The sequence below is a fragment of the Anthropogastromicrobium sp. genome, assembly GCF_037349415.1.
Taxonomy (GTDB): Bacteria; Bacillota; Clostridia; order Lachnospirales; family Lachnospiraceae; genus Anthropogastromicrobium; species Anthropogastromicrobium aceti.
On record NZ_JAXWCK010000057.1, the window covers coordinates 1 to 57671 of the forward strand.

The 57671-nt window shown below is 42.4% G+C and carries 46 protein-coding genes and 2 pseudogenes (1 of these 48 running past the window's edge); 10 read left to right on the top strand and 38 right to left on the bottom strand.

Annotated elements, in window-relative coordinates; genetic code table 11:
- Positions 1-122 precede the first annotated feature (122 nt).
- The 3 genes from WJP93_RS12730 to WJP93_RS12740 all read right to left on the bottom strand — a co-directional run bounded on the left by WJP93_RS12730 (position 123) and on the right by WJP93_RS12740 (position 4823).
- On the bottom strand, positions 123-3296 hold the full coding sequence (locus WJP93_RS12730; protein WP_337548668.1) for a hypothetical protein: 3174 nt from the start codon (positions 3294-3296) through the stop codon (positions 123-125).
- Complete coding sequence (locus tag WJP93_RS12735) at positions 3283-3858, bottom strand: sigma-70 family RNA polymerase sigma factor (RefSeq protein WP_066561198.1); 576 nt, start codon at positions 3856-3858, stop codon at positions 3283-3285. The genes WJP93_RS12730 and WJP93_RS12735 overlap by 14 nt, the downstream gene beginning before the upstream one ends.
- Positions 3859-4001: 143 nt before the next feature.
- A complete protein-coding gene (locus WJP93_RS12740; protein ID WP_337548669.1) occupies positions 4002-4823 on the bottom strand; it encodes a YesL family protein in 822 nt (273 codons plus the stop codon).
- A gap of 243 nt (positions 4824-5066) precedes the next feature.
- On the opposite strand from WJP93_RS12740, the gene WJP93_RS12745 reads away from it, so the two are divergent.
- On the top strand, positions 5067-5837 hold the full coding sequence (locus WJP93_RS12745) for a hypothetical protein (protein ID WP_308731643.1): 771 nt from the start codon (positions 5067-5069) through the stop codon (positions 5835-5837).
- 48 nt (positions 5838-5885) lie between these two features.
- Here WJP93_RS12745 and WJP93_RS12750 read toward each other — a convergent pair whose 3' ends face one another.
- The 5 genes from WJP93_RS12750 to ileS form a co-directional block, all read right to left on the bottom strand.
- On the bottom strand, positions 5886-7013 hold the full coding sequence (locus tag WJP93_RS12750) for a DHHW family protein (protein ID WP_337548670.1): 1128 nt from the start codon (positions 7011-7013) through the stop codon (positions 5886-5888).
- A gap of 16 nt (positions 7014-7029) precedes the next feature.
- Positions 7030-8331: an MBOAT family O-acyltransferase gene (locus WJP93_RS12755; RefSeq protein WP_337548671.1), complete on the bottom strand. Its 1302-nt coding sequence runs from the start codon at positions 8329-8331 to the stop codon at positions 7030-7032.
- 115 nt (positions 8332-8446) lie between these two features.
- Positions 8447-9151: a hypothetical protein gene (locus WJP93_RS12760; RefSeq protein ID WP_337548672.1), complete on the bottom strand. Its 705-nt coding sequence runs from the start codon at positions 9149-9151 to the stop codon at positions 8447-8449.
- 144 nt (positions 9152-9295) lie between these two features.
- Positions 9296-11755: a glycogen/starch/alpha-glucan phosphorylase gene (locus tag WJP93_RS12765; protein WP_337548673.1), complete on the bottom strand. Its 2460-nt coding sequence runs from the start codon at positions 11753-11755 to the stop codon at positions 9296-9298.
- Positions 11756-11771: 16 nt separating this feature from the next.
- On the bottom strand, positions 11772-14921 hold the full coding sequence (gene ileS, locus WJP93_RS12770) for an isoleucine--tRNA ligase (protein ID WP_337548701.1): 3150 nt from the start codon (positions 14919-14921) through the stop codon (positions 11772-11774).
- 419 nt (positions 14922-15340) lie between these two features.
- Between ileS and WJP93_RS12775 the strand changes: the two genes are divergently transcribed.
- On the top strand, positions 15341-15943 hold the full coding sequence (locus WJP93_RS12775) for a stage II sporulation protein R (RefSeq protein ID WP_227100625.1): 603 nt from the start codon (positions 15341-15343) through the stop codon (positions 15941-15943).
- A gap of 3 nt (positions 15944-15946) precedes the next feature.
- Here WJP93_RS12775 and WJP93_RS12780 read toward each other — a convergent pair whose 3' ends face one another.
- The 4 genes from WJP93_RS12780 to yfcE all read right to left on the bottom strand — a co-directional run bounded on the left by WJP93_RS12780 (position 15947) and on the right by yfcE (position 19340).
- A complete protein-coding gene (locus tag WJP93_RS12780) occupies positions 15947-16600 on the bottom strand; it encodes a GntR family transcriptional regulator (protein WP_227100623.1) in 654 nt (217 codons plus the stop codon).
- A gap of 71 nt (positions 16601-16671) precedes the next feature.
- On the bottom strand, positions 16672-17565 hold the full coding sequence (gene ispE, locus WJP93_RS12785; protein WP_118612297.1) for a 4-(cytidine 5'-diphospho)-2-C-methyl-D-erythritol kinase: 894 nt from the start codon (positions 17563-17565) through the stop codon (positions 16672-16674).
- Between the two features lie 243 nt (positions 17566-17808).
- Positions 17809-18639 carry an Mrp/NBP35 family ATP-binding protein gene (locus WJP93_RS12790; RefSeq protein WP_262536009.1) on the bottom strand — a complete coding sequence of 277 codons (831 nt, stop codon included), beginning with the start codon at positions 18637-18639 and terminating at the stop codon, positions 17809-17811.
- Positions 18640-18782: 143 nt separating this feature from the next.
- Entirely contained in the window at positions 18783-19340 is a 558-nt protein-coding gene (gene yfcE / locus WJP93_RS12795; protein ID WP_337548674.1) for a phosphodiesterase, read from the bottom strand.
- 100 nt (positions 19341-19440) lie between these two features.
- Here yfcE and WJP93_RS12800 point away from each other — a divergent pair, with 100 nt between their 5' ends.
- Positions 19441-20874 carry a M28 family peptidase gene (locus WJP93_RS12800; protein WP_337548675.1) on the top strand — a complete coding sequence of 478 codons (1434 nt, stop codon included), beginning with the start codon at positions 19441-19443 and terminating at the stop codon, positions 20872-20874.
- Positions 20875-20881: 7 nt separating this feature from the next.
- On the opposite strand, the gene WJP93_RS12805 is transcribed toward WJP93_RS12800, so the two are convergent.
- Genes WJP93_RS12805 through WJP93_RS12820 form a run of 4 tightly spaced genes read right to left on the bottom strand, consistent with a single transcriptional unit; the run spans position 20882 to position 26174 of the window.
- Positions 20882-21658, bottom strand: coding sequence for a discoidin domain-containing protein (locus WJP93_RS12805; RefSeq protein WP_337548702.1), 777 nt, complete (start codon positions 21656-21658; stop codon positions 20882-20884).
- A complete protein-coding gene (locus WJP93_RS12810) occupies positions 21655-23685 on the bottom strand; it encodes a beta-L-arabinofuranosidase domain-containing protein (protein WP_337548676.1) in 2031 nt (676 codons plus the stop codon). Before WJP93_RS12810 ends, WJP93_RS12805 begins: the two co-directional genes overlap by 4 nt.
- A gap of 32 nt (positions 23686-23717) precedes the next feature.
- On the bottom strand, positions 23718-25229 hold the full coding sequence (locus tag WJP93_RS12815) for a CapA family protein (RefSeq protein WP_337548677.1): 1512 nt from the start codon (positions 25227-25229) through the stop codon (positions 23718-23720).
- Between the two features lie 36 nt (positions 25230-25265).
- Complete coding sequence (locus tag WJP93_RS12820) at positions 25266-26174, bottom strand: glycoside hydrolase family 43 protein (protein WP_337548678.1); 909 nt, start codon at positions 26172-26174, stop codon at positions 25266-25268.
- 222 nt (positions 26175-26396) lie between these two features.
- Here WJP93_RS12820 and WJP93_RS12825 point away from each other — a divergent pair, with 222 nt between their 5' ends.
- Both WJP93_RS12825 and WJP93_RS12830 read left to right on the top strand, forming a co-directional pair.
- Complete coding sequence (locus WJP93_RS12825) at positions 26397-27362, top strand: phospho-N-acetylmuramoyl-pentapeptide-transferase (RefSeq protein WP_262536012.1); 966 nt, start codon at positions 26397-26399, stop codon at positions 27360-27362.
- 116 nt (positions 27363-27478) lie between these two features.
- A complete protein-coding gene (locus WJP93_RS12830) occupies positions 27479-30439 on the top strand; it encodes a glycoside hydrolase family 2 TIM barrel-domain containing protein (RefSeq protein ID WP_337548679.1) in 2961 nt (986 codons plus the stop codon).
- 160 nt (positions 30440-30599) lie between these two features.
- Here WJP93_RS12830 and WJP93_RS12835 read toward each other — a convergent pair whose 3' ends face one another.
- The 3 genes and pseudogenes from WJP93_RS12835 to WJP93_RS12845 all read right to left on the bottom strand — a co-directional run bounded on the left by WJP93_RS12835 (position 30600) and on the right by WJP93_RS12845 (position 33068).
- Entirely contained in the window at positions 30600-31556 is a 957-nt protein-coding gene (locus WJP93_RS12835; protein ID WP_337548680.1) for a 2-dehydropantoate 2-reductase, read from the bottom strand.
- 55 nt (positions 31557-31611) lie between these two features.
- Positions 31612-31830: pseudogene (locus WJP93_RS12840) on the bottom strand (AAA family ATPase); the annotation flags it as partial.
- Between the two features lie 452 nt (positions 31831-32282).
- Positions 32283-33068: an inositol monophosphatase family protein gene (locus tag WJP93_RS12845; protein WP_337548681.1), complete on the bottom strand. Its 786-nt coding sequence runs from the start codon at positions 33066-33068 to the stop codon at positions 32283-32285.
- 161 nt (positions 33069-33229) lie between these two features.
- On the opposite strand from WJP93_RS12845, the pseudogene WJP93_RS12850 reads away from it, so the two are divergent.
- Positions 33230-33589 (top strand): annotated as a pseudogene (locus WJP93_RS12850) (hypothetical protein); the annotation flags it as partial.
- 15 nt (positions 33590-33604) lie between these two features.
- Here WJP93_RS12850 and WJP93_RS12855 read toward each other — a convergent pair.
- Both WJP93_RS12855 and WJP93_RS12860 read right to left on the bottom strand, forming a co-directional pair.
- Positions 33605-34978 (bottom strand): MATE family efflux transporter, encoded by a 1374-nt coding sequence (locus tag WJP93_RS12855; RefSeq protein ID WP_337548682.1) that lies wholly within the window; start codon positions 34976-34978, stop codon positions 33605-33607.
- Between the two features lie 159 nt (positions 34979-35137).
- Positions 35138-35419 carry a DUF2325 domain-containing protein gene (locus WJP93_RS12860; protein WP_066560903.1) on the bottom strand — a complete coding sequence of 94 codons (282 nt, stop codon included), beginning with the start codon at positions 35417-35419 and terminating at the stop codon, positions 35138-35140.
- Positions 35420-35681: 262 nt separating this feature from the next.
- Between WJP93_RS12860 and cysK the strand changes: the two genes are divergently transcribed.
- Positions 35682-36608: a cysteine synthase A gene (gene cysK, locus WJP93_RS12865; protein ID WP_066560901.1), complete on the top strand. Its 927-nt coding sequence runs from the start codon at positions 35682-35684 to the stop codon at positions 36606-36608.
- Positions 36609-36690: 82 nt separating this feature from the next.
- Here cysK and WJP93_RS12870 read toward each other — a convergent pair whose 3' ends face one another.
- From WJP93_RS12870 to WJP93_RS12910, 9 genes are all read right to left on the bottom strand, one after another.
- Positions 36691-38376: an extracellular solute-binding protein gene (locus WJP93_RS12870; protein ID WP_337548683.1), complete on the bottom strand. Its 1686-nt coding sequence runs from the start codon at positions 38374-38376 to the stop codon at positions 36691-36693.
- A gap of 328 nt (positions 38377-38704) precedes the next feature.
- Positions 38705-40792, bottom strand: coding sequence for a heavy metal translocating P-type ATPase (locus tag WJP93_RS12875; protein ID WP_337548684.1), 2088 nt, complete (start codon positions 40790-40792; stop codon positions 38705-38707).
- On the bottom strand, positions 40792-41115 hold the full coding sequence (locus WJP93_RS12880) for a DUF6110 family protein (protein WP_337548685.1): 324 nt from the start codon (positions 41113-41115) through the stop codon (positions 40792-40794). The genes WJP93_RS12875 and WJP93_RS12880 overlap by 1 nt, the downstream gene beginning before the upstream one ends.
- A gap of 152 nt (positions 41116-41267) precedes the next feature.
- Positions 41268-41702, bottom strand: coding sequence for a transcriptional repressor (locus WJP93_RS12885; RefSeq protein WP_337548686.1), 435 nt, complete (start codon positions 41700-41702; stop codon positions 41268-41270).
- 22 nt (positions 41703-41724) lie between these two features.
- A complete protein-coding gene (locus tag WJP93_RS12890; protein WP_082868596.1) occupies positions 41725-41862 on the bottom strand; it encodes a FeoB-associated Cys-rich membrane protein in 138 nt (45 codons plus the stop codon).
- A 44-nt stretch (positions 41863-41906) separates the two neighbouring features.
- Entirely contained in the window at positions 41907-44387 is a 2481-nt protein-coding gene (locus WJP93_RS12895) for a ferrous iron transporter B (RefSeq protein WP_337548687.1), read from the bottom strand.
- Positions 44388-44512: 125 nt separating this feature from the next.
- Positions 44513-44734 (bottom strand): ferrous iron transport protein A, encoded by a 222-nt coding sequence (locus WJP93_RS12900; protein WP_227100597.1) that lies wholly within the window; start codon positions 44732-44734, stop codon positions 44513-44515.
- A 50-nt stretch (positions 44735-44784) separates the two neighbouring features.
- Positions 44785-44997 carry a FeoA family protein gene (locus WJP93_RS12905; protein WP_066560884.1) on the bottom strand — a complete coding sequence of 71 codons (213 nt, stop codon included), beginning with the start codon at positions 44995-44997 and terminating at the stop codon, positions 44785-44787.
- Between the two features lie 191 nt (positions 44998-45188).
- Positions 45189-47486: a glycoside hydrolase family 31 protein gene (locus WJP93_RS12910; protein ID WP_227100596.1), complete on the bottom strand. Its 2298-nt coding sequence runs from the start codon at positions 47484-47486 to the stop codon at positions 45189-45191.
- Between the two features lie 208 nt (positions 47487-47694).
- Between WJP93_RS12910 and WJP93_RS12915 the strand changes: the two genes are divergently transcribed.
- Genes WJP93_RS12915 through WJP93_RS12925 form a run of 3 tightly spaced genes read left to right on the top strand, consistent with a single transcriptional unit; the run spans position 47695 to position 51399 of the window.
- Positions 47695-48711, top strand: a complete 1017-nt coding sequence (locus WJP93_RS12915; protein WP_227100595.1) for an ATP-binding cassette domain-containing protein — start codon at positions 47695-47697, stop codon at positions 48709-48711.
- A complete protein-coding gene (locus WJP93_RS12920) occupies positions 48701-50014 on the top strand; it encodes an ABC transporter permease (RefSeq protein ID WP_337548688.1) in 1314 nt (437 codons plus the stop codon). The genes WJP93_RS12915 and WJP93_RS12920 overlap by 11 nt, the downstream gene beginning before the upstream one ends.
- Complete coding sequence (locus WJP93_RS12925; RefSeq protein WP_337548689.1) at positions 50011-51399, top strand: ABC transporter permease; 1389 nt, start codon at positions 50011-50013, stop codon at positions 51397-51399. Before WJP93_RS12920 ends, WJP93_RS12925 begins: the two co-directional genes overlap by 4 nt.
- A 139-nt stretch (positions 51400-51538) precedes the next feature.
- On the opposite strand, the gene atpC is transcribed toward WJP93_RS12925, so the two are convergent.
- From atpC to WJP93_RS12965, 8 genes are all read right to left on the bottom strand, one after another.
- Positions 51539-51946, bottom strand: coding sequence for an ATP synthase F1 subunit epsilon (atpC, locus tag WJP93_RS12930; protein ID WP_066560871.1), 408 nt, complete (start codon positions 51944-51946; stop codon positions 51539-51541).
- A complete protein-coding gene (gene atpD, locus WJP93_RS12935; protein ID WP_066560862.1) occupies positions 51943-53346 on the bottom strand; it encodes a F0F1 ATP synthase subunit beta in 1404 nt (467 codons plus the stop codon). Before atpD ends, atpC begins: the two co-directional genes overlap by 4 nt.
- 14 nt (positions 53347-53360) lie before the next feature.
- Entirely contained in the window at positions 53361-54221 is an 861-nt protein-coding gene (gene atpG, locus WJP93_RS12940; RefSeq protein ID WP_227100589.1) for an ATP synthase F1 subunit gamma, read from the bottom strand.
- Between the two features lie 18 nt (positions 54222-54239).
- Positions 54240-55754 (bottom strand): F0F1 ATP synthase subunit alpha, encoded by a 1515-nt coding sequence (gene atpA, locus WJP93_RS12945; RefSeq protein ID WP_262536036.1) that lies wholly within the window; start codon positions 55752-55754, stop codon positions 54240-54242.
- 30 nt (positions 55755-55784) lie between these two features.
- Positions 55785-56330, bottom strand: coding sequence for an ATP synthase F1 subunit delta (atpH, locus tag WJP93_RS12950; protein ID WP_308731618.1), 546 nt, complete (start codon positions 56328-56330; stop codon positions 55785-55787).
- The gene (gene atpF, locus WJP93_RS12955) at positions 56327-56833 is read right to left on the bottom strand and encodes a F0F1 ATP synthase subunit B (protein ID WP_118615819.1); all 507 of its coding nucleotides are present in this window, start codon (positions 56831-56833) and stop codon (positions 56327-56329) included. Before atpF ends, atpH begins: the two co-directional genes overlap by 4 nt.
- A gap of 236 nt (positions 56834-57069) precedes the next feature.
- Positions 57070-57348, bottom strand: a complete 279-nt coding sequence (gene atpE / locus WJP93_RS12960) for an ATP synthase F0 subunit C (protein ID WP_066560853.1) — start codon at positions 57346-57348, stop codon at positions 57070-57072.
- Positions 57349-57386: 38 nt separating this feature from the next.
- Positions 57387-57671 carry the 3' portion of a F0F1 ATP synthase subunit A gene (locus WJP93_RS12965; protein WP_066560852.1) on the bottom strand. Its footprint extends 480 nt past the window's final position, so the window shows 285 of its 765 coding nt (coding positions 481-765); its start codon lies off the right edge, out of view; it ends in the stop codon at positions 57387-57389.

The following is a 57671-nucleotide window of genomic DNA, read 5'->3' on the forward strand; positions in this document are numbered from 1 at the left end:
AGGTATTTTGACCCCTTTGATACCAGATTGCTACGTGCTTTGCACTCTCGCAATCTTCAAAAACATTCGTAATCCGCTCATTTTTCTTTGAAAAATGGCTACTTACTCATGTTTTTGGCGGGTCAAGAGTTCAAAAAACCTCTTGCAAGCAAGCTTGCATCGGCTTTCTGACCTTTTGACCCTGGTATCATATCAATTTCTTTGCGCACATTTCCCATGCTGTCTCTTATTACGATACGACCTACTTCCTGAACACATTTCATTTGTTCATTCATAAATAAAATTGTGCCGTAACCATCAAGCATTGTGCCATCAGCTAAATAATACAAAATTTCAGAATACTCTTTTTCTGCATATGCAATTGAAAGTATGTCGACTCCTGCTGCACCTGTATTACTCTGGCTCACCATGCGTGCCATGATTCCACCATTCTCACTGATAAGATGAGTATCGTTATCTGTCCCGTATAAAAATTTCTTATTTTGATCAAACAACAGTCCAAATATATTTCCCTCTTGAATAACCTGTACATCTGAACATTGCAGGATCTCATTCATGATCTCTGCATCAACTTTTATTTTATTTCCCCATATAAGATTTTCTACAAATCCATTGCCACTTTCATCTAATCCCCAGTACCATAAACACACTTCGTCATACATGTTACCGATATAAATCTGATTTTGCGGATACGCATTTATTATATTAAATTCATCATCGCACCGATAATAATATATTTTCTGATGCTCGGCGGATGTTGTCTGTAAAAAGAACTCGTGTCTCCCCTCATTATTTGCTGTTACCGTAAGAAGACGCAGACCATTTCCTTGTGCATCTGGATTTTTAGCAAAAAATTCATCTTCTGACAAAACAATTTTTAATGTATTGTCATCACGCGTAGCTGTTAAAAGTCCTTTTTCATTCATATCGTTCCAACTGTTGTAAATTCTCCAGCCAGCTTCCCCACCAGTCCATGTCAATCCTGATTGCTCTATCCATATGGTCTCTCCTTGCGCATTAACACATTTCGTATAATGACTGCCATCTGAAAAATACTCATTTATTAAAATCTCATCGCACAGCACGGTCAGAACATTCTCATTTTCCTGAATCATAATCAGCAGCTGTCCTGTCTTGTCATACACGGCACGTCTGCTGATAATAAAGTTGCCCTGCACAGTCACATCCTCTGCCCCTTCCTCTATGCAGGTTCCGTCTGTCCGATACAAATTGCCGACATCAGATCCTATCATATACACAGAATCAGTAAAAAGAGTCACGCTCTGCCTAGCCGGCTCCACAATCCACTTTCGATCCTTCAGAGAATAGATTCCCATCTGTGCACTCGCATAATCGCTGTCATCTGAAGCTTTGTCCTCATATTCAGTATACAAAACAAGCGGTGTATTTTCGTTCACTATCATTCCATTGCTAATATATGCGCTATTTCCTGTAATTCCATAGCCAGGAAGTCTTAAAACTTCCTCTCCAGAATAATCAAAAGCAAGAACCATATCTCCACCCAGCCAATTATAACTGTCTTTTCCTGACGTCAGCACCAAATATTCATTTTCCGCGATTGGAAGGTTGTAAGCAAATTGCCCTCTCGGTGTAATACAAAGCTTACCATTCTGCATCGTACATACTGCATAGCGATCTGCATAAATAGCATTTGTGTCCTGCTCTATTAATGGTTCTCCATTTGCATTAAAATATAATGTATTCGGATTTGTTCCATTCTCATAGACAACAATTGTATCTTCATCCAGATTAACAACATTCTCCTGCAAAACTGTATGGCCTCTTGACTCAGAAATGACAGTTCCGTTTGAAATCAGCAGAGTAACAATATCGTTTGGATTTATCGTATTAATTGTAACGCCATACATTGGACCTGCGTTTGTAACATCTATATAAGAAATCTCACCGCCTTGTAGATCAACGGATGCCGTAACAATTGTCTCCTTTGTCCAAAAATTCGTGATTGTCAGAAGTCCATCAGCTGTAATTTGATAAGTTAATGGCACACGGATATCGTCCTCATAATAAGTATCTATAAATTCTTTTGGAAGTTCTTCAGTTATATTATACTGACTGTCACAGGCATAATAATGATATATAGAAGAACCTTCCTGATTCTCGATTAAGCTAACAATCACTTCTCCTGTCTGTTTATTTTCACATACAATACTAATTTTAGTTCCATTTGGCTCCCATTCTGCATTTTGTGCAAGCCAGTCCGCTTCATTTAATTTTGGATTTAACATCAAATCTGTTACAATGCCTTGTCCATCTGCTGTCTCCCAGCTAATCAGATCATTTGCATCAGTTAAGTATAGCCAATCACTGACAGTCCATACTGTTGCCATCGTATCAACATCAAACATTATATACTCATTTGTACTAAAATCACATCCTAACACATAATTTCCAAACTCGTATTGTGCAGTAAATGACGGATGTTCGCCAAGTAACTGTCCATCAACATCATACACATAATCTTCGCTATAAATATGATCTCCTACTCGTCTGAATACCTGATTATCCTGTGTCAGTTCAATACCATTAATACTATACAACTTTCCTGATGAATAGAGTGTACTGTCGCTGCTTGTAAATACCGTATCTGACAACTGATTCCAGTACGTATGAAACTCCTGACTAAGCTGCAATTCTCCGCCGACATACATCTGATAGCCCACCATTTGAAGATTATTTATCGGTACTCGCTCTCCATTCTTTACAAGAACACATTTTTTCCCTGTTAACAATTTTCCAGCAATGGTAGTTTCAAGGCTGCCATCCCATGCATTATATACAGATACTGTACTTTCATCTGTCTGCACCATAAATTGATAGTTTGTTGAATGACTAAGCCAGCCACCCTCATTTGTTGTTTCCTGTGATGCTGCTTCTGTCGTCTCTGCTTCTGTCGTTTCTGCCTGTGTCGTCTCTTCTTCTGTCGTCTCTTCCTCTGTCTCCCACTCAATTTCCTTTGTCTCTTCTGTCTGATATGGAAGCTGCATCGGAACATTTGAATGATCGATTCGATTTCGGCCTGTCTGAAAGAAGATTGCCGTACAAATTGCTGCTGCAGCGGCAAGTGTACCGCCTACAATAAAATATCCTGGCACACTTTTATCGCTCTGATAGTGCTTGTAATCCTCCGCCTCTAATATAAAATCATCACGGATATCGCCCATCCACATCAAGATTTCCTGTTCCCGCTCTGCCATTTCAGGTGTTTGCTCTTTTGCATTTTTCTTAGATGTGCTTTCAAAATCATGCTTTTTCATAAACAGTGTCCTCCTTTCCACTTTGTTCCCAATAAACTCTAAAACGCTTTCTCATCTGATACAATGTGTTATAAACATTTTTTTCCTTTAAACCCATATGCTTTGCAATTTCCCGTGGTGTCTCCATATACCAAAATCGAAGCACGAAAATCATCCGATCTGTTCTTGTCTGTTTTTCCAGAAATCCATTCAGACGCTGCACAAAATCATCTCTGTCAATCATACGACTAATAGCGTCCTCACCGATAAGATCACCAACTTCCTGCTCAATTACACTAATTTTTCCATATCCGCGTTTCCATGCCTTATTATGAATTATCTTGTTAAGCGATAAATTTCTTGTAATCCTTGCGACATATGCTCGAAGCGAATCTGGTCTGTTTTCTGGAATGCTGCACCATGTTTTCCACCAAGTATCATTTAAACATTCACTCACATCCTCACGGTTCTGTACAATTTCCCATGAAATCTGTCTGCAGTAATGGCCATAATTTATTTCAAGCTCTTCAATTGCAATCTCGTCTCGTATCCACAACAACCTGATAATGTCAATATCTGTCATCCCCCTGTCCTCTCTTTCTTCTCTGCGGCTGTATATAACACCTTATACCATATAAGACAAAATCTGGAAATAAATTTCTTAAAAAGCCAAAATTTTTTCAAAAAAAAGACAGCTGGTTTTCACCAACTGCCTCGCTTTTACTTTTATTTTTGCTCTTCTTCTTTATTATCCTGCGTGTCTGCTCTTTCTGTTTCTTCTTTAGGTTCTCTTGATGCAAACATCTCTCTTGAGAAGACCTGTGTATCTGCTGGCTGCTGATCTTGCTGGGTCATAACGATATGAACCTGCTCGCCTTCTTCTGCTTCCTGTGCCTCTAACTCACGTTTAGCCTCTGCAACTACAGAATCACCATTTGCCTCGTCTTCCTTCGGGATATACTTATCGAAGATTACTACCAAGAAGTATGACTGTAAAAATGCAATCAGACCATAGCTTAATAAGATCAACGGTGGGAAGAACAGACATCCCACGATAACAGCTATTGCAATAATAATCATTGCCAGGCTGCGGAAGATATGCTTTACACCGATGAACAGTGCATTTCTGAGTGTGAAGCGAATCTTATTGTAAAACTTTGCCTGAAGCGGATATACATAAACAAGTGTGATCAGATAAAGTAAGAAAATTCCAAGGAATACAATTCCAAGAATACGGCTAATCTGTGTACCCATCATAAAGTATGCATAAATATCATACAAGAAGAATACAAGAAGCAGTGTCATGATGATACCGATCACACTTCCCTGCTTGAAGTTTTCCTTGAAGGACTTAAAGAAGCTTCTTACTGTGTACGACTCCTCATCCCTCACAAGTTTCAGTGTTACATAATACACCGCAGTTGATGCTGGTCCAATCGTAATGATTGGGATACAGCAGACAGCCCACAAAAGTGTCAGGATAAACACATCTACGAGTTTTCCCATAAACCGCCAAATTGGATTGTCAAGATTAAACAAGCTTCCCATTATAAGTACCTCTATTCCTTTTTCACATATTGCGCTGCGATCACGCAGACGCTCCCGGACGGCTATATTTTTTATTTGCCGCTCATAGATTTTATTATATATGAGGATTCCTAAAAATGCAAACGAATGATGCAGATTTTATGATTATTTTATACTAATCATACTATTTTCATTTCCATATCGCAAAAACTGTGTTACACTAGTATCATACTTCTTATACCACAGAAAGGCATGGATTAAAATATGAGAATTGAAGCAGATGACCCAAGCAAAAAACAACCAAAGAAGGAGGAATTTAACCCGGTAAAAAGTGAAAAACGCAGTTTTAAATCTGAAATTGCTAAAATGAAGTCAATGGGCTTTAAGGATGGATGGGAATATTTCTGGAGCTATTATAAGGTTCCAGTCTTTGTGATCATAGGTGTGATCGCCATTGTGATTAGTATCACCATGTCCGTAATCAGAAACAGCCGTCCATTTATCGTGCAGGTTCATGTTTATAACAACTACTTATCAGATAATGCTGATGTTGATTCCCTTGAAAAAGAATTTGCCGCCTATGAGGATATGAGCCTTAAAGACTATCAGATCAGTTTTAATCTGACAGAATATCTTGACTTTAGCGGATCAGACGAGGCTTCCTATACCTCTATGATGAAGGTAATGGCAATGGCAGCCGCTCACGATCTTGATGTACTCGGCGGCAATACTGCATTTGTCAATTATTATGGTGTCGGTGAGGAAGATAATACCTTATTTGCCGATCTCGAGGAAACACTTCCGCCAGCATTCTTCCAGTACTTAAAGGAACAGGATCGTATCCTTTACTTAAGCCGCACTGATGAAGCTGGCAAGGTCCTTGGCCAGTACGCAGCTGCAATAGACGTTAGTGATACTCGTATCGTAAATAAAAATTGTCTGTTAGGTACACCATGTTACCTTGGCATTGCTGTCAACACGTCAAGACTTCAGACTTCCATTGATTTTTTGGAGTGGATTTTTGATTATCAATAAATAAAAAAGTCCAATAGGCCAGATGAATATTCCGCCTATTGGATTTTTTTATTTTTTAATTGTACTGCTGTCATTTAATAAAATAGTTCCATATAAAAACAGTACATCTGCATTTGCCATTTCATCTGATTCAAAATCAATTAATTCTCCCAGTTTTTTTTGCGCGATATAACGGAGATCTACAACCACTATACTGCTGTAGGAATCAATTAAAAGAGGAATCAGACTGTTGCCATAGGAATCACGAAAGACGATTAGATTTTTCTTTTCTGCTGCCTTAGGATTTTCAATCCTAAGAAGTGCTGATGGACCTGACAGGAAAAAATCATAAGGATCATAGCCTGTCAGCTTATCCTTGTCATAAACAGTGCCTGTCTTTTTCGTCTCATAATTATAAACCTGTGCCTGTGAAATGATTTCACTGTCTATATACATAATCTTATCAGGTGTTACTTGAAGTGCCGCCTGACCGCTGTATACACCATAAAAAGAATCTGCTGCCTGACAAATATCATAGTCATCTGATAAAGTATCATTTTTCATATTTCTTTTTATCTGGTTGGCTGTTTCTATCAGTGCTTCCTGACGCCAATGGCTGTCTGTGAAATAGTATGCCTCAAGAGACAGCGTCTGTGTAAGATCAATAAATTTCGCATATGGCATCCCATTTTCAAAGTATTTAAAAAACTTATCATAATCCATCACCGGATACCCATTTTTCGCCGCAAGATAATATCCTTTATCTGGTACTATTGCTGCATAAATTTCATGGCTGCCATTTTTTAAATACTGTGTATAGACATGCTCAAATGCATTAACTGCATGTGACACGGAAGCCTCATTGATTTCGCTTTCTATTGATGCTGCATAGCCGTCTGCAACATAAATTCCATGAACATCTTTTTGCTGATACAAAGAAAACAGCGCTTTCGTTTTTAGCTTTCTAAATGTTTCACGAAATGGAAACTGATCCTGACTGTAACGCTCAAAGCCACTCATAAAGTTTCCCTTTCCCACACTGTCTTTTGTAAGCGCTGGAAGCTGTGCCAGACGTCTTCGCTCAGAGACAGATATCTGATTTGGCGTATGAAACCATGCTGCAAGGCAAAGTATTCCAAATGTAAGTCCTGTTATAAGCAATGTGACAATAGCCTGTTGTTTTTCTTTTTTTATCATAAACTCTCCCCAATGCTTAAAACCTAAAATATAAAAATGGATTATATGAACCGTCCACCAAAAAGGCAGTTGCCAGCAAAAATAGTCCTACAAGCACAATCGGCATCACCCAATTAAGAATACTTCCTGCCTTTGTTTTCATAAATCTATTAAATGCTGTCACTGGCAGCGGTGTTGCTGCGATTGCTGCAAAAATAAGCAGCAGTCCATAGCTTCTTAGATAATACACACTTTGTACTGATATGACTGGCAATTTTCCTGCACCAAACAATCCGCCTATTCGCTGCATAGCCTGTGGTATTGTATCTGCTGAAAAAAGAATGAAGCTAAGTAAAATAATAAAAAGCAAATACAAATGTGAAATAATAGACGGCATTCGTTCCAGCCATTTTCCCCATAAAAATCGCTCGCACAAAAGAAGCACTCCAAAACCTGCTCCCCACAAGACAAAGTTCCATGATGCGCCATGCCACAGTCCTGTAAGCATCCACACGGCTATGACATTTCTCACATAAAGTCCAGTCTTTACGCGGCTTCCTCCAAGAGGAATGTAAACGTAATCGCGAAACCAACTGCCAAGACTGATATGCCATCTGCGCCAGAACTCTTTTACGCTGCGGCTAATCAGAGGATAATTAAAATTTTCTGGAAACTGAAAGCCAAAAATGCGGCCTAGTCCAATCGCCATATCACTGTAGCCTGAAAAATCAAAATAAATCTGAAGTACAAGCGCTGCCGCATACATCCACCAAGATAATATGCTTGGCTGCGATGTTTTTAGACAGATATCTGTCAGTTCTCCCAGTACATTTGCAATCAGTACCTTCTTGCTTAATCCTATCAAAAATCGCTGTATGCCTGATGCAGCAAGTGTGACGCTATGCTTTCTTTCCTGCAGCTCTCTTTCAATATCCGTGTATCGCACAATCGGTCCCGCAATCAGCTGCGGAAACAGCGATACATATGTTCCAAATGAAATAATGTTTCTTTGGGCTTTAGTATCTCCTCTCCAGACATCTACAGTATAACTGATGATCTGAAATGTATAAAAACTTATTCCTATTGGAAGAGACAGCTTAGAAAGAGGCAGTGACACACCTGGCAGCTGATTCACATTTTCAATTAAAAAATCAGCATATTTAAATATAAGAAGAAATGACAGGCTGACCGCCACAGATATCCACATGAGGATGAGTCCGCTTTTTTTATTCTGTTTTTTTTCAATCATAAGTGCAAAAACAAAACCACTCACAATTGACACAATCATAAGCACAATATAGCGCGGCTCTCCCCATCCGTAAAAAATCAGGCTGAACACAAAAAGCACTGCATTTTTCAATTTCCGCGGTGCTGCAAAATAGCACACCAGCACCGCCGGAAGGAAATAATATAAAAATGGAAGTCCGGAAAATAACATTTTATTTTTTTATTTTTTATTTTGGCTGATAGGTATTGTCTGGATTACCGCATACCTCTGTGAATGCAGCTACAGCATCGTCCATGCTGTAAAGCTCATGATCTGCCATAAAAAGCATAATAATATTATCCTTTGATACTACAGTCAGCTCATCTGCCTCTACACATACCCACTTGCGCGGATTAATTCCATCTGCCATTTTCTGTGCAATATCAGCTGCATCTGCCTTATCCTTAAGTCTAACAAGCACAAGTGAATATGCCTGTGAACCCATCATTGGCTCAGATACAATTGCTGCATCAAGCTTTTTCACATCATCCATCGTCAGACCTGTATAGGAAGATACTGCATACTCATCATCAAAATCAACAGTGTCAGTTTCCACATCAAAATCTGGTCCCTTGATCGCATACATCTTATCTAACAGCTTACTAAGCTCTGCATCTAACTGCAAAACGTTTTCATCAGTTGCTGCTGCCTCTGATTCACTCTCAGATAATGTCTCTTTTGTTTCTGTCTCTTTTTCTGTTTGATCCTCAGTCTGCGCTTCTGTCTTCTTTTCAGTTGCTTTCTCGGTTTCCTTCTCAGTTTTCTTTACGGTTTCCTTTTCATTTGCCACTGTGCCTGATGGCTTTGTTGACTCTGGTTTTTCAGTTCTGCCGCATGCGCTCATAGAGAGTGCTGCCGCTGTCATTAAAATAATAAGTCCTGTTTTTCTCATGATTTTCTCCTTTCATAAAACAAACAGGGACAGGGAATGTGACTTTTAACGCCGCATTACCCTGCCCCCGATGGCATTTAAACTTCTATCTTATTGTTTTCTGCATTGCACAATTTTATACATGCAACGCATATTTCCAATTCATTACAGTTCAACTGTTACCTTGTCAAGCTCCCAGATCTCGTCAACATACTGCTGGATGGTACGGTCAGATGTGAACTTTCCGCTGCATGCGGTGTTCATCATAACGATGTGTGCCCATCTTGTCTGATCCTGATACAGCTCGTTAATCTTCATATGTGCCTCATGATAGGACATGAAATCCTTGAGGATGAAGTATGTGTCTGCGCGGTCGCTGCTGTAGGTATTAAGCAGTGAATTGTAGATATCGCGGAACAGCTCCGGATCCTGTGGTGAATAGAAGCCATTGATTAACTGCATAAGAACCTGACGAATCTCCTGATTCTCGTTGAAGATCTGCATTGGATCATAGCCGCCATTCTTCTCATAATTGATAACCTCATCTGCGGTCATACCAAAGATAACAGCGTTGTCCTTGCCAACTTCCTCAAGAATCTCTACGTTTGCACCGTCAAGTGTACCGCAGGTGATTGCACCATTTAACATAAACTTCATGTTACCAGTACCAGATGCCTCCTTAGATGCAGTAGAAATCTGCTCTGAAACATCAGCTGCTGCAAAGATGATCTCTGCATTTGATACACGATAGTTCTCAATGAAGACTACCTTAATCTTGCCGTTGATGGACTTATCATTGTTGATGACATCTGCTACAGAGTTGATCAGCTTAATGGTCAGCTTTGCACGGCGATAGCCTGCTGCTGCCTTTGCACCAAAGATGAAGGTATGTGGATAATACTCCATATCTGGATGGCTCTTTAACTCATTGTAAATGTACATAACATGCAGGATGTTTAAGAGCTGTCTCTTATACTCATGCAGACGCTTTACCTGTACATCAAAGATGGAACGCGGATCAACGTCAATTCCGTTGTGCTCCTTGATATACTTTGCAAGACGAACCTTGTTCTGATACTTGATGTTCATGAACTCCTGCTGGCTCTTCGGATCATCTACAAACAGCTTAAGCTTTGAGATCTCCGGAAGGTTGGTAATCCATGCATCACTGATCTTATCAGTTACCCAGTTTGCAAGCAGTGGGTTTGCATGAAGCAGGAAACGTCTCTGTGTGATACCATTTGTCTTGTTGTTAAACTTCTCCGGCATCATCTGGTAGAAATCCTTTAACTCCTGCTTCTCCAGAATTTCTGTATGAAGCTTTGCTACACCGTTTACAGAATAGGAACCTACGATTGCCAGATGTGCCATGCGAACCTGACCGTCATAGATGATTGCCATCTTTGCGATCTTCTCATGGTTGCCCGGGTAGGTAGCTTCGATTTCCTCTACAAAGCGGCGGTTGATCTCCTCAACGATTCCGTAAATACGTGGAAGCAGACGTGAGAACAGCTCAATCGGCCACTTCTCAAGAGCCTCTGCCATGATGGTGTGGTTGGTGTAAGCACAGCACTTTGTTGTGATTTCCCATGCAGCCTCCCATGTCAGATTCTCCTCATCCATAAGGATACGCATAAGCTCTGCTACTGCCATAGACGGATGGGTATCATTCATCTGGAATGCAACCTTCTCGTACATCTTTGTAACATCGCCATTATGAGCCTTCTTATATTTATTTACAGCTGTCTGCAAGGAAGCTGAAATGAAGAAGTACTGCTGCTTTAAACGCAGCTCCTTTCCTGCATAGTGGTTATCGTTCGGGTAAAGTACCTCTACGATATTCTTTGCCAGGTTCTCCTGCTCAACTGCCTTCTGATAATCACCCTTATCAAAAGAATCCAGGTTAAAGGTATTGATTGGCTCTGCGTCCCAAATACGAAGTGTATTTACAACGTTGTTTCCATAGCCTACAACTGGCAGATCATACGGTACGGCACGAACAGACTGATATCCTGCCTGTCCAAAATGCTCTCTTCCTGTCTCGTCCTTTGTTACTGTTACGTAGCCGCCAAACTTAACCTCACAAGCGTACTCAGCACGGCGAATTTCAAATGGATAACCATCTCTTAACCAGTCATCCGGAACTTCTCTCTGATAACCGTCCTCGATCTTCTGTGCAAACATACCATACTTGTAACGGATTCCACATCCATATGCCGGATATCCAAGTGTTGCAAGAGAATCTAAGAAGCATGCTGCCAGACGTCCAAGACCACCGTTTCCAAGTGCCGGATCCGGCTCCTGATCCTCGATAGTATTCAGATCAAAACCGAGTTCTTCAAGAACCTCCTTTACCTCATCCTGTGCACACAAATTTAAAATGTTGTTTCCAAGAGCACGGCCCATCAGAAACTCCATTGAAAGATAATACAGCGTCTTTGCATCAGTGCGCTCAATCTCCTTGTGAGTTGCAATCCACTGATCAATGATATCATCCTTCAATGCATAGGATACTGCCTGAAAAACCTGCTGCGGAGTTGCCTCATCGATGGTTTTTCTGTACAGGGTCTTTACGTTGTAGATGATCTGCTTTTTCAGCTCAGCCTTATCAATCGTTGTTTTCATTTCATCCTCCTTAGGTTTATTCCTTGCTGACAGTGAGTACAACAGTCTCGCCGTTGATGCTCCACTCCTTGGTGTAGCCGCTGATCTCACTGTCTGTCAGCTTATCTGCAAGTACATCTGCACAAATCTCATCTGCATACTTGCTGAAGATGGTCTCAATCTTTGCATTGTCCTTGTAGCCGACTGTGATGTGATCCGTTACCTCGAATCCTGCTTCCTTACGCATCGTCTGGATCTTACTGATGATCTCTCTTACAAAGCCTTCTTCAAGCAGCTCTGGTGTTAAGTTGCAGTCTAATACTACAGTAACATCCTGATTGCTCTCTGTTACATAGCCTTCTTTCTGCGTCATATCGATCAAAAGGTCTTCCTCAGTAAGAACAACCTTCTCGCCATCAAAATCAAAGGTAACAGAACCATTTGCTTTTAACTCATCCATAGTGGCATTGCCGTCTACAGAAGAAAGGGCGGTACGGATCTTTCCAAGAAGCTTTCCGTACTTCGGACCTACTGTACGAAGCTGCGGCTTAAAGGTGTAGGTAGTAAATGAACGTACATCGTCTGTAAATGTAACTGCCTTAATATTTAACTCGTCTGCAATGATATCCTTAAAGAACTCGTTTAATGTAAATGGTGCCTTTACAAACATGTTTGCAAGCGGCTGACGGTTCTTCATGTTTCCACTGTTTCGGCATGCGCGGCCAAGAACAACGACCTTTAAAACAAGATCCATGTCTGCTTCAAGTTCCTTGTCTACATGTGCCTCATTTGCCTTTGGATAATCACACAAATGGATGCTCTCCGGTGCGGATGGATCTACCTTGACAACAATGTTCTGATAGATCTCCTCTGTCATAAACGGAATCATCGGCGCTGCTGCCTTTGCAATTTCAGTCAGACAGGTATACAGCGTCATATAGGCATTCACCTTATCCTGCTCCATTCCCTTTGCCCAGTAGCGCTCACGGCTGCGGCGTACATACCAGTTACTCAAATCATCAACAAATTCCTGAAGTGCCTTTGCAGTCTCTGGAATCTTGTAGTTTTCCAGGCTGCTGTCGCATGTCTGAATCGTAGAGTTTAACTTAGACAAAATCCACTTATCCATAACGGAAAGCTTCTCATAATCTAATGTGTGCTCCATCGGATTGAAGTTGTCGATGTTTGCATACAGTACGTAGAAAGCGTAGGTGTTCCACAGAGTACCCATGAACTTACTGCGGCCTTCCTTTACTGCATCATCGTGGAAACGGTTCGGAAGCCACGGTGCGGAATTGGAGTAGAAATACCAGCGGATTGCATCTGCTCCGTGCTGGCGCAGTGCATCCATTGGGTCAACGGCGTTGCCCTTGGACTTACTCATCTTCTGACCGTCTTTATCCTGAATATGGCCAAGAACGATAACGTTCTTATAAGGTGCTTTGTCAAATAAAAGAGTTGAGATTGCAAGCAGGGAATAGAACCATCCTCTTGTCTGGTCTACTGCCTCACTGATAAAGTCAGCCGGGAAATTCTTCTCGAAGACTTCCTTATTCTCAAATGGATAATGATACTGTGCAAATGGCATAGATCCTGAGTCAAACCAGCAGTCGATTACTTCTGGTACTCTTGTCATCGGCTTTCCACACTTCGGGCAGGTAACATGAACCTGATCGATGAATGGGCGATGAAGCTCAATATTATCCGGACAGTCTGGTGACATCTTCTTTAATTCTTCCTTACTTCCGATAGCATGCATATGACCGCATGAACACTGCCAGATATTCAGTGGTGTTCCCCAATAACGGTTACGGCTAAGTCCCCAGTCCTGAACGTTTGTCAGCCAATCGCCAAAACGACCCTTACCGATGCTCTCCGGAATCCAGTTGATGGTGTTGTTGTTTGCAATCAGATGATCCTTTACAGCTGTCATTTTGATGAACCAAGACTCTCTTGCATAGTAGATAAGCGGAGTATTACATCTCCAGCAATGAGGATAGCTGTGCTCAAACTTCGGTGCTGCAAAGAGCTTGCCTTCTGCTTCCAGATCCTTTAATACTTCCGGGTCTGCCTTCTTGACAAAAAGTCCTGCATACGGAGTCTCTTTAGTCATCTCACCCTTGCTGTCTACTAACTGTACGAACGGAAGATCATACTTTCTGCCGACCTTTGCATCGTCTTCACCAAATGCAGGTGCAATGTGAACAATACCAGTACCATCACTCATAGTAACATAGCTGTCACATGTCACAAAGAAGCCCTTCTTATTCTGCTTTGCAGCAACATCTCCAGAACACTTAAACAGTGGCTCGTACTCCTTGTACTCAAGATCCTTTCCTTTATAAGTCTCAAGAATCTCATATGCCGGCGCATCCTCTGTCTTAAGACGACCAAGTACGTTCTCAAGAAGTGCCTCTGCCATGTAATAGGTATAGCCATCTGCTGCCTTTACCTTGCAGTAGGTATCCTCTGGATTTACACAAAGTGCAACGTTTGACGGCAGTGTCCATGGTGTAGTTGTCCATGCTAAGAAGTATGCGTCCTCACCCTTTACCTTGAAACGTACAATTGCAGAACGCTCTTTGACATCCTTATAGCCCTGTGCAACCTCATGACTTGAAAGCGGAGTTCCACATCTTGGGCAGTACGGAACGATCTTAAAGCCCTTGTAGAGCAGTCCTTTGTCCCAGATTGTCTTTAATGCCCACCATTCAGACTCAATGAAATCATCGTAATAAGTTACATATGGATTTTCCATATCAGCCCAGAAACCAACGGTCTCGGAAAATTCTTCCCACATACCCTTATATTTCCAGACATTTGCCTTACAGCGCTCGATAAATGGCTCAACTCCATACTGCTCGATCTGCTCTTTTCCATCAAGACCAAGCTCCTTCTCTACTTCAAGCTCAACCGGAAGTCCGTGTGTATCCCAACCGGCCTTTCTCGGTACCTGATATCCTTTCATGGTTCTGTAACGAGGGATCATATCCTTGATCGCACGGGTTACCACGTGTCCAACATGCGGCTTGCCGTTTGCTGTCGGCGGACCGTCATAAAACATGTACTCAGGGCAGCCCTCTCTCTCCTCGATACTCTTTTCGAAGATATGATGCTCTTTCCAGAATTTGGAAACTTCCTTCTCCCTCTCCACAAACTTTAAGTCTGTAGGAACCTTATTGTACAACATAGTTTTCTCCTTTCTCATACGCTACAGCGCGTATACCATCGCTGTATGATATATGCTTTCCGATAACGTTGGAATAACGTCCTGACTTACTTTAGCACTCTGTCATTAACAGACAGTCTATCATTTCAGTCGGCAACTCCGGAGTGATGTTCATCTTTTGCCCGCAGTATCCGCCTCTCATCCTTTGCGGTTCGCTGTCCTGCTTTATGCTTAGATTACTGTCTCCATCAGCGTCTTTTTGCCGTGCGGATTTGCTATAAATCCTGACTACACGACACACACGGTTAGTATATCGGTTTTTGAAAGCCTTGTCAAGGAATGTGTCCAGAACACTTTGATTTTCGCGGTTTTCGTATATTTTTCCATATTTTGGTTAATACTTTATACAACATGATAAGGAGGTATTGATTTTCAAAATGACACACAGAAAAAAACTCACAATTTTTCTTTTAGCCGTTGCAACACTTTTCACATTTGTTCTTTTGATTCACCCATATCGAAAAAATGATTCTTCCCTGCTTTCTGATAAACTTTTACGCTTTCGCGTCCTTGCAGACAGCGATTCTTCAATTGACCAGTATGAAAAAAATGAATTGAGTAAAAAAATGATTACTCTTCTTTCTCCTGCACTTTCAGATATACAGACAAAAGAAGAGGCACTCACACTTTTGCATGAAAGCCTCCCATTTTTAAATGCTTACTGCAATTATGTGCTGTCCAATTATGGCGCACAAAATTACGCCTCGTGCACACTCGGTTCCCATCTCTTTCCTTATAAAACATATGGAAACTATCAATTTCCAGCCGGTATATACGACACACTTCTTGTGACAATAGGAAGCGGACGCGGCTCAAACTGGTGGTGCCTTGCCTTTCCGCCTCTTTGTTTTGCCAATGAAGCTTTTATTGACGTGCCAGATTCTTCTGGTCAGACACTTTTTGATCTGCTTGGTCCTGACTTGTTTGATGAAATCTGCCAAAAAGAAAAGCCCAAGCTTACGCTCGGACTTTTCTTCTAGCTATTATAAGTTTTTTAAAATATTTTCTTCCTGATTATCGATGTGAATACTTATCGCTGCCTTTGCCCGCTCACACTCTCCTTTTATGATGGCATCAGTGATCTCTCTGTGCTCACGCCGCAAATCTTCGCGCATATTCGCATCTTTAATATATTCAAAGCGATATCGATACATCTGCTCTCTTAGATTGTTTAAGAGCATATCTAGCTTTGGATTTTTTGTCGCCATATAAATGACTTTATGAAACTCTTCGTCCTTTTGCGCAATCAGGCGAAGATCGTTTCCTCTGCTTGCTGTAGCAAATGCTTCCTCTGCCTGACGCAGTGCTATACGCTCCTGCGGTGTGATTCTGGAAATGGCAAGACAGACAGCAAGACATTCCATTGCCTTTCGAACCTCTAATACATCCCTCACACTCTGCGCGGAGATTGTTGCTACCTGTGCACCCTTTCGCGGTGCCATCACAACAAGACCTTCCTGCTCTAATTTATGAATTGCTTCTCTAACCGGTGTACGACTTACACCAAGACGCTGTGCAAGTGCTACCTCGATCAAACGTTCTCCTGGTTTTAACTCTCCCTTTAGTATTTTCTGTCGGAGTGTTTCAAATACAACATCCCTAAGAGGGAGGTATTCATTTATCTGGAAATCCTCCATACGGACCTCTCTTTCTCACTCTTATTTTCTTTTAGTAACCATTTATGTAGTTACTGTTAATGTGACACTCATTACCAATAATTTACTGGTGTCTCCTCGCGAACACGGTACAAATCTGTGACATAGACTAGCGGAACCTGTCCCCACTCTAGCAGAGCTTCTTTTGCGCGAAGTGCCATCTCATAATTGTCAAACAATGCAAATACGGTTGGACCGCTTCCACTCATAAGCGATATTAAGGCTCCATTTTCCATAAAGCGCTCCTTGATCTCTCCGATAATCGGATATGCCGGAATCGTAACACTCTCAAGCACATTTCCCATATATGGAAGCATGCCATAAAGATCCTGACGGCATATTGCATCTGCTAAACCATAAATATCAGGATGTCTTGTTGTCTCATCAAGACGCAGATTTTCATAGACAAATCGTGTGGAAACGGAAATTGCTGGCTTTGCAATGACAACGTAGCACGGCGGACATGCCGGCAGTCTTGTAAGTTCTTCTCCAATACCCTCTGCAAGTGCTGTTCCTCTCATCAAACAATATGGAACATCTGCACCTAATCTAAGTCCAAAATCCATCAATTCTTCTAATGTATAGCCCATATAAAAGATTCTGTTCATCGCATATAATACAGCTGCTGCATCTGCGCTGCCGCCAGCCATACCTGCTGCCACTGGAATACGCTTTTGAAGGCTGATGCTGACACCACCGCGAACAGGCTGACTTTCAAGCATCATGCGCGCTGCCTTATATGCAATATTATTTTCATTCACAGGAAGAAAATGCAAGTTACTGGATATACGGATCTCCGGCTCTGGAATACGATAAACAGTAACTCTGTCAAACATGCGGATTGTCTGCATAATCATGCGAACCTCGTGATATCCGTCTTCACGTTTTCTGACAACGTCCAGACCAAGATTAATTTTAGCCATTGCTCTTAACTGCATTAAATCCATATTTTTTTATCACCCTTCTAAAAACTTGTACATGCTTTTCTTTTGTATACGGCTTGTACTTTGTATACATCATTATAATAAAAAAGAGACTTCTTTGCAAGTGTTATTGCAAAAAAGTCTCGGGTATGCAACCCTGTAAGTTATTAAATGTGACTTCGGCCTCGTAAATCACATTCGCCTCAGTCACCATTTACGTTACGAATTCCGTCCACTAAATGGGCGTATTCCTCAGTTTTCGTTAACTTACAGAGAGCTGCTCATCTTTTCGAGAAGTCCTTCTGGGGCTTCTTCCATCTTTCCTTCGTCGCACAATGCTGCCATCTTTGGATCTAACGGCAGATAGTCGATTACTGAGATGCCGTGCTCTGCTGCTACTTTTTCGATATGGCTTGTTCCAAACAGGAAATGCTTTTTTCCACAATCCGGACATACGAAGTATGACATATTCTCTACGATTCCAAGTACTGGAACGTTCATCATCTCTGCCATTTTTACTGCCTTTGTTACAATCATAGATACAAGTTCCTGTGGTGATGTAACGATGACGATTCCGGCTAGCGGCAGGGACTGGAATACAGTCAGTGCAACATCACCTGTTCCTGGCGGCATATCAACAAACATGTAATCTACATCACCCCAGCAAACCTCTGTCCAAAACTGTGATACTGTTCCTGAAATGATTGGACCTCTCCAGACAACTGGATCTGTCTGATCTTCAAGCAAAAGATTTAAGGACATTACCTTAATTCCATTTTTTGTTACCTCTGGAAGCAGTCCATCATCATTTGCAACGGCATGATCATTTAAACCAAATGCTGTCGGGATTGATGGTCCTGTAATATCAGCGTCCATAATTGCTGTCTTATAACCTTTGCGGTTCATTGCAACTGCCAGCAAAGAAGTCACCATTGATTTTCCAACACCACCCTTACCGCTGACAACACCAATTACCTTTTTTACACGGCTGTGTGCGTTTTCCTTTACCTGCATACTCTGCGGACCCTTTGCTGTATTCTGACTGCATCCCTCGCAGGAACTTTTTCCACATGTTCCCTTACTGCTGCATTCACTCATTTTAATTTCCTCTTTTCTTTCTTGATCAATAGTACATTATTAGTAACTATTCAGAATTTTATTTACATAACTCAAGTTTGCATGAATCTGAATAGTTACAATCATTATATCAGACATTCGCAAGTTTGCAATGCTTATGTTCTTCAAAGCTTGTATCTTGCGTATTCACCATCTTCAAAGCTCTTCCAGATAAATAAACCATTCTCAAGCGTCATATAACCATTTTTGCTTCCATTTTTCGGGATTGAAACGGAACCCGGGTTAAAGAACAGCCCTCCGTCAGTCGGTTCTGTGATCGGAATATGTGTATGACCTGAAAGCACCACATCTTTCTTTTGAAGCGGCGGAAAGCTTTCGTCTTTTCTGAAATCTTTTCCATACACATGACCATGTGTCAGATAAATCACGCGATCTTTTTCCATGATCCAGCTGTAATCAGCCATAATCGGAAAATGAATGAGCCACTGATCTACGTCTGCATCACAATTTCCTCTAACGCAAAGAATACGGTCGCTTATTTGATTTAACATATCACACACTCGCTGCGGATCATACTCTTTTGGAAGTGCATTTCGTGGTCCATGGTACAAAATATCACCTAACAGTATCATTCTGTCTGCTTTTTCATTTTGATATGCATCCATCAGTTTGCTGCACCAGTAGGCAGAGCCATGGATGTCAGATGCAATTAATAATTTCATTCTCTTTTTCCTTTCGTCAAACAATAGTTGAATTTTTCTTTAAATTCTTTTATAATGTGATACCGAACTTATTATACCACATTAGGAAGGGAGTTACATTATGCGCATTCGCACATTTTTCAAAAAAATAGCTGTCTGCACGCTGTCAGCGGCTGTTCTTCTTTCTCCAGCCTCTGCCCTTGGCGCTGACATACAAACAGATATGACCTCCGCTGAATCACAAGATACAGAATCTGCTGCAAGTGAAACAGAAGATCTCTATGGTGTTGAGGCTTACGCAAATCTGGAAGCTATTTATCAGAATTTCCCACAGCGAATTAATGACGAAAACAATCGTTCTGAGAATGTCACTAATGCAGGTTTGTGGATTCAGTCACAGCTTGAAAGCTATGGCTATGAGGTTTCTACACATGATTTTACTCATTTTAACTTTACAGGAACCAACTATTTTGTCACTAAGCCAGGTAAATCTGACAAGACAATCATAATCGGTGCTCACTATGACAGTATGCCAACTGCCGGTGTCGATGACAATGGCTCTGGAGTGTCAGTTCTTCTTGAGCTTGCCCATCGCTTTTATGATATGGACACACCTTGTACTTTGCAGTTTGTATTCTTTGACACAGAAGAATATGGTGCATATGCCGGTTCAAGCTGCTTTGTCTACACCTACCTGATGACAAATAACCTGCTTGATGATGTGCTTTGCTGCATCAATATTGATTCCATCGCAGGCGGTGATCGTCTCTATGGTTATGGCGGTGAATATGATGAGGACGGAAAGCTTACTCGTGAATGGGTCTATGACGAAGCTAATCTTATTGCAGATGATCTAGGACTTGACCTTTACACACTTCCAGAACAAGTTACTGAGTTTCAGTCTCCGACAAGACTTCTTGGAAGTGACAGCTACTATTTTGCCAAGGAGGGCATTCCTTACCTTTATATGGAAGCAAGTCTTTGGTGCAATGATGATGGAACAGGCGGCAATGATGAAACACATTTAACATGCCACTACCAGACAGCAAATGAAGCGTTTGCCTCCACCGGCGGTCAGATCATGCATACAGAATTTGATGATCTGAATCGTTTAAATGAACTGCTTCCTGGCCGTGTCCAGAAAAATCTGCATGATGCAAGCGCAATCGTAACCGGAATGCTTCTTGACATTTCTCCAAACACAGAGGCAGGAATTGCCGCGGGCAAGGCTGCTGCAAGCGCTGCTGCACAAGAGGAGTCGTCTAGCATTGATAACTCTATCGAGGAGAACGTCTCTGAGGACAGTTCATTTGAAAATGATACTTCTGAATCTATTGAATCTGAAACACAGAATGCTTCACTTGATGAACCAAACGAAAGCGCAGCGCCAGTCATCGAGAGCGATCATAAATTTATGACCGGACTGTTTGCTGCCGCTGCGATTGTATTAATTCTATTTGTTGTTTTTCTTTTGACTGCTGCTCTTACTGCAAACCAAAGACGCCGTAAGCGTATCCGCCGTTTTGGAGAAGACTATAAGAAGAAAAAATATTAACGTCGTATTACTTACCATATACCTTTAGCTGTGACAATGCCGGGAACGGAGACGGATCATCTGCCTTGATCAATTCCTCAAGCTGTACCCAGCGAACTTTCTTGGGCGGGAATGTAAATTCCTGCCCTTCGTCTGTCTTAACAAGATCACAAACCATTGTAGTATCATCTGAGAAACGTACAGTTGCCTTTGTCCACCATGCATCGTGTGGGAAATCTGCACGTGTATAGATTTCAATACGATCAGTTGTTACTTCTCTTCCAAAGTCAACACGCATTGTTGCCTGTGGATTTCTGTTGATTCCCCAGGAACCATATGGCCAGTAGCCATGAGAATGATTTGAGGTTACACCGTCAATGGCATTGCGTGCTGCAAACACGGACTCACCGCGAGTTTCAACATTTGCTGTTGCGTGCGGATAGCAATTAGTATCTCCGTGCTGATCCATCACATTGACTGCCAAATTGCGGTATGACTCGTATTCCCACTCTCTTGCCTTTCTGGCAGTAATCAAATGACTCTCACCTGAGAAAATCTTCGGTGAATAGCACACCTTCTTTTCTCCAAATGGAATCTCATAAGAAACCTCGCCTGTCACATAGACAAGTGCCTCTCCTAATGCATCATCTGCCTGAAATACATAAAATGCCGGAGTCTCATCTGCCAAAAATACAACGCGATCCCCTTCTTCATATGTACGTGAAACTGGTAAGTTTACTTCCCTTGTTCCTGCAGCCTCTGCAATAATTGTTCCTTCTTTGTTAATTACCTGTACCTTAATCATAGCTGATTTACCCAAACTTCCATTTCGCCTTCACCACGGTTTGCCCATGCATAGTAAGGGATGAAACGAAGTTCCTTTCCTTCATATACTGGCTTTTGCCATGTTTGATATAAGCCATTTTCTACTGTTACCGGCTTCTTTGTTTTTGCGTTCACACGCAGCATAATCATCGTAAAGCCAAGCTCATCAGTCTTTTCCTCAGTAAAGACGGCATCTGGCTTTACTCGCACAAGCGGCAATCCCTGTCCATTGTCAGCTTCCTCTAAGCAGTAAACAACCGGTCCTCTCATAATGGCAACCTTGCCCTCATCCTGACGAACTCTGCTGTCTGCCTGCATTACCTTTACCTTCATTGCAAAGCGAAGCTTTAACAAATCCCCTTCTTTCCACTCACCGCTGACATACAGATAGCCGTTTTCCATACGGCACTCCTTGCCAACAGCACCTTCCAGCTCGAAATCTTCACCGCACCAGCCTGGAATGCGAAGTGCTACTGTCATTGTAACTGGCTGTTCACTCTCTACCTTGAGTGTCACATCTCCATCCCACGGGAGGCCAGAAGTAATAACAACCTGCGCCTTCTGTCCGTTTACCTCTTTTTCAACAGTACCGCCTGCATACAAATGTACCCACAAGGTATCTTCATTTTCTGTGTATGCATAGGAACCAATAGAACTGATCAATCTTGCTAAGTTTGGCGGACAGCAGGCACAGCCAAACCACTTTTGACGAACAGGCTTTACATGCTGCTTGCCTGGATCATCATGACAGCTTCTTGGATTGACAGATAACGGATTGACATAGAAAAAGCTCTTTCCGTCAAGTGCCATACCGCTTAAAACGCCATTGTGAAGCGCCAGCTCCATAACATCTGCGTATTTTGAATCTGGATTCATCTCAAGCATACGGCGGGCAAAGAAAACAAGACCGATAGATGCACACGTCTCAGCATAAATAGTATCATTTGGCATATCATAATCAAATGTAAATGCCTCACCATGATGCGTCTGTCCGATTCCTCCTGTCACATACATCTGTTTTGTAGTGATGTTATTCCAAAGCGTCTCGCATGTCTGATACAAGGAATCATCTCCTGTCAGTCTTGCCACATCTGCCATACCAGAGTAGAGATAAACGGCGCGAACAGCATGACCCATCGCTGTTTTCTGCTCTCTCACTGGCAAATGTGCCTGATAATACTGATAGCGGATCTTTGTCTTCTTTTCCTTTTCTGTAACCTTGCCCTCACTGTCAAAGTAATACGGCTGCGTGCCTCTCTGGTTGACAAAATATTCAGCTAGCTTTTTATATTTTTCATCACCCGTAACCTCATACAGACGGACAAGTGCCATCTCTGCAATCTCATGACCAGGATAACCCTTACATTTGCCTTCTTCTGTTCCAAAATATGATGCAATGAAATCAGCGAAACGCATTGCTGCCTTTAACAGCTTATCCTTGCCAGTTGCCTGATAGTAAGCGACAGCACCTTCTGTTAAATGGCCAAAGCAGTACAGCTCATGATGATCCTTTAAGTTTGTGAACATCTTATCCATACCATTAATAATATAGTAGGTATCAAGATATCCATTTTCAAGCTGTGCTGCACACACAATATCAATTGCGCCGTCTGCAATCTTTTCAAGCTCTGGATCTGGATGCTGTGTCAATGAATATGCCACTGCCTCAATCCACTTGGAAAAATCGCTGTCCTGGAAGACACATCCATAAAACTTATCATCATCAGGATGTCTTGGATCATCTGGAAGTGCCTCAAAACCACGAAATGTATATGTTGGTTCCTGATACCTGCTTCCAAGCTCTCTCTTTTCTTTATTCATCCGTCCTGCTACTTTAAAATTATGCATGCAGTAGCTTGGTGCTGCCTCTGGTACTCTGTCGTTTAACGTTTCCCACTGATAAGGAATTACTTCCTTTCTTACCAACTCCATCTCTGGCTTCCAAAATCCACCATCAAGCTGAATACGCTTTAGACTGATTGGTTTACTGAATTTGGTGCTGTCCATTTTTCATATCCTCCCTTTCTGCACTTACGTGCTTATTCCAGTCCTGCCTTTTGTCTGGCCTCGTGTACCTGCGCTGCCTGCTCGGCCTGAAGCTGGAACATATAATCTAAGTTAAAATTCGCATTGCCATTGCCGATATTTCCTGATTCTGCAATTGCTCTGGAATATTTACTCCACGGATAAGTTGTAATGATATCAAAATAATCGGTGACACGTACACCGCCAAGGCGATAATCTGTCACAAGTGTTTCCATATCAAAGTCAACGATTCTTGCTCCCTTAAAATCCTTCTTAATTGTTACCTTTGCCATGCCTCCAAGAAGAGTTGCCTCTTTTCGCTGCAAGGACTGAAAGTTTCCAAGTGAGTAGTAAATCAGCATTTTTCCACCATCCGGACGATCTATGTAATCAATTGGCTCTACAACATGAGGATGCGTTCCTATTACAAGATCAACTCCTTGTGCTGCCAGAAAAGCTGCCTGCTCAGTCTGAGAAGCATCTGTTCCCAAATTGTACTCGGTACCCCAGTGTGGAAACACAATCACAAAATCAGAGGCTTCCTTTGTCCTTTGAATTAATGTTGCCAGACGATCATAGTCAAGCATATCTACAAGATATTGTCCGTCTGCATTATAATCTCCCTTGCAGTTTAAAATATCTGTATAATTGATCATTCCAATTTTTATGCCATTTTTCTCAATTACGTGAATCTCGTCCCGTGTCTCCCAACTGTCATGAATACCAAGAAGCGTCAGCTGCGGATAATTGTTTCTAAAAAAGTCAACCATATAAAGACTGCCGACCTTTCCTATATCAAGGACGTGATTTGTTGCCGCAAGTACAACGTCAAATCCAGCATTTGCAATTGCTGCTGCTACCTCAGTACGGACATTGAAGCAAGGATAATCTTTGATTCCCCACTGATCACCTCCAATGACACACTCCTGATTGATGACTGCCAAATCAGCTGCCTGTACAATATCTCTGACATAAGCAAAATTGTAATCATAATTATAGCTTCCATCTGCCTGAAGTCCGCTCATTGACACATCATAGTGCATTAGATTATCTCCGACTGCGACAAGACTTACATATGTTGGCTTTTCTGACTTAACATCACCTATCACAACATTATGTGCCGGCTCAGCCTTAGAAGAAACATCTGCCTGTGTCTGCGTCTGTGTTTCTTCTTTTTCAATGACTGTGCTTACAATACTTTGTTCTTCAGTACTTTCTAATTGTAATTCACTTTCTGTTTGTAATTTGCTCTCTGATTGTGAGTCATTTTCTAATTGTGACTCAGACTCTGACTCACTTTCTGTCTGCGATTCCCCATTAAATGCATATGCCCATTTTGCATCCCTGCTTGATTCTAACATTTGCGGAAGCTGTGCGTTCTCCTTACGCATTTCCTTATGATATAACCCATTCATAAAAAGGATTATTCCGCCCACGCCAACTATAATTACTGCTGCTACTATGAGCCACGAAGTTACCAGCCAATGAAAACGGGCCTTCTTTCGTTCTTCTCTCTTACCTGCCACTTTCTTTTCCTGCTTATCAATACTTTCTAATACTTTTTATTCCAATCCAAAAGCCTCTGCCATGCGATCATATTCCTCATCGGTAATCACAACTACACTTCCGTGACGCTTCATAGTCTTTCCCATATCAAATTCTGACTCATCAAGAGGCTTAAAATCCATTGTCTTCAAGCTGTCGCACACAAGTGGAAGATATCCTTTATGGGAAGCAAACCTGTCAATGATCAGACACCACTTTTTCTGATCTTCTAAATAATAGATTTCTGGTCCCTCTACTCCATAAATTGCCTCCAGATTTGGGACAGGGCGATCTGTAAATGATTCTTTATTTAAATCTGGTGCTGTATCAGTTTTAATATTCTTTGTCGTCTCATCCTTTGAGAAACGGTAATATACGCCATCGTCATACACCATCGTAGAATCAATAACATGATTATCCTTCTCAAGATACACCTGTGCCTTAGTAAATTCATGAAAATCCTTTGTTCTTGCGGCATAAATACGCTGCTTTGGCTCTTTATCACCATCTAACTGTACCATAGATGCCCAAAATACAAGATAATTATCCTGCTGTCTGTCATAAATTGCCTCAGGTGCCCATGTACATCCTGCCTCTGGCACTGATACTTCTACTAATACCGGCTTACTCCAATGAATGAGATCCTTCGACTCCATAACAGCCAGATTTTTGCTTCCAGTTTTAACTGCAGCATCCCATCCTCTGCCATTTGCAATACAAAGATCTGTAGCAATAATTACAAAACCACTTCCGTCTGCCTTACGAATCAAAAATGGATCACGCAGACCACACTCTCCAACTTCTGAGCAAATTACTGGCTTTCCATCATGAAGATCCTTCCAGTGAAGACCATCCTTGCTCAAAGAAAAATAAATTTGCTCGCCCTGCGGCTGTTCTCCGATAAAATATGTAAATAAGTATGCCATATCAAACCAATTCCTTCCACATTATGTTCTCTTTTTCCCTGTCTTTTTCACAGGACATGTTCTTTCGTCAGTATAGCACAATTTTCATCATGATACAATTCTTTCATGATGAAAATCACAACTATCTTCTTTCCAAAACGCCAGAAGTATGCTACACTGAAAGCAGTCTTACAAAACAGGCATAGTCAATTCTTTGTCTGGAAATGAAAGGAGCTTTTTACCATGTTTCAACAGTTACTTGGGGAGTCTGCCAGCCCCGTCATTGCCTTCATCGGCATACTGGCCGCATTCTTTCTTACGTGCGTGTCACTTGCAAAAGGCAGCGCTCATCTTCCAAAGGATCAGGGGCGTGAATTTGCCGTAGGAGGCGCACTCTCTGCCGGAAAACCAAGAGGTGCCGGACTTATTTTCGTCCTTGTTTTTGCTATTACTGCCGTTTTATTCGCACATGTTGATCCAGAGATGATTATCTATCTTCTTCTTTTGATCTGCTGCATGATGACTGGATATCTTGACGATGCTGCAAAAACTTCATGGGGACGCTTAAAGAAGGGCATTCTTGATTTTCTTGTTGCTCTTTTAGTAACATTCACGTATCTTCATTTTAATGGCAATCAGATCACTCTTGCACTGACTGGATCTAGCTTTTCTATCCCAGCTCCTGTTTTTGCAGTTCTTTCTATCGCGCTGATCTGGATTTCTATTAATGTAACCAACTGCGCTGATGGTGTAGATGGTCTGTCTGGAACATTAACGATTATTACGATCATGACCTTCTACTTTGCAAACCAAATTTTGGGACGCACTGGAGATTTTGATTATTTAAGCTTACTGTTTGTTGTCTGCCTGCTTGGCTATCTGTGGTTTAATGCTACACCAAGTAAGATGCTTATGGGAGATGCAGGTTCCCGTGCCATGGGACTTTTCATCGCAATCGCAGCTCTTAAGTGCCATGATCCGTTCCTCTATATTTTAGCTGCACTTGTGCTTATCATCGATGGTGGTCTTGGTCTTGTAAAGCTTACATTAATCAAAACAGTTCATGTCCATATTTTAAAGAATGTGCGCACACCAATCCATGATTTTGTCCGCAAGACAAAGGGATGGTCTAACACACAGACTGTTTTTCGTTTCGCTATCATTCAGATCATTCTGTCTGTAGCACTTATTTACCTGATTATGTTATAAGATTTCTAATAAAATAAGAAGAAACTCTTATTTCATACGGATCCAGCCATAAAAATATAATTGCGATCCGCAAATACATTGAAACATTATTTTATTATGAGAAAGGAGATTTCGTTATGAAATTACCGAATTACTATGAGGATCCTAATACGCTCCATGTAGGTACCTGTGAAAACCGCAGCTACTACATCCCATACGGTCAGGATCTAAACAGCCACGCTACATTACTTTCCGGTGACTGGCGCTTTGGCTACTACCCATATCCGGAGGCTGTTCCAGCTGATTTTATCAATCCGGATTTTGATGATTCCTCTATGGATACCATCCCGGTTCCTTCCTGCTGGCAGTGCCACGGATATGATTATCATCAGTATACTAATGTAAATTATCCAATTCCTTTTGATCCGCCGTACGTTCCAAAGGAAAATGCAAGCGGTGCATACCGCACTACCTTCACTCTCTCAGCTGAGGCTGCAAAACAGCGCAATTTCCTGTATTTTGAGGGTGTTGATTCCTGTTTCTATGTATGGGTTAACGGCAAATTTGTCGGCTACAGCCAGGTTTCTCATTCTTCCAGCGAATTTGAAATTTCTTCTTTTGTTAATGAAGGCACAAACACACTGGCAGTTCTTGTATTAAAGTGGTGTGACGGCACATATCTTGAGGATCAGGACAAGCTTCGTATGTCCGGTATTTTCCGTGATGTTCTGCTTTTAACTCGTCCTAAGAGCTTTGTTCGCGACTATACTGTACGCACATTCTTAAAGGATGGCGGCGCTGGTGTAGTTCGTGTAAGTGTTGAAGCTGATGGTGAGATTTCCCCAGTTCTTACTCTGTGTGATGCTGACAAAAATCCAGTTGGTGAAGCTGTCTTAGCAGATGGTGTTTATGAGTTTACTGTTTTAAATGCAAAGCTTTGGACTGCTGAAACACCATATCTGTACACCTTAACTATTTCAACTGCTGATGAAGTGATCACTCAGGCAGTTGGTATCCGTGAAGTTTATATCAAGGATGGCGTTGTTTATGTAAACGGACAGAATCTTAAGTTCCGCGGAACAAACCGCCATGATTCAGACCCAGTGACTGGATATACTATCTCTAAGGAGCAGGCAATCCGCGATCTGACTCTTATGAAGCAGTTTAACTTTAACGCTATCCGTACAAGCCACTATCCAAACGCGCCGTGGTTTACAGAGCTTTGTGACCGTTATGGTTTCTATGTTATCGCTGAGTCTGATATTGAGATGCACGGATATTTAAGTACCTATCACAGTGACCGTGAGAACACATTAGGACTGCTTGATGAAGGCGGTGTCTTCACTGAGGCTGTTTTAGACCGCGTTCAGAGAAATGTTATCCGCGATAAGAACCATCCGTCTGTTTTAATCTGGTCTCTTGGAAATGAGGCTGGCTTTGGCTATGCTTACCAGAATGCCGGACGCTGGACAAAAGAGTATGACCCAACACGTCTTACTCACTATGAGTCTTCTACATGGGATCACTCCAATCGCTTTGATAAGAGTATGCTTGATCTTTACAGCCGTATGTATGCTACTACTGAGGAAGTTGACAGCTACTTTGCTGAGGAAGGTCCGAAGAAGCCATTTATCCAGTGTGAGTTTGTTCATGCAATGGGTAACGGCCCTGGAGATATCGAGGACTATTATCAGCAGATTATGAAATATGATGGCTTCTGCGGCGGCTTCGTATGGGAGTGGTGTGATCACGCAGTTAATCAGGGCGTTGCTGAAAATGGCAAGACAATGTATGGTTATGGCGGCGACTTTGGCGAGTATCCTCACGATGGAAACTTCTGTATGGATGGACTTGTATATCCAGACCGCACACCGCACACTGGTGTTTATGAGTGGAAGAATGTTGTTCGCCCTGTTCGCGCAAGACTTGTTGACGCACACAAGGTAACTCTCGCATTAAAGAACATGCTTGATTTCACTGATATGGCTGATGCTATTACTCTTTCCTATGAGTGTAAGGCTGACGGAGAGCTTCTTTGCTCTGGTGAAATTGCCGTTCCTTCTACTGCTCCGCACACTGAGTCAGAGGTTACAATTCCTGTTACTCTGCCAAAGACAGCAGCTGACTGCTACCTGAAGCTGACTTACCTTACAAAGACTGCTCATGAGCTTGTACCAGCTGGACATGAAGTTGGCTTTGATCAGTTCTTATTATCTGGAAGCGCTGTTCGTCGCCTGAATAGTGTTACTGATGAAACTACTGCTCCAACTGTTACAGAGGGTGATCGTTTCCTGACAGTAAGCGGTGAAGGCTTTACTTATCAGTATGATACATTTACTGGTATCTTCTCATCACTTGAGCGCGGCGGTGAAACTATCTCTATGGATTACAGCATTTTCCGTGCACCAACTGATAATGACCGCAACATACGTGAAGAGTGGGAGCGTGCAAATTATCATCACAGCCAGACACGCACCTACACAACAGAGTATGCAGTTGACGGTCAGACAGTACAGATCACAAGCACAGTTAATCTGTGTGCAGTTACTGTTCAGTCTATCATGAAATTCACTGTAATCTGGACAATTGATGGTGCTGGTACTATTACATGCAAGATTGATGCAAAGCGCAATACTGATATGCCGTATCTGCCAAGATTTGGTGTTGAGCTGACACTTCCAAAGAGCTGGCAGCAGGTTTCTTACTTAGGATATGGTCCTCAGGAATGCTATATTGATAAGCATCACCTGGCATGGTTCGATGCATTTGAATCTACTGTTGGGGATATGCATGAGGATTACATTAAGCCGCAGGAGAACGGAAACCACTATCACTGCCGCAAGGCTTCTGTTGGAAATGGAACAAACGGCGTGACTGCATATGCAGCAACCAGCTTTGATTTCTCTGTTTCTAACTACTCTGATTATGAACTGGCAGTAAAGAAGCATAATTATGAGCTTGAGGAAAGTGATTTTGTAACCATGCATCTTGACTACAAGAACAGTGGTGTTGGAAGTAATTCCTGTGGACCACAGCTTCTGCCGCAGTATCAAATGAATGACAAGGAATTTGAGTGGGAATATCAGCTAAAGTTCTGATGATAAGATGTGCTGCCCGGTAGGTTACGAGTAGTCAGCCATAAATATCTATAATGTTAACATAAAAGACCATATCAAAAGAGATGCTATTCCTCTACTGATATGGTCTTTTTTCGTTTAATTATTAAGTAACCTCAAGTAATACTCTTCAAAATCATTTTTATTTCGAGTAGGTTGGTGTCTCGTCTTTTCCTTTATAATCAAACAAACCGTCGTTTTTTTCTTCTAATGCTTTGATCATGTGATAGGTGTATTCATTATATGGGGTTGGAATGCCAAGTTCTTTGCCCATGCGCATCAGCGCACCGGAAAACATGTCAATCTCTGTATGGCGTTTTGCGTCTAAATCCTGCAGCGTTGAGTAACGAGCGGATGGCTTGACAGGAGAACCTTTTGCAGATGACTCGATTTTGCTAAATTCAATTCCTTTTGCAGCAGCAATTGCTTCTATTTCGCTGCGAAGACCTTCGCTGATCGCTTTCATATGAACACTATCGCGATAGCAGCCTACACCCGCACCGAGAATTGCCTGTGGAAGATTATTGCAGACATTTAGGCGAAACTTACTCCAGATTTCCTCGCGGATATAGTCAGTTATGCGATAGCTTATATCACTCTTTTCAAAAAGATCGCAGACTGCTTTGACTCGTTCACTTTGAAATGGTGATTTATACTCTCCGAAAATAATGCCAATTGTGGACTTGCGATCAAAATGATAGCCGTCTGGCTCTTTGTGGGATGCCACTTTGATCAAAGCCGGAAGAACATGTGACATGCCAATCTTTGCTCCTATTATTTCTTCGCTGTCTACACCATTCATCAGACTCATGACAATCGTGTTATGGCTAGTTGCCTGTTTGATTGTATCTAATGCGGTCGGCAATGCGCCATATTTTAATGAAACAATTAAAAGATCGATATTGTCTGTTTCCTGAGAGGTCCATACCTCTGGATGATAGGTCACTCCATTTATAGTACAGCCTGCACTCTTAAGACGTGCGTTTCGTTCTCCCTCTGCGATTACGCCAAGACGAATCTCCCTGCATCCTAAAATTCCTTCTATTACATAGGAGCCTACCGCTCCTGCTCCTAGAATTGCTACTTTTTTGATTTCCATAGTTTTTCTCCTTTGTTATCTATTCCTCTTCCAGCATTACTTTACAATCTTTAATACCTGAAAACAGCGCACTGTTTGTACCGATTTCAAAAAAATGTCGAAGCATGCTCATATTCAATGATTTTCCAAAGCGACGTGGGCGTGTGAATAATGTAACGAAACAGCCATCTTCTAAAATCTGTCTTATCACATCAGTCTTGTCCACATAGTAATATCCTTCTGTTCTGATCTTTTTGAAATTTTCAATTCCAATCGGAAGCTTTAACTGTGCCATTTAAATCTCCTTTCGATAATTCACTGCCATAATATGTTATGTATATGATACCATGGAACTACTTTTGTTACAAGTTTCTTTTTCTATAGTAAAACCGCCATGCAATCAGCTTTTACACTTATCGCACGGCGGCTTTCTCTTTAGTATCTTCGCAATCTTTTCTCTTTTGTAATCTAGGGCAGTCTTTTGTATCTTTGTATTACTTTTCTTTTGAAGGCATCCACTTTTGTACTTTTAGAAAACGCTTTTCTTTGGTACATTGTAAATCATCTTTTGTAAAAGCTATCCTTTGTACTTCTGAATTTTATCTTTTGTAAAAATCATCTTTCGTACAGGTTGTCTTTTGTAGGGTGATCCTGTATGGTTTCGTCATCTTTTGTATCTTGCTGCCCTGTTTCGTCAAAAGGTGATTCCTTTCGACAAAATTATCATAGCACACTTTTTAAACTTTGTCATTGAATTCGTCGTTCAATCAGCAACTTTTTTATATCTTCTTCGATATAGCCATTTCCCGCTATAATGTCAGACGGTGCCATAGCGTTTGCACTGCTTCCTTTTATATCAATCACTCGTCCGCCTGCTTCCTCGACAATAATTTTTCCTGCTGCAAAATCCCATGGCTTTAAATTTCGCTCAAAGTATGCCTCGACGCGTCCACAGGCAACATATGCCAGATCAACGGATGCTGCTCCCATACGGCGAATATCCACACAGTGCTCATAAATACAGCGGATTGCATTAAAATTTTCCTCGGTGAGATCACGATGATATGGGCTTGTTCCAACGGCAACAAGACTATCCTCTAATTTCCGTGTGTCACTTACATGAATCGGCTTTCCATTGCAGAACGCGCCTTTTCCCTTCTGTGCCCAGAAAATTTCATCAAGAAATGGCTGATAGATCACGCCGAGTGTCACCTGCCCCTGTTCACACAACCCTAGGGACAATGCACTATCCTTAAAGTCATGAATCAAATTTGTCGTGCCGTCTACTGGATCTAGAATCCAAACTGCACCGTTAAAATCAATGTCACTGTTATCCTTTTCCTCGCCCATGAACTGTACATCCGTCCATCGTTTTGACAGCTCGTTTCTCATATATTCCTGCACACGGATATCTACCTGCGTAACAAAATCTGCACGTCCCTTCACAGTTACATGCTCTGCCTCTGTGTGATTTAAAAACATCGGCTTTACGCTTTTTACTAGTTCAATGAGTTCGTTTATATCAATCTGCATTATTTAGTCTGTCCTTTCTTATTTAATTACTTCATGTTACTTTTTATCAGTTTACTGTCTTTTATTTCCTGCTCTTATATTTATGCTGCGCGTTTATTTTGTCACTTTTCGGGAGATTCTAAATTGTAACTATTTTACACTTCTACGAAAGGATTCCACCTATGAGACAAAATTTTATCCGTTGCGGCCTTACCGGCCTTTTCATTGAAATCTTCTTCACCGGAATGGGTGCTCTTTTTGCTCACGACTACAGCATGACTGGTCACTCTTCTATTATAATGTTTCCCATTTATGGATCTGCTGCTTTCATTGAACCTATCTGGCGCCGGCTTTGCAGCAAGCCAATCGTGCTGCGCGGTCTAATTTACACCATTTGTATATACGCTGTGGAATATACATCTGGCCTGCTTCTTCGCACACTCGGCATCTGCCCGTGGGATTACACTGGTGATCCTACAAATATAAATGGACTGATACGCCTTGACTTTGCACCATTTTGGTTTATCGCAGGACTTATCTTTGAGCGAATTATTATTTTAAATGACCTTAAATCTAAGCCACTTTCCTCTCACAAAACGGATTGTAAAGATAACGCCTCTTACTCCCCAGTCTGCGAACATTCCATACCAAACACCTATCGGACCTGTCTTTACGACACGCATCAAAAAGATAGAAAGTGCTACACGGCACAGCCACATCGTCAATGTCGCAGTAATCATTGAAAATCGCACATCACCTGCTGCGCGAAGACCATTTGGCGGTGTAAATGAAGGTACCCAAAGAAGAGGCTTTACAATCGTGATGGCAAGAATCATCTGCATACAAAGCGCGGTACTCTCTTCACTCATGCCTGCCAGTACAGTAACCGGCCGCGCCGCAATATACACAAGAATACAGCTTATAATCATCGCAACCTCTGCATAACCGGCAAGCTTCACTATGTAATATTTTGCCTCTTCCTGCCGTCCTGCACCAATGCTTTGGCCAACAACCGTCATTAATCCAATACCTATTCCGACTGCTGCCATTCCATTTACATTTTCGAAAATGATTGTCATCGCCTGTGCTGCGATTGCTGCTGTTCCAAGTGATGATACTGTAGACTGAATTGCAAGTTTTCCAAACTGGAACATTCCATTTTCTATACCTGACGGAACACCGATTGCAAGAATCTTCACTATCAGATTCAAGTCTGGGCGAATAGAAAAATAATTCTTAAGCTGAATTGCATAGCCTGGCTTTCTAAGTGCGTAGAAAACAACAAACGCACACAATGCTCGTGAAATCAATGTGGAAACAGCTGCTCCTGCTACGCCCATCTGTAAAACAAAAATAAACAATGTATTTCCAACAATATTAGCTACATTTGCGATCAGTGCTGTTTTCATTGTAAACTTAGAATTTCCACATGCACGATAAAATGCTGCGCCTGCCTGAAACAGTGCTATAAACGGATATGAAAGCGCCGTAATCAAAAAATAAATCTGAGCGTTAGTCATAACAGCTTCTTCGACACTTCCGAATATCAAATGAAGCAGCGGCTTTCGAAAGCCAACGCCAATAATCATAATAACAGATGAAATCACTACTACGGTAAGCACAATCTGTTTGGCAGCATCATTACAGCCTTTTTCATCTTTTCGTCCCAAATACTGTGAGCAGATGATTGCCGCACCTGCTGCCATCGCTGCGAATACCTGAAGTACCAGGTTGTTTATCGAATCAACAAGCGAAACGGCTGAAATCGCCTCTGCTCCGACACGGCTGACCATAAGCGTATCAACCATTCCCATCAAAGAGTTTAGCATCTGCTCAATAATTAAGGGAATCAGCAGCATCCACAGCGCCCGCCGCGGAAACAGCAAATTCCCATAATCAATCTTACTCTTATCGTAAAAAATATTTTTCATACTGTTATCTGCCTCCTGTGGTTATCAAATTTATCGTAACACCACAAAGCAGAAATTACAAGTTAGTTTTGTGTGTAAAATCCATCTTTCAAGGATTATACAAACTTTTTGCAAAATATACATCCTATTTTATACAGCACTGCTGTGCGCCAAGAAAATTCAGCCAACCTCTCTTTGAAGGATTTCTGTCAGCGCATTCTGGCTGCTTGTATGACAGCGCACAATATTAGCATTACATTTTTCTGCCTCTGTCACAGCGCAGTGAACCATTTTGTGAGAAACAGTATTGGTAAATAAAATCAGCAAATCAGGGCTTCCAATCTGACCACTCAAATTTGCAGACATCTGCGTAAACACCTTTGCCTTACATTTAAAATCCTTACAAATTTTCTTATACTGACTTACCATACGGTCATGACCACCAACAATAACAACACTCATTAAAACACTCCTTTCAAAATGCAAAATATTCTGATATAAACGATAAACTCTATTGATACTCAATAGCCTGCTTTTCTCATATGTTAGCTATTTCTAACTTGTGTTAAGTTTACCTTATTTTATTGTAAGCGTCAATGCTGTTATTGAGTTTTTTTCTCATTTTAATCCTGTTGCTTTCGTTATTTTAAACCTATTGACATGGTAGGTTTATAGTGCTATAATCCCCGTAAATAAAATATGTCCATAAAAGGAGGATACTGCCATGATTTACACATCTGCTGACCAGCTTATCGGAAAGACCCCTCTGCTGGAACTAACTCACATTGAAAAGGAACTCGGCCTGCAGGCCAGACTGCTCGCTAAGCTTGAGTATTTTAACCCAGCCGGATCTGTAAAGGATCGTGTTGCTAAGGCTATGCTTGATGATGCCGAAGCAAAGGGTATTTTAAAGCCTGACACTGTAATCATTGAGCCAACTTCCGGAAATACTGGAATCGGATTAGCAAGCGTTGCCGCAGCCAGAGGATATCGTCTGATCATAGTTATGCCTGATACAATGTCCATTGAGCGCCGTCAGCTAATGAAGGCATATGGTGCAGAGCTTGTGTTAAGTGATGGTTCTAAAGGCATGTCTGGTGCGATTGCAAAAGCTAATGAACTTGCAAAGCTCTATCCAAACAGCTTTATTGCTGGTCAGTTTGTTAATCCGGCAAATCCAAAAGCTCATTTTGAGACAACTGGTCCAGAAATTTACGAAGATACCGAGGGCAACGTTGATGTGTTTGTTGCCGGTGTCGGCACAGGCGGTACAATCACAGGTGTTGGCAAGTACTTAAAGTCCAAGAAACCGTCTGTAAAAATCGTTGCTGTTGAGCCAGCATCTTCAGCAGTCCTGTCCACTGGAAATGCAGGTCCTCATAAAATTCAGGGTATTGGTGCTGGCTTTATTCCAGAGGTGCTTGACACTTCCATTTATGATGAAATCATTGCTGTATCTAATGATGATGCCTTTACAACAGGAAAGAGCCTTGGAAAGAAAGAAGGCATCCTTACTGGTATCTCCTCCGGTGCTGCTCTGTGGGCAGCTATTGAGATTGCAAAACGGCCTAAGTCAAAAGGTAAGACAATTGTTGTGCTGCTTCCTGACACTGGTGATCGCTACCTTTCAACTCCACTTTTTGCTGATTAATTTTAAAAAAAGTCCGCCGCACCTGCATAACAGGTACGGCGAACTTTTCTTTTATAAGGAAGATTTACTACTAAAAGCTATTTTACTCAGCTGCCTTCTGTGCTTCTGGCAGTCTTGTGGTATTTCCATCCTCAAATGCAGCCTTACGCTCTTCAGTGATATCTGCAAATCCTGCATCATTGAAATCATCGGTATACTGCTGATACTTCTCGTCAAACTCTTCCGGTGTACACATGGTCAAAGTATCACGTGCTTCCTTGTACAGAGTAACTAATGTCTGCTGATACTCGGAAGTATTCTCCATAGAAGATGCATACAGACAGTCAGCAACTGCATACTTTTCAGCGATTTCCTGTCTTGCATAGTAGAAGTCGATTACATCCTGAGTGAAATCCTGCGGCAGATTGTGCGGTGTTGTTGCATAGATAACATCCTCGATAGTACCTGCTGCCTTAGATGCTGTCTCACAGCTCCAGTAATCACCGCTGCTGTTGTAACCCTGCTTGTAGTCTCCGCTGTAATCAGCTACAGATACTGGCAGACCATCTTCATTGTAGTTGAAGTTCTCACCCTCAATACCATACTGCATAGTAAAGAGTACATCATCGTTGCACATCCACTCAAGATACATCCATGCTGCCTTTAACTCATCCTCTGTTGCAGATGATGAGAAGCCTACCATCATACCAAATGGGTTATTTGAACGATAAGCAGGAGTAACAGTGATTCCATCCGCTGCTGTATCATCCTCAGTAACAACTGGATAAATAGCTAGCTCAGCATCTGGGTTTGTCTCATAGAAGGAAGTCAGTACAGGCATATCAGAGCTGATATAGCATCCATATGAATATGCATCACCGTTGATGAAGTTTGCCTTTGCTGTCTCGCCATCGATCAGGTAATACTCTGGATCTGTAATTCCGTTATTGTAATCCTCATTTGCTCTCTTTAACAGGTTGTAGTTTGCATCAGTTCCAAGTGCCGGAATGTTATAATCACCATACATAGCCCAGTCAAGCTCGTTAAACGGATACTCACGATATGCATGGTTCTGATCGGAACCAAGACCTGTGATCATAGTACCACCACCTGGATGCTCGCAAAGACCAGCCTCCTGGATCTTCTTCATTGCGTCAAGATACTCGTCACGCTTTGTTGGAACATGATCATAACCAACCTGCTTTAACCAGTCCATACGAACAAATGTCTGCCATGTATAGTTGATGTTGTAATTCGGATTAGATGCCAGTGCGAAATAAGTCTCATCACCGATTGTAGTATATGGAATCTGTCCGTCTGCCTCCATACGAGCATAGTAGTTTGGAGCTACCTCTTTGAATGCATCCATATCAAAGGAAGTTAAATATCCGTCATTTACCCATGTGGACAGCTTCGGATAATCGTACTCCATAAGAATTGTCGGAAGATTCTGATCAGCTGCAAGAAGTGCATAGCTTGTCATAACATCAGTTCTTGTGATCGGAACATACTCAACAGTGATGTTATACTTATCACCGAAGTTTTCCTGAATCCACTGTGTCCAGTAGTTGTTTGTTACATCCGGAACGCCCTCAACACCTCTGTCATAAACTGGAACACGTAAAGTTACATTCTCTGCAAATGGCTCCCAGTTATTCTCTACCTGATCTGACTCAGCTGCCTCACTGCCAGCCTCGGTAGCTGCCTCTGTGCTTGTCTCCTCAGCCATAACTGGAAGTGCGCCAAAAGCCATGATTCCTGCGAGGGAAATTGCTGCAAATTTTCTCATAATCGAACTTCTCCTTTCTCCTAAGATAGCTTACTACATCTTTCAGCCATCTTTTTCTCATGTCTACATAGTAGAACGATTATGAAAATGATTCTACTTACTTTTTTATTGTTTTCTCCTAATTATGACCTTTTAACTATAATGTTCATTTTAGAATCATGTTTTTATTATATTATTCACAACGTTAATATTCTTTACTTGATTCATATTAACGATTTCACTTTATTTTTTCTCTTATTTACCATTTTTATTGACAAAATAAGACAGCAGACATTTTATTGTCTGCTGCCCTGTCTCAAAATCTTATCTCTTAGCGAACTGCTTATTTTTATTGATTTTCCTCATGAAGAAGAGGCTTCATGCTCTCCATCGCAATTAAAAGTGTTGATGTATTATGCAAAAGTGCTGATGTAGTTGGCTGCAAAACACCTGCAATACCTCCCGCAATAAGTGCTGAGTTAAATCCCACTATTACCTTATAATTGCGATAAATACGCTTCATCAATCTCTTTGACAACTTGCGAAGTGTTACAACCTCAAACAGATCCTCTGCTGCTATTGTAACATCAGCGATTTCACGCGCTAATTCTGCACCATCGCTTATAGCAATGCCTACATCGGCAGCAGAAAGCGCCGGTGAATCATTTACACCATCTCCAACCATAATGACCTTTCGTCCTGCTGCCTTTTCCTGTTCAACAAAACGGGCCTTATCTTCTGGAAGTACCTCTGAAAAATACTGATCAACGCCAACTCTGCCTGCAATTGCTCTGGCAGTTCGATCACTATCTCCCGTCATCATTACTACCTTAGAAATTCCGCTTTCCTTCAGCGCACGAATCGCATCAGCGGCCTCCTCACGGAGCGGATCTTCAATGCAGATTACTGCAGCAAGTTCACCTTCAATTGCAAGATACAGATGAGAATACTCCAGCGGAAGCTGTTCAAACAACTTCTCCTTGCCTTCTGGAATATGACACTTTTCATCCTCAAAAACAAAGTGATGACTTCCAATAATTGTCTTTTTTCCTTCAAGCTGCGTGGAAATACCATGTGCCACAATATACTCTACTTTTGAATGCTTTTCCTCATGGTCAAGACTCTTTTTCTTTGCAGCATCCACAACAGCCTTTGCCATAGAATGAGGAAAATGTTCCTCCAGACATGCAGCCGTGCGAAGCAGCTCATCCTCAGAATCACCATTAAAAGAAACAACCTTCACAACAGTCGGCTCTGCTTTTGTCAGCGTACCAGTTTTATCAAATACAATTGTATCTGCATCTGCTATGCTCTCTAAAAACTTTCCGCCCTTTACATTGACGTTACGGTTTCTTGCCTCTTTAATTGCGGACAACACTGCAATCGGCATTGAAAGCTTTAGCGCACAGCAAAAATCTACCATCAACACAGAAGTAGCTTTTGTCAGATTTCTAGTAAAGAGATAAGTCAGTCCCGTTGTCAGGAAGGTATACGGAACAAGCTTATCTGCAAGGCGCTCTGCCTTTCCTTCCATAGATGATTTTAATTTTTCTGACTCCTCAATCATGACAACTATCTGCTCATAACGGCTCGCACCGCCAAGCTTTTTGACGTTAACTGTCAGCTCACCCTCCTCAAGAACTGTTCCTGCATACACAGTTGTTCCTGCATATTTTCTAACTGCTGCAGACTCGCCTGTCATAGACGCCTGATTCACCATGCCTTCTCCGCTCTCAACTGTTCCATCAAACGGAATGACATTGCCCATATGAATTACAATCTTATCATTTTCTTTGATCGTAGACGCATCAACAAGAACCTCCTGCTCACCGGCAATCATCCATACCTTAGATACATTTAAAGACATGCTTCTTGCAAGATCGCCAACAGACTTTTTATGAGTCCACTCCTCTAAGATCTCTCCAATTCCAAGAAGGAACATGACAGAGCTTGCCGTAGACACATCACCTCTTGCAATGGAGATGGTAATCGCAGTCGCATCAAGCACTGGGACCTCAAGCTTTCCCTTTGCAAGTGTTTTTACACCCTTCCAGATATAAGGAATCGCTGCTGCAAGTGTAATGCATGTACGTATTGGTGCCGGCACAAACAAATTCTTTGTGCAGCGCCAAACAACCGTTCCAACAAGCTTATCCCAATACTCGTTGTTCAGTGTTCTTCCCGAATGTGCCAGATAGCTTTCTGGTGCCTCAATCTCGTCTACATGGCACTTTCTTAAATAGGAAAGAACTGTTGCTCTGTCAGTCTTATAGCAAAGGACCACATCAGCGGTACGTTCATTGACGCGCACTGAAGTGATCCCCTCCTTATTAGACAGAGCATACTCAAGCAGATCAGCTTCCTTTGCCGTCATGTGCTTCATAATGGCACGGACACGTATTCTGCCCTTTGTTTCATGCTTTATCTTAAATTTCATTATTCAGCCTTCTCTTCTGTCTCGTTTTTTTCTGCCTCTGCTGTCTCTTCTGCCTCATCCTGACCTTCTGCATCTGCCGCTTCTTCTGCTGCCGCGCGATCATCATTGATCTGCTGTGCTCCGGCATAAATATCCTGCGCATTTTCCTGAATATTTGATACTACATCTAATACACAGTCCTTTGCACGAAGTACTGCTGCTGTAATCTTTGTATATACATTCTTTGCATCCTTGCTTGAAAGTGCCTTAATACCTGCTGTTCCAAACAGAACACCTGCTGCAAAAATACCACCTTTTTTGTAATCTAAATCATGTAAACTCATAGTTATATCCTCCTGTTTGATCTCTATGTAAAAAGCAGGCAAAGCTTTATTCTTTGCCTGCTTTTTATTATAAAGAATATGTGTAATGATTTCTACCGTCTTAATGATAAAGTTTATCATTACGAACATTTTTTCAATTAAGCCAGACCAACTTATGCCGGATTGATACTGCGAATCGCCTGCTTATCTTTGTAACCACATACGGAAAGTCCTGTCTGTATGATCTGATTCCACGCCTTTTGTGTAAGCACGATACTTGAATTATCATCAAATTCAATTGTGCATGCATGTTTTCCACTTTTCTGCACTTCATCTTCTAATTCATCACAAGGCTGTGTACAGGAAACCCTATACATGTTGCGGCGATTAATTGCTCCGATCTCCTCAAGCATGTTAATCATACGGTAAACTGTTGCTGAGCCAATGCTTGGGTCAATCTTCGATGCCTTGTAATAAATCTCTTTGCAGCTTGAACAATCCCCGTCCAGTATAATATCAAGCAACACCATCCGCTGCTTAGTGATCCTGCATCCTCGCTGTCTGAGTCTGTTTAATATCGCATCTTTTTGCATATTTCTTTGCTGCATAGGCTGCTCCATTCTTTTTTGCTCAGTGGCAATGACCTCCACAGTGCTTGCAGTCGCCTCCGCACTGGAGTGACTTTCCTGCTTTTTTATCCTTTACCATACTGCGAACAATCAGTCCAACCACACCTGCTACTACTACTCCTACAATTACTGTTCCCATAAGATACCTTACCTTTCAAACACATACACTCTTATTACCAACTATTACTTTACGGCTGCAACCTGAAACGTCTTGCTCTCCTTATATGGTCTGAACAACAGATAGATAAATGCTGCGATAATTACAAATGCAACTACTGTTCCAACACCAAAACCGGCACCTGTAAAGAGACGGCCAATCTGATTGATTACTAAAGCTACCAGATAAGCAAATCCACACTGATATCCAATTGCAATCCAGAACCACTTTGTATTATTCATCTCTCTCTTAATTGCACCCATTGCTGCGAAACACGGAGCACACAGCAAATTGAATGCCAAAAATGCGTAACCACTTACTGCTGTAAAGGAAGCTGCCATTGCTGCATAGACACTTACGCCTTCCTGTCCGCCATACAAGATACCCATTGTACCAACAATGTTTTCCTTTGCTACAAGACCTGTAACAGATGCAACAGTTGCCTGCCAGTTGCCAAATCCCTGCGGAATGAAGATCCAGCTGATTGCCTTACCAATAGTTGCAAGGATACTATAATCGATCTGATCGTCTTCAAGCATCTGGAATGCGCCATCAACAAATCCAAAGTAAGTAGTAAACCAAATTACGATAGTGGAAAGAAGGATGATTGTACCAGCCTTCTTGATGAAGGACCATCCACGCTCCCACATACTTCTAAGAACGCTGCCTACTGTTGGCATATGGTAAGCCGGAAGCTCCATAACAAACGGAGCCGGATCTCCAGCAAATAACTTTGTCTTCTTTAAGATGATACCAGAGCAGATAATTGCTGCGATACCAAGGAAATAAGCTGACGGAGCAACCCATGAAGCACCGCCGAAGATAGCACCTGCAACCATTGCGATAAACGGAAGCTTTGCACCACACGGAATGAAGGTAGTTGTCATGATGGTCATCTTGCGGTCTCTGTCATTCTCGATAGTACGTGAAGCCATGATTCCAGGAACACCACATCCAGAACCGATTAACATCGGGATAAAGGATTTACCAGAAAGACCAAACTTTCTAAAAATACGGTCCATGATGAATGCGATACGAGCCATGTATCCGCATCCTTCAAGGAAAGCTAAGAAGATGAACAAAATCAAGATCTGTGGAACGAAACCAAGTACAGCTCCTACACCGGCTACGATACCATCCATGATCAGACCTCTTAACCAGTCTGCACAATTTGCTGCATCAAGAGCAGACTCCAAAAATGCTGGAATACCAGGAATCCAGATGCCATAATCGGCATTATCAGGAGCGGTTGCATTCCACTTTTCATAAACTTCTACTGCTGCCTTTAAATCAGCGCCATTAGCAGTCTCATCTTCCTCTGCCATGGTTTCCTCATCCTGAACAACGTAAGTTACTTCTGCGTCATCTGCTACTGTTGCTGCATAAGCTTTTACAGCTGTGATTGCTGCCTCTGGATCATAATCCTCTGATTCAGCATCTACTGCTGCTGCCAGTTCCTCATCACCAGACTCATCAACGAATGCATTAATGATTGTCTCTGCATCGCCATACTCACCAGCATCTTCTTCATATGCACTGCGGCCAATTCCTGCCAGATACCAGCCATCGCCAAATACTCCGTCATTTGCCCAGTCAGTTGCAATGGTTCCAACTGTTGTTACTGATACATAATATACAATATACATGATAACAGCAAAAATTGGAAGAGCCAGAAAACGATTCGTTACAATACGGTCAATCTTATCGGAAAGCGTCAGCTTCTTGCCGCCATGTGCCTTTTTACAGCACTCACCGATAATAGATGAAATGTATGTATAACGCTCATTTGTGATAATACTCTCAGTATCATCATCAAATGTATCCTCCATGCGGCTGATCTCATCAGAAACATCCGGAACAGACTTCATCTGAGCTGCAATCTTATCATCCTTCTCAAGAAGCTTGATTGCAAAGAAGCGCTTCTGCTCATCCTTGATTCCGGTCAGCTTATTCTCAACATCTGCAATAATGTCCTCTGCTTCCTTTGAAAACTCATGTACCGGCTTGCTTAATGTTTTTTTCTTTGCAAGCTCAACTGCCTTGTTTGCTGCTTCCTTAATACCGTCACCCTTTAATGCTGAAATCTCAACAACAGGGCATCCAAGCTTTTTGGACAGCTTATCAACATTAATCTGATCACCACTCTTGCGAACAAGATCCATCATATTGATTGCCATAACTACTGGAATACCCAGCTCCATGATCTGTGTAGACAAATACAGATTTCTCTCAATATTAGTACCATCTACGATATTTAAAATCGCATCTGGTCTGTCCGTGATCAGATAATTTCTTGCTACAACTTCCTCAAGTGTATAAGGGGATAATGAATAAATACCCGGAAGATCCATAATTGTAGCTTCCTTATCCCACTTTAACTTACCTTCCTTCTTCTCAACTGTAACACCTGGCCAGTTTCCTACAAACTGATTGGATCCTGTCAGCGCATTAAAAAGTGTTGTTTTACCACAGTTGGGATTACCTGCTAATGCAATCTTAATTGACATTACAAACCTCCTGTTTTCTCGCCTTTTTTACTATTTTGCAAATGCTACTTTGATTTGTCACGGCTGATTTCTAATCGCTTACGCTCATTTTTATTAGTATAAGCTAACCTTTAGGTAAAAAAAATTTATTCTACCTCAATCATCTCAGCATCTGCCTTACGCAGTGATAACTCGTATCCTCTTACAGTTACCTCTACCGGATCACCAAGCGGTGCTACCTTTCTTACATAGATCTCAACGCCCTTTGTGATTCCCATATCCATGATACGGCGCTTCACCGGGCCTTCACCTGTCAGCTTCTTTACCTTTACAGTCTGACCGATGCTTGCATCCTTCAGTGTTTTCATATCAAACCCCTTTCCGCGACCTGGTGTATAACAGGTGCACATTGTTTCTCTTAGGAAACCAAGATTTTACCGGCCATGTCCTTGCCAATCGCAACTCTTGAATCCTTTACGTTGACAATCAGATTACCCTGAATCTCAGAAATAACCGTAACAATTGCGCCGACAACAAACCCTAGTCTCTCCAGAAACAATCTGGTTTCCTCCTTGCCGCCAATCTTGCATATTACATTCTCCTTGCCCTCTGGAGCCATCGATAATGGCATAGCACATACCTCTCTTTCTTTTATTTCTTATACTTGATAACATTTATCATTTCCTATCGCAAATTAGTATACCCAAACCCTTATTAGATGTCAAGAACTTTTTTTAGATTTTTTCAAAAAAAGCTGTGGCTTATCACCACAGCTTTTATGACACTTTAAGTCACTTAGGTTTAATCTTAATTTTGCTTTGCTTACTCTGCGTTCAAATACTCACCAGGTGTCTCTGACAGTGCCGTCACACCATCACGGCAGATCTTAACATAGAAGCCCTTATATGGCTTTTCGTAATTCTTTACTGCATCTTTAATCTGCAGACGGCCGTTATTTTGTGAGAATACATATGCATTGTAGCCGCCCTTTTTATAGGCGAAGCTCTCACCATCGTCCTGATAATGAATATAATTTCCAATGCCCGGGTAAACTGCAAGTGTCAAGTCTTCCACTTCCTTTTCACCAACATACTGCATTAAAGGATAAAGCGGCAGCACAGCACCTGCGCGTACAAACAGCGGCATAGTATCTAACGGTGCCTTCTTTGTAATATACTGACCACCCTTATACTTTTCTCCTGTCCAGAAATCGTACCACATCGCACCCTCTGGGAGATAGACAAGACGCATAGTTGTTCCCTGTGTTACAACTGGAGCAGCAAGCAGCCACTCACCTACCATAAACTCATCATTTATTTCGTAAGTTTCTGCATCCTTTTCGAAATTTAACATAAGAGGACGCATAATAGGAAGGCCTGTCTGCTCACTTTCAAAGAAGCAGTCGTAGATATATGGAAGCAAGTGATATCGAAGCTCTACATACTTGCGGTAAATCTCTAAAAGCTCCTTATCAAACTGCCACGGCTCCTGTTTTCTCGTACCCTGTGCACTATGATTTCTGAAAAACGGTGACAAACATCCAACCTGAACCCAACGTGCCAAAAGTTCCTTTGTTGTATCTGCACCAAAGCCGCCTACATCTGTTCCAGCATATGAAAATCCAGAAAGGCCAAGATTGCAAAGCTGCGGAATCGCCATCTGTAAATGTGCCCAAATACTTTGGTTATCGCCTGTCCATACAAGCGCATAACGCTGCGTTCCGGCATATGCTGCACGTGTGATTATAAATGGTCTGCGGCCATCATATTTTAACCATCCATCCTTTGTTGCCATCGCCATGCAGTGACCATAGATGTTATGAGCATCCTTATGGAGAATTACTGTATCATCCTCATCTGCAAATTGTACATCATCAGGCAGCGGACCTTTAAAGCTCGCAGGCTCATTCATATCGTTCCATACACCGCGAACACCCATATCAATTAAAAATTTCTGCTTGTCTGCCCACCAGCTGCGTACCTTTGGATTAGTAAAGCTCGGGAAAACAGCATCACCTGGCCATACCTCGTTCACATAAAGCTCATTCTCTGCTGAGAAGGCAAAATAGCCGTTCTTAATTCCCTCCTCGTAAACATCGTAGCCATCTTCTTTTTTGACACCTGGATCAATAATAGTAACTGGCTTATAGCCCATCTCAGTCAACTTCTGTAATGTCTTTTTAGGATCCTTATAATTTTTCCGATTCCATGTAAATACCTTAAAAGCATCCATGTAGTCGATATCAAAATGAATACTGTCGCATGGAATACGGCATTGACGCATCTTTTCTGCAACATCCATGATATCGTCCTCGGTAATATATCCCCAGCGTGACTGATGATATCCAAGCGTCCACTTCTGCGGAAGCGCAGTGCGTCCTGTCAGTCCTGTGTACGCACCTAAAATATCACGCATTGTCTCGCCTGCAATAAAATAGTAGTCTAAATCGCCGCCGTCTGCTGCAAAATAATAGCGCTCTGCCTCTTCCTTTCCCATATCAAAATAAGACTTTGACGTATTGTCAAGAAAAATTCCATATGTAAAATGAGGACGCATTGAAATAAAGAACGGAACAGACTTATAAAGACTTGGGAAAAAATCTGTATGCGTATCTGGAATGTCGCTATTCCACATTTCATAAGCGTAGCCTCTTTTATCAAGAAAGCCAGTCTTATCGCCAAGACCATAGATATGCTCCTTTGGATGAAGCATACGCACAACTTCAAATGTATGATCTGACTGCTTTTTTGGCAGCTCATGACCTTCCTTTGCCAGTAATTCGGCCTGCTGTGCTGTAATCTCCTGCTTCTTTGTTGTTCTTGCGGTCTGCTCAGAGATCATTCGGCCATCTGGTGTCAAAAAATCAACCTGAAACTCATCTCTTACGCGAACAAGAAGCTTCTTTGTTTTAATTGTAATAAACTCTTTTTGCTGACGTGCCTGAAAATCAACCTTCTTTGGTTCCTGCACAACTGCCCTTGATGGTCTGTGCTTTTCTTCCATCGAGCTGTATACTCGCACAATGCGGTCTGTAATAAAGGAAATTCTTCCCTCTTTATGTTCAAACTTTACCGTTACGCCTGTGGCATCTGGTTCAAATGACAAAAGCCTGCCAAACATAATGCTCCTCCTTTAACATTTTTGCATCACATGGATTGCTTTTTATTTTCTCAGTATATCATAATTTTGTAAGCATGTACAGCAATTGTGATGACTGTAAATTACAAAAACATACCTCAATTTTGCATCCGTATTTCATTTGGATAATTTCATGATATGCTAGTCACAGCACTACAAAAATTTACTTTGAATGTTAAGAGGAGGAATTATGAGTTTAGTTGTACAAGATCTTTCAAAAAAATACGGAACACGGACCGTTGTTGATCACTTAAGCTTTGAGATGAACAGTCCGGGTGTCTATGCACTTCTTGGAACAAACGGAGCAGGAAAAACGACTTCTATCCGTATGATGCTTGGCATGCTTTCACGTGACAGCGGAACTGTCACATGGAATGGAAAGCCGCTTGATATAAATAACTGCAATGTAGGATATCTTGCAGAGGAGCGCGGTTTGTATCCTAAATATACTATTATGGATCAGCTTATGTATTTTGCCGCCCTGCGCGGTGTATCAGCTTCTGAAGCAAAAAAGCGAATCCACTACTGGGCAGAGCGCTTTGATATTATTGAATATCTTTATCCGCAGGAATATGCCGATATTCAGGCAAAAAAGGCGCGCATGAATGAGGAAGCTTCACCAAAGAAAAAAGGCTTATTTGGAAGCAGTAATCAGAGAAAAAAGCGCATTGCACCAAAGACAGCTGATCAGCTTTCAAAAGGAAATCAGCAAAAAATTCAGATGATTGCAGCTCTTATTTCTGACCCGGAGCTTCTTATTCTTGACGAGCCGCTTTCTGGTCTTGATCCTGTCAATACTGATTTGTTTAAGGATATCATTCACGAGCAGATCAATAAGGGTAAATATCTGATTATGTCTGACCATCAAATGTCCACCATTGAGGAGTTTTGTACTGATCTTACAATACTTGATCACAGCAAAACGATTCTTTCTGGTAACTTAAATACGATCAAGAAAAGTTATGGACGTGTTCACCTGTTTCTAAAGACAGAATCCGATATCACCTCATATATCCATGATGCCGGTATTTCGATTCTCTCTGAGTTAGCAGGCGAATATCATTTGAAGGTAACTGGTGAAGCGCAGGCAAATGCACTGCTTGGCACACTTATTCAGGCAGGAATCACAATCGTTACCTTTAATCTTCGCGAACCGTCTCTGCATGAGATCTTTGTAAGTAAGGTAGGTGAGGCACATGAAGAATAATGACAATCTTCGTGGACTGAAAAGCGTATATTCATTTACACTTAGTCAGACCATGAAAAGCAAATCAAATATTGTTTCAATGCTCATTTTATTTGTAATGGCGCTTATTTCACTTCCGCTTCAAAACCTTACCGGAAATAGTGTTTCAATCAGCCCAATTCAAACAGCTTATGTGACAAATGAGAGTGGAACCGAACTTGATTTTGATGCATTGACGGCTCAAAATGCTGCTTTTTCATCTGTTTCATTTGAAACCGCTGAGTTTGACAAAACTTCCTATGCCGATCATTTAGGCGACACTGATGTCTACGTTTATATCAGCGCACCAGATAAGAGCGGTGCCTGCACCGTAGAGAGCCATATTGCAGAAAACAGCTCCCTCAAAACAGAGGATCTGGAATCACTTCTGACCGCGATTTCCTCCCAGATGACATCGGAGCGCTTTGCTTCACTTGGCCTGTCCGCACAAAATTCCTACGATGTGGACAGTATGAGCGCCGCTGACTACCTTGATCAGAAAAATGGCACAGAAAGTATTGGCTTTGATGCCAACTTTGCCATCCAGTACGGCTATTCGATCGTAGTTATGATCTTGTGTCTGCTTTCTGCAAGCTTTATCATTCGCTGCATCGTCACCGAAAAGGATTCCAAGCTGATTGAACTGCTGATGGTAAGCGTTTCCCCACTCGCACTTTTACTTGGAAAGATTCTGGCTGTCATGACCTATGTGTTAATCATGATCGCGATGATGGCAATCGGATTTGTTCTTTCCTATGAAATCAGTGTCGAGTATCTTCAGATGGCAAGTCTTAGCACCACACTTTCTCAGATGGGCATTGATCTCTCACAGCTGAATCTAAACTGGGGCACCATTGTAATTGCACTGATCTCACTGCTTCTCGCATTTGCGACCTACGCGGTTCTGTCCGGTCTGATCGGAACCTGTTGCAATACAATGGAACAGTCTGAGCCAGCGATCATGGTTGTAACGCTCCTTATTATGGTTGGTTACATCGTATCCTGCTTCACACCGATTATCTCCAATAACGCAGTTGCCGCAGCCGTGCTTTCCCTTTGCCCGGTCATCAGCGTATTCTGCGCACCAGTTTCGTATGTGTGCGGAAATATTTCACTGATTGTCCTGATTCTTTCTTGGGTTATTCAGGCAATCATTCTTGTTGCACTGAGCATATTCTGTGCAAAGGTATACCGCGATCTTTTGCTGTACCGCGGCAGCCACATGGGAATTTCTCAGCTGTTTCAAATTTTTAAAAATAGAAAAAAGGAGGGCGCTACATTATGAAATCCTTTTTGAACGGACTAAAGAAGGTCTTTGGCTTTACTGTGCGCCACCGCCTCACAAAGGGCTGGAAGACAGCGACACTTATTGTCATGCTGTTATGCTTTGCGCTCCCGCTCGGAATTATGTCTTTCTTGGAATTCACTCAAAAAAGTGACACACCAAGCGCCGTCATTTCCGACGTATATACAGCTGACCTAACCGATGGAAATGCATTCGACTTTTCCGTTTTCAATATGATTGCAAAATCATCCGGCAACGAAACCTTCGCTTCCATTTCCTATCACAGCTTTGACACCGACGAGGATGCACTCGCCGTTGCCGAAACTGATACTGGCAATGCACTGGTTGTCGTTGTCACCTCCGACGAGGATGGCTTTCACACAAGCGTAATCCTGCCAGAAGCATCTGCCCTCTCCATGGACGATGCCGATGACTACAGCGACTTTTTAAGCCAGATGTTCTCCGTCTTTGCCGTAGCCAAATCAGGGGCATCGATCAGTGATCTCACGGCTCTTGGCGGCATCAACTATAAATATTCCTATTATGAGAGCCAGAACGGCACAGACACACTTGTAAGCGGCGACGATGCCAACTCCGAGCAGAATGCAGATGCTACCGTTAAAAACGTCTTAGGTTACATGCTTCCATATGTAAACATCATGCTTCTGTATTTCTTGATTCTGTTCTACGGTCAGGGCACCGCAAACTGTGTTGTACTAGAAAAATCCTCTAAGCTTATGGATACGATGCTTGTATCTGTAAAGCCAGAGGCAATGGTCATCGGAAAAGTACTTGCACAGGCATTTACCTGTGTCATTCAAATTGCACTGTGGGTAATCGGACTGTGGGGCGGCTTTGCAGCCGGTATCTGGGCAGTAAAAACAATCAATCCAGATACCACCATGCCGCTCATCCAGATGTTTGGTCATATGGGACTGCTCTCAAGCATCTTTACACCGGTCAACATCCTATTTTTCTTACTCTACTTAGCAGCTGGCCTGCTTCTCTACCTTGCAATCGCCTCAATTGGCGGTGCAATAGCTTCCAAGCAGGAAGACCTAAGCATGACAAACGGTATCTTCGTTATTGTCCTGCTGCTTAGCTTCTTTGCAACACTCGGTACGGGTAGCTTCTCCGGAAACTTTGATTCGATGGGTTCCGTCGGCATCCTCGACTGGATTCCATTTACATCAATCCTTGTTTCACCAAGCCACCTGCTTCTTGGCTCCATCTCCATTGCCAAGGCCTGCGGCTCCCTCGCAGTCGTGGTCATTACCGCCCTTCTTGGCATGGCACTTGCCGGACGTATCTACAAGGCAATGTCCATGTACAAGGGAAATATCCCGAATGCGAAGCAATTATTCGCTATGATTTTCTCAAAGTAAGCCTCGTAACCTAACGGGCGCTAAGATGATGTGCTTTACGAGACGACAAAGTCACTAATCGAAGCGCCCCTTCGTAAAACTTCCGGACCGAATAAAAAAATCCCCCACCTGGCACATCCATGCCAGACGGGGGATTTTTTTATTCTTCGTTTGTTACATGAAGCCGGACTAGTGCTCTGCGAAGCTTTGCCTCGGCAATTCTTTGCTCTCTGTCTGAAAGATTTTTCTGATTCAGGCGCTCCTCGGCTCGTTCCTTTGCTTTCTTTGCGCGCTCCTCATCAATCTCTTCCTTCCATTCCCATGTTGTCGCTGCTACCTGGCACTCGCCATTTAACATCGACACCATGCCGCCAATGCAGGCAGCATATCGCTCATGACCATCTGCGAGCGTCACATGAGCCTGACCCATGCCGATTCCGCTGCAGTAATTGATATGACCTGCGCGGATCGCCACATCACCATCAATTGTTCGCAGAAAAATCTGAGATGCCTGATCATCAAACACTTTTCCGTCCATCGTCACTATGCGCAAATGGAATGTGTTCATACAGTTCCTGCCTTTCCAGCCTTTTCAAATACTTCGTCAATAGTTCCTGCAAAGAGGAAGCAGCTCTCCGGGATATCATCGCACTCACCGTCAATAATCATACGGAAACCACGAATAGTCTCCTTAAGCGGAACGTACTGTCCCGGCATACCTGTAAACTGCTCTGCAACAGAGAAGCTTTGTGACATGAAACGCTGCACCTTACGCGCACGGTTTACAGCCAGCTTATCTTCCTCTGCCAACTCGTCCATACCCATGATGGCGATGATATCCTGCAGCTCCTGATAACGCTGTAAGATCTGCTGAACAGCTCTTGCTACCTCATAGTGCTCCTGACCTACCATATCTGGTGTCAGAATACGGCTTGTAGATTCCAGAGGATCAACAGCCGGATAAATACCCTGACTTGCGATATCACGGGAAAGAACCGTTGTCGCATCCAGATGGGTAAATGTAGTTGCCGGAGCCGGGTCAGTAAGGTCATCGGCAGGCACATATACAGCCTGAACAGAAGTAATAGAACCCTTCTTCGTAGAAGTGATTCGCTCCTGAAGTGCACCCATCTCGGAAGCCAGTGTCGGCTGATAACCTACTGCTGACGGCATACGTCCCAAAAGTGCAGATACCTCGGAACCAGCCTGTGTAAAACGGAAAATGTTATCAATAAACAGCAGCACGTCCTGATTCTTCACATCACGGAAATACTCTGCCATTGTAAGACCTGACAGCGCAACTCTCATACGTGCACCCGGCGGCTCATTCATCTGTCCATATACTAAGGCAGTCTTTTCGATAACGCCGCTCTCCTGCATCTCACCGTAAAGGTCATTTCCCTCACGTGTACGCTCACCAACTCCTGTAAATACAGAAGTACCGCCGTGAGCAGTCGCTACATTATGAATCAGCTCCATAATCAATACTGTCTTTCCTACACCTGCACCACCAAACAGACCGATCTTTCCTCCCTTTGCGTAAGGACAAATCAAATCAACAACCTTAATACCTGTCTCAAGAATCTCGGTCGTAGGCATCTGCTCCTCATAGGACGGTGCCTGTCTGTGAATGCTCCAGCGCTCTGCATTTTGAGGTGCCGGCTTTTTATCTACCGGATCGCCCAGAAGATTAAATACTCTTCCAAGGCATGCATCACCGACTGGAACGCTGATCGGTGCACCTGTGTCAACTGCATCCACGCCGCGAACCATACCATCAGTAGAGTTCATCGCAATGCAGCGCACAACATCGTCACCGATCTGCTGGGCAACCTCTGCAATGACGCGGCTGCCCTGATTTTCAATCTCAATGGCATTAAGCAATTCTGGAAGCTGTCCTTCCTGGAAACGAATATCCAGAACAGGACCCATTACCTGAATTACCTTGCCAACATGTCTTTCACTCATATATTCACCTTTCATCAGCTCTCTGAGCCTGCAACAATCTCTGTAATCTCCTGCGTAATACCAGCCTGACGAACACGATTATAGTGGAGATTGAGCTTATCAATCATCTCCTGCGCATTCTTTGTCGCTGCATCCATCATCATTCGGCGGGAGGCAAGCTCACTGGCCACAGATTCACTCATGGCTCCATAGATCAGTCCTGCCAGATATTCAGGCACTATGGCATTAAATACTGCCTCGCTGTTCGGCTCGTAAATAATCTGACGCTTCTTTGCCTCAGGTGCATCCTTCGGAAGCAGTGACTTCATATCCGGCAGCGGCAAAATCGGAATAAATTTTGGTTCCTGCACCATCATGTTTACGAAATTTGTGTAAACAATCGCTACATGACCAAAACCACCTTCCTTATAGCCATGGCATATCAAACGTGCGATCTCAAAGCAGTCCGCAACCGAGATATCGCCTGCCTCTGTAAATGAATCTGAGACAACAGGCACCTTGCGGTTTGAAAAATGCTCCAATGCCTTCTTTCCTATCGGAAGCACACACGCCTCATGACCTTCCATCTGTTCTTCAACAAGGCGAAACAAATTGTTGTTATAACCGCCTGCAAAACCTCTGTCACCCGCGATTACGATAAAACACCAGTCATCATTTTGCGGTTCCTTCGTGTAGATGGACATCATATCGATATTTTCAGCTGCGATCTGAGCCAGTGTGCCCTGAAGTGCCTCAAAATATGGACGGCTGTTCTCAGCACGCTCCATTGCCTTGTGAAGCCTTGACGCTGCCACCAGCTCCATTGCCTTACAGATCTGCATCGTACTCTGTACGCTCTTGATTCTCAGTTTGATTGCTTTCTGATTTCCAGCCATACAAACTCTCCTTTAATATTACTGTAAGAACTTCGCCTTATAATTGTTGATGCAATGCTCCAGTTCGCTCTTTGCCTCATCGCCAAGTACGCCAGTGCGTCGTATCTCTTCCATCGCTGCTTTTCCTTCACGATCAATATCAAGCTCATTGTTTAAACCAGTCTCAAACTCGTGAATACGCTCTACTGGAACGTCTGCTAATAGATCGTTAACTACGGCGTAAATAATAGCAACCTGCTTTTCAACAGGAAGCGGAGAATTTTGAGGCTGCTTTAAAATTTCCACGATACGCTCGCCCTTTGCAAGTCTCGCCTTTGTATCAGCATCCAAATCGGAGCCAAACTGTGCGAAGCTTTGCAGCTCTCGATACTGTGAATAAATAAGCTTTAATGTTCCGGCAACCTTCTTCATCGCCTTAATCTGTGCATTTCCACCTACTCGTGATACAGAGATACCAGGGTTTACAGCTGGGCGAATACCTGAGTGGAAAAGCTCAGTCTCCAAAAAGATCTGTCCGTCTGTGATGGAAATAACATTTGTCGGAATATAAGCAGATACATCACCTGCCTGTGTCTCAATGATCGGAAGCGCGGTAAGGGAACCACCTCCCAGCTCATTTGACAGCTTAGATGCACGCTCAAGCAGACGTGAATGCAGGTAGAAAACGTCGCCAGGATAAGCCTCACGGCCCGGTGGACGACGGATCAGCAACGAAAGTGCACGGTAAGACTCTGCATGCTTACTTAAATCATCATAGATGATCAGCACGTGACGTCCATTTTCCATGAAATACTCACCCATACTGCAGCCTGAATATGGCGCAATATATTTTAATGCATTTGCATCGGATGCCGTTGCTGCAACAACGATACTATACTCCATCGCACCATTTTTCTCCAGTTCGGATACAATGGATGCAACAGAAGAACGCTTCTGTCCAATTGCAACATAAATACAGATAACGCCCTTGCCTTTCTGGTTAATAATCGTATCAACGGCAATCGCAGTCTTACCAGTCTGACGGTCTCCGATAATAAGCTCTCTTTGTCCTCTTCCAATCGGAATCATGGAATCTATTGCCTTAATTCCTGTCTGAAGCGGCTCCTTAACTGGCTGACGGTCACAGATACCCGGTGCCTGACGCTCAATCGGACGGTACTCGCTTGCTGCTACCGGTCCTTTGCCGTCAATTGGCTGTCCAAGTGCATCTACAACACGTCCAAGCAGTGCATCGCCTACCGGCACAGACACTACCTTTCCAGTTCTCTTTACAGTCTGACCCTCGCTGATACCGTCATCTGCGCCTAAAAGCACAATAGATACACGGTTTTCTTCAAGGTTCTGAGCCAGACCATATGCACCATTTTCAAATGCAAGCAGCTCACCTGCCATGCAGTTTGATAATCCGCTGGCACGCACAATGCCGTCGCCGACTGTCAAAACGGTGCCAATTTCACTTTGCTCCAAGGCATTCGAATAATATTTAATCTGGCTTCGAATAACCTTGGAGATTTCTTCTGGTTTCAGATTCATTCGTTCGTCCTCACTTCTGCATATGCTTTTTTACTGCTCAATCAGCTTATGCAGTCTCTCCAATCGGCCGCGGACGCTTCCGTCCAGCTGCCGTCCTTCTATTTCAACTTTCAAACCGCCCATAAGGTTTGGATCGGTCTTTGTGACCAATATGATTTCCTTCTTCCAGACCTCTTCAAGCTTCGCCTTAAGTGCCGCCTTTTGCTGACTGCTCAAGGTCACTGCACTGACAACATGTGCCTCAGCGATATTGTGATCCTTCTGGAAGCGCTGCCTGTATTCTTCCTCACATCCTGAAAACTCGGATAAAAGTTCTTCTTCGCATAAAAGCTTTAGAAAATTCACAAGATACTCATCAGCCTGCGCGCCAAATGCCTTATCAATAAGTCCAAGTCTTGTTTTTCTTGGAATAGATGGCTCCTGCAGCAGCCTAATGTAATCTGGATTTTCATCAAAAAGACTCTTTACAATGCGAAGCTCATCAAGCAGCTCTTTGCTGTATGTGCGCTGCTCAACATCCTTTTCAAGCGCTAACTCATACAGACTATCTCCATATAGCTTTCCGGTTTTTGTCATGATGCCTCACCTACATCTGAAATAAACTCATCAATCAGTTTCTGATGATCTGCTTCCTTTACTTCCTTTTCAATCACCTTTCCGGCAATGGATACGGCAATATCACCGATCTCGGACTTCATCTGCTGGAATGCAGCAGTGCGCTCCTTGGCGATATCAGCAGATGCCTTTTCCTTGATGGCAACTGCTTCCTTCTTTGCGTCAGCAACAATCGCCTCACCTCTCTCGGTAGCACTCTTTTGAGCATCGGAAATGATCTGTCTTGCCTCATCCTTTGCGTTTGAAATGCTTGCCTCGTATTGATCGCGCATCGTCTTCGCCTCTTCCTTGGCTTTTGTCGCGTCTGCGATCTGGGAGTCTGCCATCTGCTTTCTCTCTTCCACTACCTTATTAATACGGTCAAAAAGGAACTTTTTCACTAGAAAAACAGTCAGAAACAAATTACAGATCTGTGCAACGAATGTCCACGGCACAATTCCTACCAGTTCCTGTACTTCCTTCATGTGTCAACCATGCCTTTCTTTGGTTCTAGCACATTTTGTGTTAGAATCCAAATATGTCTTTTATATACTTTATAATGCCCACGAATTGCTCCGCTGCTTTGCAGCTCTCGCAATTCTAAAAACATTCGAATTCGCTGATTTTCTTCGAAAATCGCTGCATTCTCATGTTTTTGCGGGTCTCAAGGTCACAAGCTTCCTCATGCAAGCATGATCAGCTTGTAACTTTTCGACCCGGATTAGCCCAAGAAATTCATGAACATACCAGGTGCAACAAAGATCAAAAGAAGACCGGTAACGAAACCATAAATACCGGTAGTCTCTGCAACGGCACAACCAAGAAGCATGGTACTTGTAACATCACCCTTGCACTCTGGCTGACGTCCAATTGCCTCAAGTGCCTTTGCTACTGCGTTACCTTCACCAATACCAGGTCCGATACCTGCGATCAAAGAGCAGCCTGCACCAATTGCACAACCTGCAAGAGCAATACCTTTAGCCAATACTGTAAAATCCATTCTTTTTTCCTCCTGTTAGAAAAATCTTTTTTGTTTTATCAGCCCTCTTCTGCGGCGTTTGCGATATACATAATCGTCAGCATACAGAAAATGAATGCCTGCATAACACCTGAGAACCAGTCAAAATATAAAGATGTAATTGCCGGAAGACCCACCGACAAAAACGGAATTGTTCCAAGCACATTGCCTACTGCGCCAGGAATCAGACCAAACAGCGCCTTTGTTGCAGTTGCAAGCGCTGCGTAAATCAAACCATCAATAACGACACCAGACAGAATATTTCCAAAATGACGGCATGCCATGCTGACTGGTGTTGCCAGCTC

Coding starts and splice junctions, on each gene's coding strand:
- WJP93_RS12730 (WP_337548668.1), bottom strand. CDS start 3,296: ATGAAAAAGCATGATTTTGAAAGCACATCTAAGAAAAATGCAAAAGAG.
- WJP93_RS12735 (WP_066561198.1), bottom strand. CDS start 3,858: ATGACAGATATTGACATTATCAGGTTGTTGTGGATACGAGACGAGATT.
- WJP93_RS12740 (WP_337548669.1), bottom strand. CDS start 4,823: ATGGGAAGCTTGTTTAATCTTGACAATCCAATTTGGCGGTTTATGGGA.
- WJP93_RS12745 (WP_308731643.1), top strand. CDS start 5,067: ATGAGAATTGAAGCAGATGACCCAAGCAAAAAACAACCAAAGAAGGAG.
- WJP93_RS12750 (WP_337548670.1), bottom strand. CDS start 7,013: ATGATAAAAAAAGAAAAACAACAGGCTATTGTCACATTGCTTATAACA.
- WJP93_RS12760 (WP_337548672.1), bottom strand. CDS start 9,151: ATGAGAAAAACAGGACTTATTATTTTAATGACAGCGGCAGCACTCTCT.
- WJP93_RS12765 (WP_337548673.1), bottom strand. CDS start 11,755: ATGAAAACAACGATTGATAAGGCTGAGCTGAAAAAGCAGATCATCTAC.
- WJP93_RS12775 (WP_227100625.1), top strand. CDS start 15,341: ATGACACACAGAAAAAAACTCACAATTTTTCTTTTAGCCGTTGCAACA.
- WJP93_RS12780 (WP_227100623.1), bottom strand. CDS start 16,600: ATGGAGGATTTCCAGATAAATGAATACCTCCCTCTTAGGGATGTTGTA.
- ispE (WP_118612297.1), bottom strand. CDS start 17,565: ATGGATTTAATGCAGTTAAGAGCAATGGCTAAAATTAATCTTGGTCTG.
- WJP93_RS12790 (WP_262536009.1), bottom strand. CDS start 18,639: ATGAGTGAATGCAGCAGTAAGGGAACATGTGGAAAAAGTTCCTGCGAG.
- yfcE (WP_337548674.1), bottom strand. CDS start 19,340: ATGAAATTATTAATTGCATCTGACATCCATGGCTCTGCCTACTGGTGC.
- WJP93_RS12800 (WP_337548675.1), top strand. CDS start 19,441: ATGCGCATTCGCACATTTTTCAAAAAAATAGCTGTCTGCACGCTGTCA.
- WJP93_RS12805 (WP_337548702.1), bottom strand. CDS start 21,658: ATGATTAAGGTACAGGTAATTAACAAAGAAGGAACAATTATTGCAGAG.
- WJP93_RS12810 (WP_337548676.1), bottom strand. CDS start 23,685: ATGGACAGCACCAAATTCAGTAAACCAATCAGTCTAAAGCGTATTCAG.
- WJP93_RS12820 (WP_337548678.1), bottom strand. CDS start 26,174: ATGGCATACTTATTTACATATTTTATCGGAGAACAGCCGCAGGGCGAG.
- WJP93_RS12825 (WP_262536012.1), top strand. CDS start 26,397: ATGTTTCAACAGTTACTTGGGGAGTCTGCCAGCCCCGTCATTGCCTTC.
- WJP93_RS12830 (WP_337548679.1), top strand. CDS start 27,479: ATGAAATTACCGAATTACTATGAGGATCCTAATACGCTCCATGTAGGT.
- WJP93_RS12835 (WP_337548680.1), bottom strand. CDS start 31,556: ATGGAAATCAAAAAAGTAGCAATTCTAGGAGCAGGAGCGGTAGGCTCC.
- WJP93_RS12845 (WP_337548681.1), bottom strand. CDS start 33,068: ATGCAGATTGATATAAACGAACTCATTGAACTAGTAAAAAGCGTAAAG.
- WJP93_RS12855 (WP_337548682.1), bottom strand. CDS start 34,978: ATGAAAAATATTTTTTACGATAAGAGTAAGATTGATTATGGGAATTTG.
- WJP93_RS12860 (WP_066560903.1), bottom strand. CDS start 35,419: ATGAGTGTTGTTATTGTTGGTGGTCATGACCGTATGGTAAGTCAGTAT.
- cysK (WP_066560901.1), top strand. CDS start 35,682: ATGATTTACACATCTGCTGACCAGCTTATCGGAAAGACCCCTCTGCTG.
- WJP93_RS12870 (WP_337548683.1), bottom strand. CDS start 38,376: ATGAGAAAATTTGCAGCAATTTCCCTCGCAGGAATCATGGCTTTTGGC.
- WJP93_RS12875 (WP_337548684.1), bottom strand. CDS start 40,792: ATGAAATTTAAGATAAAGCATGAAACAAAGGGCAGAATACGTGTCCGT.
- WJP93_RS12880 (WP_337548685.1), bottom strand. CDS start 41,115: ATGAGTTTACATGATTTAGATTACAAAAAAGGTGGTATTTTTGCAGCA.
- WJP93_RS12885 (WP_337548686.1), bottom strand. CDS start 41,702: ATGCAGCAAAGAAATATGCAAAAAGATGCGATATTAAACAGACTCAGA.
- WJP93_RS12890 (WP_082868596.1), bottom strand. CDS start 41,862: ATGGGAACAGTAATTGTAGGAGTAGTAGTAGCAGGTGTGGTTGGACTG.
- WJP93_RS12895 (WP_337548687.1), bottom strand. CDS start 44,387: ATGTCAATTAAGATTGCATTAGCAGGTAATCCCAACTGTGGTAAAACA.
- WJP93_RS12900 (WP_227100597.1), bottom strand. CDS start 44,734: ATGAAAACACTGAAGGATGCAAGCATCGGTCAGACTGTAAAGGTAAAG.
- WJP93_RS12905 (WP_066560884.1), bottom strand. CDS start 44,997: ATGCCATTATCGATGGCTCCAGAGGGCAAGGAGAATGTAATATGCAAG.
- WJP93_RS12910 (WP_227100596.1), bottom strand. CDS start 47,486: ATGTTTGGCAGGCTTTTGTCATTTGAACCAGATGCCACAGGCGTAACG.
- WJP93_RS12915 (WP_227100595.1), top strand. CDS start 47,695: ATGAGTTTAGTTGTACAAGATCTTTCAAAAAAATACGGAACACGGACC.
- WJP93_RS12920 (WP_337548688.1), top strand. CDS start 48,701: ATGAAGAATAATGACAATCTTCGTGGACTGAAAAGCGTATATTCATTT.
- WJP93_RS12925 (WP_337548689.1), top strand. CDS start 50,011: ATGAAATCCTTTTTGAACGGACTAAAGAAGGTCTTTGGCTTTACTGTG.
- atpC (WP_066560871.1), bottom strand. CDS start 51,946: ATGAACACATTCCATTTGCGCATAGTGACGATGGACGGAAAAGTGTTT.
- atpD (WP_066560862.1), bottom strand. CDS start 53,346: ATGAGTGAAAGACATGTTGGCAAGGTAATTCAGGTAATGGGTCCTGTT.
- atpG (WP_227100589.1), bottom strand. CDS start 54,221: ATGGCTGGAAATCAGAAAGCAATCAAACTGAGAATCAAGAGCGTACAG.
- atpA (WP_262536036.1), bottom strand. CDS start 55,754: ATGAATCTGAAACCAGAAGAAATCTCCAAGGTTATTCGAAGCCAGATT.
- atpH (WP_308731618.1), bottom strand. CDS start 56,330: ATGACAAAAACCGGAAAGCTATATGGAGATAGTCTGTATGAGTTAGCG.
- atpF (WP_118615819.1), bottom strand. CDS start 56,833: ATGAAGGAAGTACAGGAACTGGTAGGAATTGTGCCGTGGACATTCGTT.
- atpE (WP_066560853.1), bottom strand. CDS start 57,348: ATGGATTTTACAGTATTGGCTAAAGGTATTGCTCTTGCAGGTTGTGCA.